Raw genomic sequence first — 54,960 nt, forward strand, 5'->3', positions numbered from 1 at the left:
CCCGGAATTCCCCGCGAGGCGGGCGGGTTGGCATAGTGCGTCAGCGGCTCGGCGGCGCCGTAGAACACCAAACCGATCCCCATCCCCGCGCTGAACAGCATCGCCAGCCACGAGAAGAACCCGAATTCCGGCTTCTCGTTGTCGCGGCCGAGCCGGATGTGGCCGATGCGCGACAACCCGCAGTACGCGGCGAACAGGATGAAGCCGGTGGTGATGAGGATGTACCACCAGCCGACGGTGTCGGTGATCGCAGCGTTGAGCTGGGTAAACGCTTCTTCTGCAACGCCGGCGTAGGCCGCCGAGAACACGATCAGCCCGATGATGATGATCGAGGCAGGTACGAAGACGGGGGTCTTCAGGCTCCGGAATGCTCCCCTGATGCCACTCACTTCGACGTCCGACATATCGATCGACCATAGTCCAAGGCGTTCAGGTTGGCGGCCGGCCTCTGAATACGTCTAGCCTCGTTCACCATGCGCGTGTATGTCCCGGGCACTCTCGCGATGCTGCAGCAGCTCGTTGCCGACCGGTCGCTGTTCGCGGTGAACGGGACGGCCTTCGCTGTCACCCCCACCTTGCGTGAGGGCTACGCCGAGGGTGACGACGACGAACTCGCCGAGGTGGCGTTGCGTGAGGCTGCCCTGGCTTCGCTGCGGTTGCTCGCGGGGCTGGGTTCGGACGCGGATCTGCCTCCGCGCCGGGCGGTGGTGGTGGCCGACGCCGAAGCGGTAACTGCCCGTCCCGACCTCGACGACGCCGTCGTTCGGCTGTCCGGGCCGTTGCCGATCGATGCCGTCGTCGCGGTGTACGTCGACAACGCCGACGCAGAGCCGGCGGTGCTGGCCGCCGTCGACGTCATCGACGACGCGGATCTGGGCGACGAGGATGCCGAACTCACGGTGGGTGACGCCCAGGATCACGACCTCGCGTGGTACGCCCCTCAGGAATTGCCGTTCCTGCTCGAACTGCTCTGACCAGACAAACCCGCGTGGTTGCCGAGGGGCAAACGTAGGAACACATCTTGGCGTCCCGACCTGCGAAGGCGGACGGACGACTGGCTACGGCCGGGTAACCTACGGTACCGTAGGTTTATGGCCAAGAACTCGATCAAGGTCTCGGCCAGTGTGGCCGACACCGTCAGGCCGACCATCGCCGGCGCCGAGCGCCGCCCCGCATGGAACATCGTGCGCCGGATCGTCGGTCAGGTGACAACTCCGCTGCTGCCCGACGACTACCTCAAGCTGGCCAACCCGTTGTGGTCGGCGCGCGAGTTGCGCGGCCGGGTGGTCGAGGTTCGGCAGGAAACCTCCGACTCGGCGACATTGGTGATCAAACCGGGCTGGGGATTCTCTTTCGACTATGAGCCCGGCCAGTACGTCGGTATCGGTGTGCTGATCGACGGGCGCTGGCGCTGGCGGTCGTATTCGCTCACCTCGACACCGGAGAAGGCCTCCGCGGCGGGTGCACGCACCATTGCGATCACCGTCAAGGCGATGCCCGAGGGGTTCCTGTCGACCCACCTGGTGGACGGCCTGCGTCCGGGAACCGTGGTGCGGTTGGCCGCGCCGCAGGGCAACTTCGTCATGCCCGATCCGGCGCCGGCGTCGGTGTTGTTCGTGACGGCGGGTTCGGGCATCACCCCGGTGATGTCGATGTTGCGCACCCTGGTGCGGCGCGACCAGATCACCGACATCGTGCATGTGCACAGTGCGCCAACGGAATCCGATGTGATGTTCGGCGCTGAGCTCGCGGCGCTGCACGATGCGCATCCCGGTTACCGGCTGCGGTTGCGCAGTACCCGGACCGAAGGCAGGCTTGACTTGGAGCGGCTCGGCGAGGTGGTTCCCGATTGGCATGAGCGCCAGGTGTGGGCATGTGGGCCCGAAGGCATGCTCAACGACGCCGAGCGGGTGTGGGCGGCGGCCGGTGTCGCCGAGCGCCTGCATCTGGAACGGTTCGCGGTGTCGCGGGCCGCTCCGCACGGCGCCGGGGGCACCGTGACATTTGAACGTAGTGGCAAGGAGGTGACCGTCGACGGCGCGACGCCGTTGATGGACGCGGGGGAGCAGGTCGGGATCCAGATGCCGTTCGGCTGCCGGATGGGGATCTGCCAGTCGTGTGTCGTGGGCCTGGTCGAGGGGCATGTGCGTGATCTGCGCACCGGCGTCGAGCATGATCCGGGCACCCGGATCCAGACATGCGTTTCCGCCGCATCCGGTGACTGTGTGCTGGACGTCTAAGGGTTTACTGGCTAGTAACCTACGGAATCGTAGGTTACGCTACCGTAGGTAATTGAGAGGAGGCTGACGATGGCAATTACCGACGTTCCCGCATTCGCGCATCTCACCGATGCCGATGTGGAGAACCTGGGCATCGAACTCGACGCGATCCGGCAAGACATCGAAGACTCCCGAGGCGAGCGCGATGCGCGCTACATCCGCCGCACCATCGCGGCGCAACGCGCCCTCGACGTCGCCGGCCGCGTCATGCTCGCGGCAAGCTCGAAGCGTTCCGCCTGGTGGGCAGGCACCATCACCCTGGGCGTGGCCAAGATCATCGAGAACATGGAGATCGGCCACAACACCATGCACGGCCAGTGGGACTGGATGAACGATCCCGAGATTCACTCCTCGTCGTGGGAGTGGGACATGAGCGGGGCGTCCAAGCACTGGCGGTTCACCCACAACTTCATGCATCACAAGTACACGAACATCCTCGGCATGGACGACGACGTGGGCTACGGCGTCATCCGCGTGACCCGGGATGCCAAGTGGAAGCCGTTCAACCTCTACGGCAACCTGCTCTTCAACACCCTTCTCGCGATCGGCTTCGAGTGGGGCGTCGGGTTGCAGCACCTGGAGCTCGGCAAGATCTTCAAGGGCCGCGACAACCGCAACGCGACGCTGGTCCGGGTACGTGAGTTCGGCGTCAAGGCCGGCCACCAGCTGGCCAAGGACTACGTGGTCTGGCCGGCGCTCACGTCGTTGTCGCCCGGCGCCACCTTCAAGTCCACCTTGAAGGCCAATGCGGTGGCCAACGTCATCCGCAACGTCTGGGCCAACGCGGTGATCTTCTGCGGCCATTTCCCCGATGGTGCAGAGAAATTCACCAAAACCGACATGGTCGGTGAAAGCCGTGGCCAGTGGTACCTGCGCCAGATGCTCGGCAGCGCCAACTTCAACTCGGGTCCGGCGCTGGCCTTCATGAGCGGCAACCTGAGCTACCAGATCGAGCACCACCTGTTCCCGGATCTGCCGAGCAATCGGTACGCCGAGATCGCGGTCCGGGTACGGGCGCTGTGCGACAAGTACGACCTGCCCTACACCACGGGTCCCTTCCTGGTGCAGTACGGCAAGACCTGGCGCACCATCGCCAAGCTGTCGCTGCCGGACCGGTTCCTGAAGGACACGGCCGACAACGCGCCCGAAACCCGCAGCGAGCGGATGTTCACCGAGCTCGAGGGCTACGGCGTCACCGATCCCAACACCGGACGTCGTCGCGGCTTGAAGACGGCCATCGCGACCGTGCGGGGCTGGCGGCGCAAGTAGCCCTGTGACGAACGTGAACCTGTTGTCGATGATTCGCTGAAAAATCGACAACAAGTTCACGTTGGACGCACAGCTCGCTGGCAGTCGCCGCTCATAACCTCTTGCCCGTGAAGAAGATGCTGGTGGCCGCCGTGGTGCTCGGGGCCTCGTCGGTGCCCTTGGGCGGGTTGGCCACCGGCGTCGCCGCGGCCGACGACTATGCGGGCCAGAAGTACTCCGATGTGCAATCGTCGCTGGCCGACGCCGGGATGAAGGGCGTCGTGGCCACCCGCGACGGCGACTCGGTGTCCGACGACGACTGCGTGGTGACGCACTCGGAGAATGCGCACTGGCACAAGGGCGACGATTTCGCCCCGGTCACCGACACCGTGCTGCTGAACCTGAACTGCAACGCCGGCGTGGCCACGGCCAAGACGCCGGGCAATTCGGCCGCCAGCCCCGAGGGGCGCGCCGCGATCGCCGCGGCCAAGCAGCAGGCCGAACAGGAGCAGCAGCAGGCGGAGGCCGATCAGGCCAGGGCCAAGCACTGACCTCACATGTCGAGTTCCCACACCTTCGGCCAGTCCCTGCCGCGGACCGCGGCGTCGATGCCGCCGTCGACGAAGACCACCGAACCGACGAAGTAACCCGCCTCGGGTCCGAGGAGGAACGCGACCAGTGCGGCCACCTCCTCAGGTCGCCCGCCGCGCCCGGCCGGGATCGTCTTGAGGAACTGCTCCATTCCCGCACCGGTCAGCGGGTCCTTGCGGCCTTCTTGCGTCATCGGAGTGTCGATGAGCCCCGGTGCGATCGCGTTGAGCCGGATGCCCTCGGCGATGTACTCCGCAGATTTGGTGCGCGCGTAGTACGCCAGCGCGGCCTTGGTGGCCGGGTACGCCTGCAGCGCCGCGAAATCGCCATAGGTGGAGGCAACGGTGTTGGCGCCCGCCTCGTCGCCGGCCAAGCAGGCTTCGGCCAGCTCGACCGGCCAATTAGGCTGAGTGGTGGTCGAATTCGAGCTGATCAGCACCACCGATGCGGTGTCGCGGTTGGCCAGCAGCGGCCGCAGGCCTTCCAAGAGCTCGATCGCACCGAAGTAGTTGACCGCGATGAGCAGGTGTGCCGGACGGCCCGTCGCGGCGGCCAGCCCGGCGAACGGGACGAATCCGTCGATGCCGCCGTCGGCCAGCTCGGCAACCTTCGCGATCGCCTCCGCTCGCCCGTCCGGGGTGCTCAGGTCCACGTTCACGTCCGCGTCGCGCAGGTCGACGCCGATCACCCGATGCCCGTCGGATTCCAGCCGTTTCTTGGTCGCAGCGCCGAGTCCGGAGGCGCTGCCGGTCAGAACATGAGTAGCCACAGCAGCGACCCTAGTGCGGCGCGGGCGCCGATCGAGGCGATGTGCCGACCAGCGGTACACGAATGCGGTCAGCTCTCCTTCAATACCGCCAACAGGTGGCGAGCCGCCGCCACGCGGGCAGCCGCCGGGCCGGTGAGCGCATCCAGCGCGCACTCGGGGTCCGCGGGCGGGCCCATGTGTCCGCACCCGCGCGGACACTCGTCGATGCTCTCCGCCAGATCCGAGAACGCCAGGATCACGTCGTCGGGCTGGATGTGGGCCAGGCCGAACGAGCGGATGCCCGGGGTGTCGATCACCCAGCCGGTGCCGTCGAGCGGCAGTGCCACCGACTGGGTGGAGGTGTGCTTGCCCTTGCCCACCCCGGACACTTCGCCTGTCGCTCGATCTGCCTCTGGCACAAGACGATTCACCAGGGTGGACTTCCCGACCCCGGAATGTCCGAGGAACACCGTGACCTGATCGGCCAGCAGCGGCGCGACAACGTCGAGCGGGTCCTCCCGGCCCGCGGTGACGATCATCAGATCCAGATCCGCGAACTGCGCGGCGAATGGTTCGGGGGCGGCCAGATCGGACTTCGTCAGGCACAGAACTGGTTTGAGCCCGCCGGCATAGGCCGCGATCAAGGCACGCTCGACGAAACCGGTGCGCGGCGGCGGATCGGCCAGCGCCACCACGATCAGCAGCTGATCGGCGTTGGCGACCACCACCCGTTCAGTTGGGTCGGTGTCATCGGCGGTGCGGCGCAACACAGTTCGGCGTTCGCCACGGCGCACGATGCGAGCCAGGGTGTCCGGCCGGCCGGACAGGTCACCGACGATGTCGACGTCGTCACCGACCACGATGGGGGTGCGGCCCAGCTCACGCGCCCGCATGGCGACCACGCGATGGTGCGGGTCGCGGTCCAGCGCGCAGCCCCAGCGGCCGCGGTCGACGGTCACCACCATCGCCGACCGGGCGTCGGCGTGGTCGGGGCGGATCTTGGTGCGCGGACGGGTGCCTTTACCCGGTCTGATCCGGACGTCGGACTCGTCGTACTCCCGCGCTCCCAAGGTGGTTTACTTCCCTCTCGCAGGGGGTTCGCCCGCCAGCATCTGCACCCACATCAACGGGAAGTCGGGCAAGGTTTTGGCCGTGGTCGCGATGTTCTCCACCGCGACACCGGGCACCCGCAGACCGATGATCGCGCCGGCGGTGGCCATCCGATGGTCGGCATACGAGCGCCAGGTTCCGCCGTGCAGCGGCCGTGCGGTGATCAACAGGCCGTCCTCGGTCTCGCGGCAGTCACCGCCGAGGCCGTTGATCTCGGCGGTCAGTGCCGCCAGCCGGTCGGTCTCGTGGCCCCGCAGATGTGCGATGCCCCGCAACCGCGAGGTCGCGCCGTCGCGGGCCAGCACGGCCAGCGCGGCGACGGTGGGGGCCAGTTCGCCGACGTCGTGCAGGTCGGCGTCAAACCCGTCGTAGCCTTCGGGGCCACTGACTTCCAGGTATGAATCACGCTGGTGGACCGTCGCATCCACCTTGGCGAGCAGGTCCAGGATCGTGTCGGCGGGCTGGATGCTTGTCGACGGCCAGCCGGCGATGCGCACCGTTCCGCCGGTGACGATCGCGGCGGCCAAAAACGGCGTGGAGTTGGACAGATCCGGTTCGATGTTCCAGCCCCGGGCGGCAACCGGTCCGGGGGAGACCCGCCAGCGATTGGGCACCGAGTCGTCGACGTGCACACCGGCGTCGCGCAGCATCGCCACCGTCATCGCCACGTGGGGGGCGGAGGGCACCGAGGTCCCGGTGTGCACGATGGTCAGCCCGTCGGTGAACGTCGCACCGGACAGCAACAATCCGGAGACGAACTGTGAGGAGCCCGACGCGTCGATCTCGACGGTGCCGCCGGCTACGGCGCCGCGGCCGCGCACCGCGAACGGCAGCGCGTCGCCGTCGACGTCCACGCCGAGGCCACGCAGCGCGTCGAGCAATGGGGCGATGGGCCGGGCCCGGGCTTGCTCATCCCCGTCGAACATCACCGAGGTGGCGCTCAGCGCGGCGACGGGCGGCAGAAATCGCAACACCGTTCCGGCCAGGCCGCAGTCGATCCGGGCATCGTCGGCTGGTGCGATACCGCCACTGACGGACAGCTCGGTGGCGCCGGTTTCGGCGGGCTCCACGGTGACGCCCAGGGTGCGGATGGCGTCGATCATCAGATCGGTGTCGCGGCTACGCAACGCGCCATGGACCTTCGAGGGGCCCTGCGCAGTGGCCAGCGCCGCCAAGACGAGCGCACGGTTGGTCAGAGACTTCGAACCGGGCACCGTCACCGTGGCGTCGACCGGGGTCGTCGTCGACGGAGCCGGCCAGTGTTCCAATTGCTCCTGACGTCCGCTCACGCTCTATATCCTGCCTTGTCCGCAGACTCTGCAACCATGGGCACTATGTGTGGACGTTTCGCGGTGACCACGGACCCGGCGCTGCTGGCGCAGAAGATCCAGGCCATCGATGAAAGCACGGCAAGCACGGCGAGCTCAGGGGACAAGGACGTCGCGGGGGCGAACTACAACGTGGCCCCCACCACGACCATCAGCAGCGTGGTCAAGCGGCACTCCGAGCCCGAGGACGAGTCGACGCGCCGGGTCCGCTCGATGCGCTGGGGCCTGATCCCGCCGTGGGTGAAGACCGCCGAAGGCGGAGGGCCGGACACCAAAGGTCCGCTGCTGATCAACGCGCGCGCCGACAAGGTGACCAGCTCACCGGCATTCCGTAACTCCGCCAAGAACAAGCGCTGCCTGATCCCGATGGACGGCTGGTACGAGTGGAAGCCGAACCCCGAAGCGAGCACGGCCGGGAAGAAGACCGCCAAGACGCCCTACTACATGTACGCCGACGACGGCGAGCTGCTGTTCATGGCGGGGCTGTGGACCACCTGGCGCCCGCAGGGCGCACCGAAAGATGCGCCGCCGCTGCTCAGTTGCACGATCATCACCACCGATGCGGCGGGCCCGCTGGCCGAGATCCACGATCGGATGCCGCTGACCATCAGCGCGCCGGACTGGGATCGGTGGATGGATCCCGACGCCCCCATCGACGAGGGGCTGCTGCGCGGTCACGGTGACCTGGACCGGATCGCCGTCCGCGAGGTGTCCCGGTTGGTCAACAGTGTCCGCAACAACGGCCCGGAGCTGATCGAGCCTGCCGAACCCGAAGAGATGGGGCTGTTTTGAGCGACGTTGGGGGTGCCGTCGCATCAGGCGTTGTCGACGCGATCGGTGCCGACCTGCGATCGGCCGGGTTCACCACGGACGGGGTGGCCGAGCTACTGGGTGCCGAGGCCAACGCCGCGCTCGGCCGTGGTGTGTGGTGGCCGGTCCTGCGGGTCACCCATGCCGCCCCGGCGGACCGGCAGCGGTTGGCCGTCTTGGTGCGCCTGCTGCTGCTCGGGACCGAGGAGGCACCCGATCTGGTGGAGGCGGCATTCCCGTCGGTGAGTCTGCAGACGTTGGCCGCCACTGGTGTCCTCGAGTTCCGCGGTGAGATGGTGCGGGCCGTCCTGGACATCCGGCCGCACAGCGACGGGGAGCGGGATTTCTACGTGGTGTCCGATCAGGATGCCGCGGTGCGCCGCGGGCCGCTGCGGCACGATCACGTGCTCGGGATCGGCGGGGCCTCGGTGTCACTGGCGCGGGCGGTCACCCGTAACCGCGTCGGGCGTGCGCTGGACCTCGGTACCGGATGCGGTATCCAGGCGCTGCACCTGAACGCGCACTGCGACGAGATCGTCGCGACCGACACCAACGAGCGGGCACTGGCACTGGCGGCGATGACCGCGCGGTTGGGCGGCATGTCGTGGGATCTGCGGCACGGCAGCCTTTTCGAACCGGTGGCCGGCGAGCGTTTCGATCTGATCGTGTCGAATCCGCCGTTCGTGGTGGGCTCGGGCGCCCGCGACTACATCTACCGCGACTCCGGCCTGGCCGGAGATGCGTTGTGCCAGAGCCTGATCGAGCAGGTCGGTGACCATCTGCGGCCGGGCGGCACGGCGCACATCATGGCCAACTGGATCGTGCGCGACGGTCCAGAAGGCACAGACTGGCACGACCGGGTCTCCGGCTGGCTGGCCGGCACCGGCCTGCATGCCTGGGTGGTGCAGCGCGAACTGGCCGATCCGGTCAGCTACGTGTCGCTGTGGCTGGCCGACGCCGGGGAGGACCTTGAGCGGCAGGCGCAGCGCGGCGGGCAATGGCTCGACTGGTTCGCCGAGCAGGGCATCGCCGGCATCGGCATGGGCATGATCTCGCTGCGGGCCCCGCGCGATGGGGAAGCGCCGGAGCAGATCTTCGAGGAGATCACCGGCGCCGACGAGGCACTCACCGGAACCGAAGTGGACGCGTTCTTCGCGCGGCGGGCCTACCTGCGCGACACCTCCGACGAGGCGCTGCTGGCGGCCCGGCTCTCGACCGCACCGGTCTTCCTCGAAGAGCAGTCCCTGCCCGGACCCGACGGCTGGCAGCAGGTCGGCGCCGCGGTGCGCCGCCCGGGTGGTCCGGGCGCGGTGATCGGAGTCGACGAGGTACTGCGCGCGCTGCTGGCCGGTTGCCGAGGGGAGGTGCCGCTGGGCAGCCTCATCCAGCTGCTCGCCGCCCACCACGGGGTGGACCCGGATGCGCTGGCGCAGGCCGCACTGCCGGAGGTACGGGAGGCGATCGGTCGCGGCATCCTCTACCAGGCCGAATGACGATCTTCTAGAGGAATCCTCGGTTCTGTTAGAGTATTTCTCGTGCCAGCTTCCAGGGCCAAGGGTGCGCGAGACCGGCTGATCTCGGTTGCGCGTCGGCGTTTCGCGGCGGAAGGCACGATCGCCCCGACCCTCGATGAGATGCGGCGCGAGGCCGAGGTGAGCGTCGGATCGCTCTACCATCACTTTCCCGACAAGCCCGCCCTGGCAGCCGCGGTCTACGCGCAGGTCATGGCCGAATACCAGGACGGCTTCCTGGCGATGCTGCGCGAGCAGGCCACCGCCGAGGACGGGATTCGGGGTGGGGTCCGCAACCATCTGGACTGGGTGGCGGCGCATCGCGGTGAGGCCGTGCTGTTGCTCGGCGACCGGTTGGACAGCGCCGCGCTGCGCGAGGCCAACGGGAACTTCTTCGCGGCCGTCCGGGACTGGTGGCGACCGCATCACACCTATGGCGCACTGGTAGCCATGCGACCGGGGATCACGGCCGCATTGTGGCTCGGCCCCGCACAGGAGTACGCCCGCTACTGGATAACCGGCGAGATCCCCGACATGGACAGCGAGGCCATCGAGATGTTCGCCGATGCGGCATGGAAAGCATTGCAGGCCAGACCAATTGAGGAGGACTCGTGACGGGCAAGCCTTTGTATCGCAGCATGGTGGCAGAAGGGGACGCCCCCGACGCGCCGCAACGCATTCGCGTCGACCGCAGCGGTGATCGTGCGGTGGTGACTCTTGACGAGCCCGACCGCCTGAACGTCCTGTCCGCACCGCTGGTCCGGCAGCTGCGCCACGCCCTGGAAGATCTCGCCGCCGACAACGACATTCGTGCCGTGGTGTTGACGGGCGCCGATCCGGGCTTCAGCGCGGGTGGCGACCTGCGCATGATGCGAGCGGCCGTCGAAAGCCGCTACCAGGCAGAGGGAACCGCGGACGTGTGGCGCTGGATACGCCGCGAATTCGGTGGTATCGCCCGACTCATCGCCGGTGCCGACACCATCTTCGTGGCTGCGCTCAACGGGCCCGCGGCCGGCGTCGGACTCGCCTGGGCGCTCACCTGCGATCTGACCATCGCCAGTGAGAAGGCGATCATCGTGCCCGCCTTCGCCCGCCTCGGCTTGATCCCGGAGGTCGGCACGAGCTGGGCGTTGACTCGCCGACTCGGCTATCAGGGCGCGCTCGCCTACTACCTGAAAGGTGAGCACATCGACGCCGAAACCGCGCAGCGGCTCGGATTGGTGCAGGAGGTCGTCGCCCACGAGCAATTGCTCGATACCGCAGACGCGTGGTGCTCGCGCGTCGCTGCGCTGCCGCCGCACGCGGTCTCGATGGCCAAACCTCTGTTGCGCGCCGCGGCAGACGCCAACTGGAACGATGCGCTGACTCTCGAAGAGTTCGCCGAACCGACCTGTTTCACCACCGCGGCCTTCGCCGACAGCGTCGAGACCATGCTGTCCGGTGGGACCCGTCCGCGTTAGACGGTCCCGGTCTTACGGGCGGTCACCACCGCGTAGGGCGCGGCGAAGGAGACCCGGCCCGTGTCGTCGGTCTGTGCACTCAGCGCGGTGGTGAACGCGTCGAGCAGACGCTCGCGGGTCGTCGCGTCCAGTCGGCCGAGCAGGTCGACGTGCATCGGTGATTCGTCGGCGATGAAGCGGACCGCGGACTCGACGGAGTCGAATTGCCAGGTATGTGAACCGGTTTCGAACCATACGTCGTCGAACCCGGCGGCCAGCCGGGACCGCACGATCTCGAGGTCGCCCCACTGATCCGGCGAATACACCGAGGCCGGCGGTTGGCCGAGGGTTTCGACGATCGGGGTGAAGAACGGGTTGCCCGCCTCATCGCGGACCCAGGTGGAGAAGGCGAACACCCCGCCCGGGGCGAGCAGCCGGGTGACCTCGGCGACCAGGCTGGTGGGTTCGACGAAGATGATGCCCATGTTGGACACGACGGTGCTGTACCCGCCGTCGGGCAGGCCGGTGTGGGCGGCGTCGGCGACCACCCATTGCACCGCATCCGCCCCGGGCCGCTCGGCGGCGATGGCGACCAGCGCGGGGGTGAGGTCCACCCCGGTGACGTGGGCACCGGCCCCGACGGCGGCCAGTGCGGCGCTGCCGGTGCCGCAGGCCAGGTCGACCACCGCGGAGTCGCGCACCGGCCGCAACCGGTCGGCTGCGGTGACGACCTCACCGGCGATGACGGCAATGCGTTCGGCGACGGCCTGGTAACGGCCGGCCGCCCAGTTCGTGGGCTGGGGATCGGGCATGCAGGCCAGCCTAAAGGGGGTATGCCGAGCGTCGAGTGGCCAGTTATTGCACGGCGCGCGCGTATCGGTGTGCCATAACTGGCCACTCGGCGACAACGGCGGGCATCAGGGCTGGACGTATCCCGGCGGATTGGGGGTATCCACCCACAGATCCACGCCGAGATCCGAACCCGGAACACAGTCATACACCGACAGGTCGCTGACGCCGTTCGCCAGCAGCACGTCCTCGCACAACAGGCTCTGACCGGTGAACTCGCGAGCGGGCTTGTTGAAGATCGTGTAGGCCGCGTCGGCGTACACGTCGGGCTTGCGCGCGCGGCCCATCGCCTCGTCCCCGCCGAGCAGGTTCTGCACCGCGGCGGTGGCCACGAGAGTGCGCGGCCACAGCGTGTTCGACGCGATGCCGGACTCCCGCATCTCTTCGGCAATGCCCAAGGCGCACAGCGTCATTCCATACTTGGCCATCATGTACGCGGTCGGCTTGAGCCACTCGGACTCCAGCCGGATCGGCGGGGACAGCGTCAGGATGTGCGGGTTGTCCCGGCCCTTCATGTGCGGGATGCAGGCCTGTGACACCGCGTAGGTGCCGCGGATCTGAATGCCGTTCATCAGGTCGAAACGCTTGAGCGGCACTTCCTCGATCGAACCGAGGTTGATCGCCGAGGCATTGTTGACGCACAGGTCGATACCGCCGAACTGCTCGACGGCCTTGGCTACCGCGGAGGCCACCGAGTCGCCGTCACGCACGTCGCCGACGATCGGCAGGGCCTGCCCGCCGGCCTCCTCGATCTCCTTGGCCGCGGTGTAGACGGTGCCCTCGAGCTTGGGATGCGGCTCGGCGGTCTTGGCGACCAGTGCGATGTTGGCGCCGTCAGCTGCGGCCTTCTTGGCGATCGCCAGGCCGATACCGCGGCTGGCGCCGGAGATGAACATGGTCTTCCCGGACAAAGTCATGAACACACGATAGGCCGATCAAGTTGTATTGATACCGCTGGTTCGGGGGAATGACTAGGGAGACGATGAGAACAGCGGCCGGCCCGCAAGAAGACGGCGGCCGCCGACACAGTGGAGGAGACATGAGTGTTGTTCCGGCAGGAACCGTCCTGACCTGTGCGCACGAGGGCTGTGGGTGCAGGGTCCGGGTCGAGTCCGAATGCCATTGCAAAGGCCCCGAAACCAACTACAAGTGCACGTGCGGCGCCGATATGGTGCCCGTCACCGAATAGGGACCGGTCAGCTCAGCCTGCGGCGTCGGGTTGCAGCGGGGGACAGTTGCCGGCCGCGTCGGCGACAAGTTCGAAATGCCACAACTCGTTGGCGTAGATCTGACACAGCCCGAAGCGCCCGCCGTTGGCAATCAGCCAGTGATCGGCCTGCGGACCGCCGACGTCGACCGCCTCGCCGGTCACGTGCCGGGATGCGGTCGGCGTCTGCACATACCGGCGGGCGGCGGCGAAGCTGCCGTATGTCTGCACCGCCTGATCGAGCAGTGACTGCTGGAATTCGGCCGACCGCCAGCCCGAGGTGATCGTCATGGTCACGCCGTCGGCCGCGGCGGCATCGGCGGCGTTCTGAATGGCGGCCAGCAGGCGCGGGTCCAACCGCCCGATGGCCGGATTCTGCACGTCGTACGGGGTCAGTACCTGCCCGTCGGCCAGCGAGCCGTCGCCCTGCGTCATCGGGACGGTGTCGTCGACCAGACGGACCTGCGGAACGGGCGCGGACGTGCCGAGCAGGGCCGCCACCGCGGCGACACTCGAGGCAACTGTTGTGCCCACCATCATCGGCATCACCGTGCCCACACTACTGCGCCCGCCCGTGGGCCAGGGCCTGCGCCAACTCGGCCACCAGTGCCTCGATCTCCGCCGGGTTCTTCAGCCGATCGGGTACCCAGGCCAGCGCGATCCGCGCCGGTGCCCAAGTGCTCTCGTCGATGGGTACCAACGTGAACTCCGGTGGCGAAAAGATCTTGCCGATCAGTGATTCGGGTGCGTAGGGGACCACCGCGACGAGGTGGCGGTTGAACACCTGGGCGGCCATCTCCAGCTCGCCGCCGAACTGGTTGGTGGTGCGCACGATGCGGGTCACCCCGCGCGCGTTGAGCGCACGGGTGAGGCCGGCCAGCATGACGGGGTTGGGTCGGGCGAAGTCGATGACCACGTCGCGATCGCGCAGCTCCTCGATCGACACGAGTTCCCGCGCGGCCAGCGGATCGTCGAACCGCACGGCCACCGCGCCCTGAAACGTGGCCACCACCCGGTACTGCAGCCGTTTGTCGGAGGTCGGCAGATGGATCAGCCCGAGGTCGAGGTGACCGGACACCAGTTTGGCCGTCACCTCCGCGGCCGACCCGGGCACGCTGAACTCGGTCGGAACTGTCAGGTCGGCCACGGCGCCTTGGACCTGCGCCACGAAATCCGAAGGCGCGTAAGCGGTTGCGCCGACCCGGATCGTCGCGACTCCTTCGGTGAGCCGGACCGCGGTCGCCTTCAACTCGTCGACCTGGCGCAGGATCTCGCGGGCCGGGCCGAGCAGCTTCACACCCAACGGCGTCAGGCGGACCTCGTGATAGTTGCGCTCGAACAGCTGCCCGCCGAGCTCTTTCTCCAACAGCTTGATCTGCTTGCTCAACGGTGGCGGCGTGATCATCAACCGGTCGGCGGCCCGTTTGAAATGCAATTCCTCGGCGACCGCGACAAAGTACCGGAGTCTGGTGAAGTCCATGCGGTCGTTTCCAGGCCATTCGACGGTGAGGTGACCCACGCATGGTACGAGACGGGCGTTCAGCGTCCCGCAAGTTGTGTGTGCTGCGGAACCTCGAGTACCGCCGTGGTGATCAGCTCGTCGATCTCGGGGTCGTCCAGACCGAGCAGTTCGGCGGCGATCTCGCGGGTCTGCTCGCCGAGCAACGGCGCCTGCAGCAACGGGGGATCCGCGATGCGATCCGAGTGGATCTGCACGTTCTCCATCGTGAACGGTTCGGTGGCGTGCGGGTGAAGTTCCTCGCGGAAGGCGCGGCGCTGTACGTAGTAGTCCCAGTCGGCGACCTCGGCGGCGCGCAGCACTGCGCCGGCCGGTACACCCGCGGCCTGCAGTAGATCCATCGCCTCGGTCGCCGTGCGTTGTGACGTCCAGGCTCGCACGGCCTCGCCGATGCGGTCGCGGTGCGCGTCGCGTCCGGCGCGGGTCGCCAATCGCGGGTCATCGCCCAGATCCGGGCGGTTGATCACCTGACACAGTGCGCGCCAATCCGCGTCGTCGCGCACGGTCACCGCCAGCCAGCGGTCCTCGCCGGCAGCGGGGAACAGTCCCCAGGGAGCATCGTGGACCGGTTCAACTGAAGGGTCATGCCTGCGACGTACCAGCGCGTCGGCGGCGATCTCGCCGGCCAGATGGCTCAGCATCACCTCCGATTGCGCGACGCTGACCGACCCGCCGGTGCCCGTGCGTTCGCGGCGCAGCAGCACGCTCAGCGCACCGAGCGCACCGATCCGGGCCGCCACATGGTCGGGGTAGACAGTGACGGTGTCGCAGAACGATTCCGGTTCGTCGGGGTACACCCACAGGTCGGTGAACCCCGCGGCCGCACGTACCAGCGGGCCGTAGCCCATCCGCTTGGCCCAGGGCCCGGTAGGCCCGAACGCCGAACTGTCCACCACCACGATCTGCTGGTTCAGTTCCCGCAGACTCCGGTAGTCCATTCCCAGGGTCTCGGCCACGCCCGGTTTGAAGTTCGTCAGCACCACGTCGGACTGCTTCACCAGCTGGTGCGCCAACTCCCGGCCTCGGGGTGTCCGCAGATCGATGCCGATCGAGCGTTTGTTGCGGTGGCCGGCGCCGTAGGTCTGCGACATGGCGGTGAGGTTGCCGCGCAAACCATCTGGGAACGCCGAGTTCTCGATCTTGATGACGTCGGCGCCGAGGTCCCCGAAGAGGCGTCCGGTGTCGGACCCGACGACGATCACGCCGAGGTCCAGCACACGCACACCTTCCAGCGGCAGGCCCTCGTTGCGGCGCTGCCGGCCAGCGAGCAGCGGGGCGACACCCATGCGGCGCGGCGTGGAGTCGGCCGGAGGTCTGGCATGTGCCCGGTGCCCGTCGATCTCGACGACTCCTGCAGGCGCCGGTGCCGATATTCCCGGGGCCAGGTCGATTTCGTGAAAACAGCCGCGACTGTCGACCTGCTCGGTGCCGAGGGTCTCGGCCAAGGACAACACCGCCGCCGTCGGGACGCCGTGCCGCTGGCCGGCCACCTCAAGTTCGGCCCGGGTCTGCCTGGCGCAGAACCGGCCGATCGCGGTCATCAACTCCGGTGAGCTGAGCCGCACCCGCAGCCGATCGAACGACGGATCGGCGAACTGTTCGGGGCGGCCCATCCACTCGAACATGCCGTGCCACTGGCGTTTTGCCAGCAGGCAGATCCGCACATGCCCGTCCTTGCAGGCGATGATCGGGTAGCGCAGCCGTTCGGCATTCCAGTCGCGTTGCTGCGCGCTCAAGGCCACGCCGGCCGAGGCGGTACCCGCTGTCCCGTACGGCGGATCGAGTGTCTGCATGGCACCGTCGAGAATCGAGAAATCGACAAGATCGCCTTCGCCGGTGCGCAATCGGTCCAGGTACACGCTGATGGTCATCACCGCCGCCTGTGCTGCCGCCACGTGATAGGGCAGTTGGGCCGACGGTGGCACCACGGGCTCGCGCCCCGGGATGCCCGAGCGGGACAGCTCGCTGGTCAGTGCGTGCAGCACCGGGGTACTGGCCTGCCAGCTGCGGTAGCTGGTGTCGCGGCCGAAATCGCTGATGGACAGGATCACCAGGCCGGGGTGTTCGATGTGAATGTTGCGCACCGACAATACTTTTTCGGCTGCCGATCCGGGGCGGGTGCCCTCGATCAGGATGTCGGCTCCGGCCAGCAGCTGCACCCAGCGACGGCGGTCCTCGGGTACTGCGGGATCGATGATCGCGGTGCTCAGGCCGTGGCGGTTGATCGCGAATCCCACCGAGTCAGGATCGATTCCGGCGACGGGGGCCGGGGGTTCCTCGGTGACACCGGGCAGGTGCAGCTGGGTCACCGTGGCACCGAGGTCGGCCAGCAGGCGGCCGACCGCCGTCATCGGGCCACGGGTCAGGTCGAGGACGCGAATGCCGGTCAGCGGCGGATCGTAGTCGTTCGGGTTGGCCATCTTTCAGCTCCGGCGGGCCTGCCGGAACGGGATGTCGCGATCGACCTCGGGTTCCTTGGCCAGCCCCAGGACGCGTTCGCCGATGATGTTGCGCTGGATCTGGTCGGTGCCACCGCCGATCGAGGTGAAGAACGCATTGAGGGTCAGGAAGTTGATGTCGTCGGCCTCGGGATTGTCGGGGCCGGCAAAAAGCGCTTCAGCGCCGATGATCTCGGTCTTCAGGCGGGCCTCGGCGTGCAGGATGCTCGACATCGCGAGCTTGCCCAGGGACATGACAGAGCTGGATGTGCCCTGCGCCGCAGCCGCTTTGGCCCTGGCGTTGTTCAGGGAGTTGAGTTCGCGCAATGCCAGCACATCGGCCAGCTCCTTGCGTACCGCCGGATCTTGCAGGCGGCCGTGCTCTTGAGCCAGTCCGATGAGATCGTCGGCCCGGGTCCGGTTGCGTGAGCCGCGCCCGGCGTCGCCCATGATCGAGCGCTCGTAGGCCAGTGCGGTCTGCAGTACGCGCCAGCCGTTGCCTTCGCCGCCCAGGAGGTAGGCGTCGGACACCCTCGCGTCGGTGATGAAGACCTCGTTGAAGTGCGATTCGCCGGTGATCTGGACCAGTGGGCGGACCTCGATGCCGGGCTGACGCATCGGAATCATGAAGAAACTCAAGCCCTTGTGCTTGGGCACGTCCCAGTCGGTGCGGGCGATCAGCAGCGCGTACTCGGCGGTGGTGGCGCCCGATGTCCACACCTTCTGGCCATTGACCACCCACTCGTCGCCGTTGCGGACCGCGGTGGTGCGCACCGCGGCCAGATCGGATCCGGCTCCGGGTTCGCTGTAGAGCAGGCAGGTGCGGATGCGTTCGGTGAGGAAGTCGCGCACCAGGTCGTTCTTGAGTTGCTCGGTGCCGAACTTGAGGGCGGTGTTGGCCGGGATGCTGTATTTGTCCTGCCGCGCACCCGGGGCCTTGACTGCACGGAACTCCTGTTCGATCACCGCGGCCAGCGGGTTCGGGTAGGCACGCCCGAACCATTCGCCGGGGAACGTCGGCACCGCGTAGCCGGCGTCGAGCACCTTCTCCAACCAGGCCACCCGCTCGGGCGAGCTGACCCACGGATTGGTGGCTTTCGGTAGCCCGGACCAGTTCTGGGCCAGCCAGTCGCGCACCTCGGTGCGTAGCTGGTCGACGCTGGGCAGCTCATTGGCCGTCATCTTCAGGCGCCTTTCGAGGTGAGGTAGCGCTCGCGGTGCAGTGTCGAGCCACCGAGCAGTTGCAGTCCGGTGCGGGCCCGGCGCAGGAACAGGTGTGCCGGGTGTTCCCAGGTGAAGGCGATACCGCCGTGCATCTGGATCGCCGACATCGCGGTCGTGTGATAGGCCTCCGCACACGCGAAACCGGCCAGAGCGATTGCACCGTCGGCCTTTTCGCTGTCGGACGCCAGCTCGACCGCGGCGTGCTGGGCAGCTGAGGTGGCCGACTCCACCTGCAGCAGCAGATCGGCAGCCATGTGCTTGAGGGCCTGGAAGCTGCCGATCGGGCGGCCGAACTGGATCCGGGTCTTGAGGTAGTCCACGGTGATGTCGAAAATTCGCCGTGCCCCGCCGACCTGTTCGCCGGCCAGTGCGATCACGGCGAGGTCGAGTGCCTGCTGCACCGCGTCCCAACCGGCGGTGCCGATCCGGCGTGCCGGTGTGGCATCGAACGTGTAGGTGGACAGCGGGACGGTCGGATCGAAAACCGTTGCGGCCGTGCGTTCGAAACCGTCGGCGCCGGGTTCGATCTGGAAAACCCCGAAGTCTCCGTTCATGCGGGCCACGACCAGGATCACGTCCGCCACCTGACCGTGGAGGACGTAGTGGGTGTTGCCGGTGAGCACGTAGTCGGCCTCGCCCGTGGCATTGGCTGCCGTGGCGCGCACCGTCACGCCCTCCCGCGCCCAGGTGCCACGGGCCCCGGTCACCGCAACGGTTCCGATAGACGTCCCGTCGACCAGGCCGGGCAGTAGCCGATGCTTGTCGTCGTCGGTGCCCGCGGACACGATCAGTGCCGACGCCAGCACGGCGCTGGCCAGGAACGGCGCGGGCAGCAGCGCGGCGCCGGTCGCTTCGGCGACGGCCTCGAGCTCAAGCGCACCGAGACCGACACCGCCGTATTCGCTGCCGACCAGCAACCCGGTCACGCCCTGGGCGGCGAGCTTGCGCCACAATCCGCGATCGAATCCGTCCGCGGTACCCATCACCCGGCGCACGTCCTGCTCGGTGCATTCGTCGTGCAACAAATCCGAGACTGCGGCGGCAAGTTCCGCTCGCTCGGCCACGCTGATCGCCATGTGCCCCGCCTTCCTCGTCGGGTCCATGCAATCCGGCCCGGGCCGTGGTGTAAATCACGCATTCGCACACCGCTACGTTTCCGATTGCGACATGCCGGTGGTGAATGTTCTCGCGGAACCGGTCAGCCCGTGACAGCAATGTCGGCCGTCACCGCCGAGGTCGCGCGAATCAGGTCCTCGGGCGAGAGGGCGACGTCCAGCCCGCGTTTTCCGGCGCTGCACAGCACGGTGTCGAACGCCAGCGCCGAGGTGTCGACGACGGTGGGCAGGCGCTTGCGCTGGCCCAGCGGGGAGATTCCGCCCACGACGTACCCGGTGGACCGCTGAGCGGCCGCCGGGTCCGCCATTTCGGCTTTGGGAACGCCCAACGCGGCCGCAGCGGCTTTGAGCGACAGTTTCCGCGGTACGGGTATGACGGCCACCGCCAATCCCTTGGGCAGTGCGATCACCAGCGTCTTGAACACCTGCTCGGCCACGACGCCGCCGGCCGCGAGCTGGGCCACGGCCTCGTCGCCGAACGAGTCGTTGCGCGGGTCATGCTGGTAGGCCACGATTTCGTGGTCGATGCCTGCGGCGACCAGAGCCGCGATCGCGGGTGTTGCTGCACGAGCCACGGCGCTCAAGGGTAGCCGGGCACGCCGGGAACACACACGCCGGGAACACAGCGGCCACCACATGCTGTTGATGCTGTCGACACCTGCACAGCGCTACTTGTCGGTAGCACGCTCTAGGATCTGAAGGAGGATTCTGGTGCCAACCGTATGCCTGGAACGGCCGACGAATACCCAGTGGTATTCCGGAGCTCTTGGTGGCGCCGTGACAGAAGGGAAGGTGTTTCCCACGATGACTGACGTCGAGCAGGCCGAGCCTGACACGCCGCAGCCGACGCCCGAAACAGATGCCGAGCTCACCGCCCGGTTCGAACGCGATGCCATCCCGCTGCTGGACCAGCTCTACGGCGGCGCCCTGCGGATGACCCGCAACCCCGCCGATGCCGAGGACCTGCTGCAGGAAACCATGGTCAAGGCCTATGCCGGTTTCCGGTCATTCCGCGAGGGCACCAACCTCAAGGCGTGGCTCTACCGCATCCTGACCAACACGTACATCAACAGCTATCGCAAGAAGCAGCGTCAGCCCGCCGAATATCCGACGGACGAGATCACCGATTGGCAGCTGGCGGCGAATGCCGAGCATTCGTCGACCGGGCTGCGGTCGGCCGAGGTCGAGGCCCTGGAGGCGCTGCCCGACACCGAGATCAAGGCAGCGTTGCAGGCATTGCCCGAGGAGTTCCGGATGGCGGTGTACTACGCCGACGTCGAGGGCTTCCCCTACAAGGAGATCGCCGAGATCATGGATACTCCCATCGGGACGGTGATGTCTCGACTGCACCGCGGGCGCAAGCAGCTGCGTGACCTGCTGTCGGACGTGGCCAGGGATCGTGGCTTCATCCGAGGTCAACAGCTTGGTGAGCCGGAGGAGGTCTCGTCATGAGTGACAAGCACGATGAGGACGAGCGCTGGACCCCGCCCATCGGGCCCATTGATCCCGAGCATCCTGACTGCGCCGCGGTGATCGCCGAGGTGTGGACACTGCTCGATGGGGAATGCACGCCGGAAAGCCGCGACAAGCTCAGGCACCACCTCGAAGAGTGCCCGGCCTGCCTGCGTCACTACGGGGTCGAGGAGCGGGTCAAGCGGCTCATCGCGGCCAAATGCAGCGGTGAGAAGGCTCCCGAAGGGCTACGGGAGCGGCTGCGCATCCAGATCAGCCAGACGACGATCATCAGGGGCTGACGACAAACCGCCCGATCTCCGTGGGGAGTCGGGCGGTCACAGTCAGCCGAAACGGCTAGCGCACTGACTTCGAACCGGCGTTGGGGCGCTTGCCGTGGTTCGCCTTCGAGTGCTTGCGGTCCCGCTTCTTGCGGCCACGCTTCGCCATGATGATCCTCCAGATGGTGTAAGAACTTGCTCCCTAGTGTCTCATGACCCGGGGGCGGCGCTGACCACCCGGTGTTGTGGTTCGATATAGGCCGCAGAAGTAGTCGGGTAGCAGCCGGAGTGAAGTGGGGTGAAGATGGCCGAGGACGTTCGCGCCGAAATCGTGGCCAGTGTGCTCGAGGTCGTGGTTCACGAGGGCGATCAGATCGGTGTGGGAGACACCCTGGTGCTGCTGGAGTCGATGAAGATGGAGATCCCGGTGCTCGCCGAGGTCGCGGGCACTGTGACCAAGGTCAGCGTCGCCGAGGGTGACGTGATCCAGGCCGGCGATCTCATCGCGGTGATCGACTGACCCCGGAGCGTTCTCGCCCCTCGCGTGCGCGGAAAGAGGCTGGCTGATGTCCACCCTCGGTGACCTGCTCGCCGAGCACACCGTGCTGCCCGGCAGCGCGGTGGATCACCTGCATGCGGTGGTCGGGGAGTGGCAGCTGCTGGCCGACCTGTCGTTCGCCGACTACTTGATGTGGGTGCGTCGCGACGACGGTGTCGTGGTGTGCGTCGCGCAGGTGCGTCCCAACACCGCCCCGACGGTATTACTGGCGGACTCGGTCGGAACACTGGCGGCAGCCGCGGACCAGCACGTCATCACCACGGCCTTCGAATCGGGTGTGATCGGGCGGGGAAGCGGTGGTACGCAACGACATTCGCCGGACCTGCCCGGCCTGAACGTGGAAGCGGTGCCGGTGCGGCACCGCGATCAGGTGGTCGCGGTGCTCACGCACCAGACCGCTCTGGCGGCTCGCCGGATGGCCAGTCCGCTCGAGGGCGCCTACCTGGACTGCGCGAGCGACCTGCTGCACATGCTGTCCGAGGGCACCTTCCCGAATGTCGGTGATCTGGCCATGTCGCGTTCCAGCCCGCGGGTGGGTGACGGGTTCATCCGCCTCGACGAGGTCGGCGACGTGGTGTTCGCCAGCCCCAACGCCATCTCGGCTTACCACCGCATGGGCCTGGCCTCCGAACTCGACGGGCACAACCTGGTTGCCATCACCCGGCCGTTGATCTCCGACCCGTTCGAGGCCCAGGAACTGGCCAACCACGTGCGTGACTCGCTTGCCGGCGGCTCCAGCATGCGGATGGAGGTCGACGCCGGCGGTGCGGCGGTGCTGTTGCGGACCCTGCCACTGGTCGTGCACGGCGCCGCGGTCGGCGCGGCGGTGCTGATCCGTGACGTCACCGAGGTCAAGCGACGGGACCGGGCGCTGCTGAGCAAGGACGCCACCATCCGCGAGATCCACCACCGGGTGAAGAACAACCTGCAGACCGTGGCGGCCCTGCTGCGGCTACAGGCGCGCCGGACCAACAACCTGGAGGCCCGGGAGGCACTGATCGAATCGGTGCGACGGGTGTCCTCGATCGCGCTGGTGCACGACGCGTTGTCCATGTCGGTCGATGAAGAGGTCAACCTCGACGAGGTGATCGACCGGATCCTGCCGATCATGAACGACGTTGCCTCGGTGGACACCCCGATTCGGATCAACCGCGACGGCGCGCTCGGCGTGCTGGACGCCGATCGGGCCACGGCGTTGATCATGGTGATCACCGAATTGGTACAGAACGCGATCGAGCACGCATTCGATGCGAATACGCCCCAGGGGTGCGTCACGATCAAGGCCGAGCGGTCGGCCCGCTGGCTCGACGTCGTGGTGCATGACGACGGCCGCGGAGTGCCCGACGGGTTCAGCCTGGAAAAGTCCGACCGATTGGGTCTTCAGATCGTCCGAACGCTGGTAACCGCGGAATTGGACGGGTCGCTGGGCATGCACGACGGCGCCTCGGGGGGAACCGATGTGGTGCTGCGGGTGCCGATCGGCCGCCGCAGCCGTGGCATTCAGTAGGCCCGGACAGACGGGTTCACAGGCCCCGCACAGTGGCACCCCAGCATCGACGAAGTAATTGCTCAGGCCCGTCAATACGAAATGTGATGACAATTACGCAATTTGCTGCGGAAATTGTCGGCAAAATAAGCTACGGCCCCGACATTCGTCGGGGCCGTAGCTTGCGTCGGGGGTCTGGACTGAAGTGTCAGACTCCGGTGCGAGCCTTGGTGCGGGCGTTGCGACGCTTGAGCGCGCGACGCTCGTCCTCGCTCATGCCGCCCCACACGCCGGCGTCCTGGCCGGAGTCCAAGGCCCAGGTGAGGCACTCAGTGGTGACGGGGCAACGGTTGCAGACCAGCTTCGCGTCGGCGATCTGGGCAAGCGCCGGGCCGCTGTTTCCCACGGGGAAGAACAGCTCCGGATCTTCGTCGCGACAGACGGCCTTGTGGCGCCAATCCATAAGATCAAACTCCTCGTTAGACATGTCATGCGTGCGCGGCGAAGCGCACTAGATTTTCTTCGGCTGTTAACGCGTGCACACGAATGTTTCTGCACTGTTGCATTGATGCTTTCACAGGCTGAACAGATGTCAATAGCATTGAGTTAACACGTGGGCAATGTCACTGGGTGGGGCGGTGAGCGGACCGCTGACTCCGGTGTACTACACTCAAAAATCAGCTGCGCCCTAATTCCACTCTAAACGGTGTGTTTGCGCAGGTCAATCACTTTTCTGCGGCGGTGCGACGACGCTCAGTGCCTGGGGAACCGACGAGAACGTCATGGTTTCGCGCTCACCGATGTAATCTCCGTCAATCTGGCAGGCGACCGGCGTGGTGCTCGTCACGGTCACCGATGACACGTTGTCGTCACGGATCAGATGCTTGGCGGCAAGGCGCGGTTTGCGGGCCACCATCTGACGGACCAGTCGCAGATTCGCCCAGATGTTCATGCTCGTGGTGGCGAAAACGCCCAAACCGGTGTCGAACGTGGTCTCGGGGTTGGTCCACACCGGCCGGCTGTTGGCGTAAGTCCACGGACTGGAGTTCGACACGAACGCGAAGTGCACGCCACCGACCGGGTCGGTGTCCGGCAGGTGCAGCGTCAGCGTCGGTTCCTTGCGGGCGCTGGCCAGCACCTCGCGCACCGCCACCCGGATGTAGCGCGATGCGGTGACCTTGCGGCCCTTGGCGCGCTGGGCCTCCACGGCCGCCACCACGTCCCCGTCCACACCCATGCCCGCGGTGAACACTCCCCAGCGCTCGCCGCAGTCCATCAGGCCGATGCGCCGCCACGGCCGTCCCAGCCGGTACCCGCCCAGCAGGTCGACGAGTTGGTTGGTGGCCTCGATGGGGTCGGGGCTGATGCCAAGTGCCCGGGCGAAGACGTTGGCCGATCCGCCAGGAACGACGGCCACCGCCGGCGCCTGGCCGGCATCCGGACGTGTCCCGCAGTCACCCAGGACGCCGTTGACGACCTCGTTGACCGTGCCGTCGCCGCCGTGCACGATCAGCACGTCCACGCCGTCACGGGCGGCGTCGCGGGCGATCTCGATGGCGTGACCACGGTGGTTGGTGTGTTCGACGGTCAGCGTCACCCGGCTTTCCAGCGCATGGGCGAGCAGGTCACGCCCGGCAGGGGTGGTCGAGGTGGCGTTCGGGTTGACGATCAGCACGGCACGCACGGGGCATCAGCCTAACCGGCAACGTGTACGGCCGTTATTCGTAGAGTTCCCCGTCGAGGTAAAGCCATTGGCCATTCACCCGCTCGAAACGACTGCGTTCATGAAGGATGTGCCGGCTCCCGTGGTGGACGTATTGGGCGCGGAACTCGACCACACCCTCGGCGTCCTCCTCGCCGCCGGACTCGGTGTCGACGATCTGCAGCCGCCGCCAGGCGATGGTCTCGTCGAGGGTCAGCTCGGCGGGGCGGGTGTCGGGATGCCATGAGGTCAGCAGGTAGCCGGGGTCTCCCACGGCGAAGGCGCTGAACCGCGAGCGCATCAGCGCGACGGCCGTCGGCGCACGCCGAGCGCCACTGTGCAGCGGACCGCAGCACTGGCCGTAGGCGCGGCCGGTACCGCAAGGGCAGTCGCGGTCGGTCATGCAGTCAAGTATCTCCGGCCCGCCGTTGCGCCGAAATCGACGTCGGGGTTGTGCGTTCTGGCCCCATCACGACCCTCGCGTCCATATCGACGTCGGTCATCCGGCGGGCGCCGGTACCGTACAGGACGTGACCGCACGCCCGAGCAAGCCCTGTTTACTGCTCGTCAACGGACCCAATCTCAACCTGCTCGGCACCCGCCAGCCCGAGATCTACGGGTCCACCACGTTGGCGCAGATCGAGCAGCGGGTGGTGGAGGTGGCCGCCGGGTTCGGCTTCGAAGTGCGCGCCGTGCAGAGCAATCACGAGGGCGTGCTGGTCGATGCCATCCAGGCCGCGCGGGCCGACTGCACGGGCATCATCATCAATCCCGCGGCCTACAGCCACACCTCGGTGGCGATCCGCGACGCGCTCAGTGCCGCCGACCTGCCGGTGGTGGAGGTGCACCTGAGCAACATCCACACCCGCGAGTCCTTCCGGCACCACTCGTATGTGTCGGCCGTCGCGCAGGTGGTGATCGCCGGCGCGGGACCGGCCGGATACGAGTACGCGGTGCGGTACTTCGCGGAGCGGCAGTCGTGATCCAGCCGCCCTCGATTCGGTACGCAGGTTTCATCACCGCCGCCGAAGGGATCGCCGCGCTGGTCATGGCGGTCGTGCTCCTGGTGCGGGCGCTCGCCGGAGCCGATCAGCACATTGTCAGCGGATACGGCACCGCGATCTGGTTCGTGCTGATCGGTGGCGGGGTGCTCGCCGGCGGTTGGGCGCTGATCACTGCCCGGCGCTGGGGCCGGGGGATCGCGGTACTGACCAACCTGCTGCTCCTGCCCGTGGCCTGGTACGTGATCACCTCGCACCATGTCGGGTACGGCGTATTGGTCGGACTGCTCGCGCTGGTGACCCTGGGTCTGCTGTTCAGCCCGTCCTCGGTGGACTGGATCACCCGGCGCGACTAGCCGCGGCTCTCGGCGGCCAGCGCGGAAAGCTTGGGCCCCGAAACCCGGTAGGTGGTCCACTCGGTCTGGGGCTCGCCGCCGACGGCGTCGTACAGCGCGATGGCGTTGACGTTCCAGTTCAGCACTGCCCATGTCATCCGGGTGTATCCGTGTTCGACGCATTCACCGGCCAAGGTGGACAACAGCTTCCGTGCCAGGCCGCGGCGCCGGAACGCCGGCCGTACATAGAGGTCTTCCAGGTAGAGCCCGGCGACGCCGTCCCAGGTGGAGAAGTTCAGGAACCACACCGCGGTCGCGGCGACGTCCCCGTCGACTTCTACCAGGTGCGCGTATGCCACCGGCCGGTCGCCGAAAAGTGCTGTGTGCATCTGCTTTTCGGTCACGGTGCACTCATCGATGGCTCGTTCGAACTCGGCCAGCTCGCGGATCATCGCGGTGATCTCGACCTCGTCGCCGGGCCGTGCCCGGCGGATCAGCTCGCTCATGTCGCCCCTAGTCCTGTCAGGATGGTCCTGAACTTGGTGGTGGTCTCGTCGACTTCGTCATCTGGATCGGATTCGGCGACGATACCGCCGCCGGCACTGGCCAGCGCCGTATATCGATCCGCGGACAACACCGCGCACCGGATCGAGACCACCCAGCGCCCGTCGCCGCGGTTGTCGCACCAGCCGACGGCACCCGCGTAAAACCCACGATCGCCTTCCAACTCGGAGATCAGTGCGGCGGCACGGTCCGTCGGGACGCCGCCGACCGCCGGGGTCGGATGCAGTGCGAGTGCCAGATCAATTGCTGTGGTGTGCGTTTCGCGCAACTGACCGATGACAGGGGTGCTCAGGTGCCATAGCGCGTCGGTGCCGTGCAGCTGCGGCTCGTCGGCGATCTGCAGCTCCACACACAGCGGATCCAGGGCCTGGCGCATCATGTCCACCACCAGTTGATGTTCGTGGCGGTTCTTCGCTGATGCGGCGAGTGCGGCCGCGTTGGCCGCATCGGTCTGCGGGTCTGCCGATCGAGGTGCGGAACCGGCGAACGGCTGACAGATCACCTTCTGACCCTTGCGTGCCACCAACAATTCGGGGCTCGCGCCCACCAGGGCGGTGCCGGTGTGGGTTCCTCCTGCCGCGGTCAGGTCCGCCAGGTAGACCGTGGCCGCGGGGTCGGCCCCGGCCAGGCGGCGCAGCACGCTGCGCACGTCCCACGGCGAATCTGCGGTCAGCCGCAGCGCTCGGGCCAGGACCACCTTGTCGATCGGGTCGTGCGGGTCGCGCAGCCGCCGGATCGCCTCGGCGACCCGGGTGCGGTGCACCGGACCCGGCGGCAGGGTCTCGCGGCCCACCACCGCCGGGGGCGGGCTGGTGGGCCAGGTCGGCAGTGCATCGGCGAACTGAACCGCCTCGGGCTCGTAGAGGGCGGCCGGAGCCTTCAGGTCGAAGGGCAAGGCGCCCAGCACGATTGGCGTGCCGGACTGCAGCGCCGCCTGGGCATCGGTGATGTCGGCGAACCCGGCGCGCCTGCCCTCGGCCAGCACGGCGCCGGCCGGGCCGGCCAGCACGAACGACGGGTTCACAGCGACAGGCAGGGGTTGGGGTGACCGGTCAGACCGAGCGCGGTGATCTGGCGTATGCCGTGCTCGAAACCGCACACCGCCAGCGACGCGGGCACCATCGACACCCGGATCCCTTCGGCCACCGGTAGTTCCGCCCAGCGCGTCAACACCGCGCGGGAGAAATGACCGTGCCCGACGAACACCACATCCCGGGCGGGCACGTGTTCCAGAGCCAGTGCGACGGCCCGGTCGGCCCGGGCACTGACCTGCGCCACCGATTCTCCGCCGGGCGCGCCATGCGTCCACACCAACCAGTCCGGGACCGTCTGCCGGATCTGCGGAGTGGTCAGCCCCTCGTAATCGCCGTAATCCCACTCGGACAGCACGGGGTCGACCTCGTCGACCTGCAGGCCGGCCAGCTCGGCGGTGTCCAGCGCGCGGCGCCGGGGGCTGCTGATCACCAGCGGATCGCTCAGCTGCAGTTCGGCAAGTGCCGGGCGGGCCAGCACGGCCTGCTCGCGCCCGGCCCCGGTGAGTTCGAGCTCGGTGCGGCCGGTGTGCCTGCCGCTGGCCGACCACTCGGTCTCGCCGTGGCGGAGCAGGATCAGGCGGTGCAGGCGGTCGCTCACACCGGCGATTCTGCCGCACGTTCCGGCAATGCCGCCGAGAGCGTGCTTGGATGAAGGTGTGACGCGAGTATTAGCGGTCGCCAATCAAAAGGGTGGGGTAGCCAAGACGACGACGGTGGCGTCGCTGGGAGCGGCGATGTCCGAGCAGGGACGACGGGTCCTGCTGGTCGACCTGGATCCGCAAGGCTGTCTGACGTTTTCATTGGGACATGACCCGGACAAGTTGCCGGTGTCCGTGCACGAGGTGTTGCTCGGCGATGTCGAGCCGGGGGCGGCCCTGGTCGAGACGGCCGAGGGGATGTCGCTGCTGCCGGCCAACATCGACCTGGCGGGCTCCGAGGCCATGCTGTTGATGCGGGCGGGGCGCGAGTACGCGCTCAAGCGGGCCCTGGCCAAGGTTTCCGACGACTTCGACGTGGTGATCATCGACTGTCCGCCGTCGTTGGGCGTGTTGACGCTCAACGGTCTGACCGCCGCGAACGAAGTGATCGTGCCGTTGCAGTGCGAAACCCTGGCGCACCGCGGCGTGGGCCAGTTCCTGCGCACGATCGCCGATGTTCAGCAGATCACCAATCCCGAGCTGGCGCTGCTGGGCGCGCTGCCCACGCTCTACGATTCGCGCACCACGCATAGCCGTGACGTGCTGCTGGATGTCGCCGACCGGTACGAGCTGCCCGTGTTGGCCCCGCCGATCCCGCGCACAGTCCGCTTCGCCGAGGCCAGTGCCTCGGGATCGTCGGTGTTGGCCGGCCGTAAGAGCAAAGGGGGCCTGGCCTACCGTGAGTTGGCCCAGGCGTTGCTCAAACATTGGAAGTCGGGCAAGAAGCTTCCGACGTTCACGCCAGAGGTGGTCTAGACGCCACTTGACCTGGCCGAGGCGTGAGGCCCTCGTTGATGGCCCGCGGCGCTCGCTCAATCTTCTCCGGTGGCAGGGGGTCGCCGGGGCGACGAGAGGACGATCTGGATGGCTTCGGTGTTACGGTCCGCGACGGCCACCGATCAGGGGCCGGTGCGGCAGACCAACCAGGATTCGTACCTCGCCGACGGCATCCTGTATGCGATTGCCGACGGTTTCGGGCCCGGCGGTGAACACGCCAGCCGGATCGCGGTGGAGGTGCTGGCCGCGGGATTCGCCGCGGAGCCTGACCGCGACGGGCTTGTCGGTGCGGTACAGCGAGCCAACGAGCAGGTCTTCGCACACGTCAGCGCTTCGGGGACGAGTTCGGGCGCCACGCTGACGGTGGTCGCGATGTTCGGCGACGAGCAGGGTGGCCCCATGGCCATCAACATCGGGGATTCGCCGCTGAACCGGATCCGCGACGGTGTCATGTGTCAACTCACCGATGATCACAGCGTCTCCGGGGAACTGGTGCGTGTCGGTGAGATCACCCGGGAGGAAGCCCGTTTCCACCCGCACCGCCACCTGCTGACGAGGGCGTTGGGTATCGGCCCGGTCATCCGGCCGGATTTGTTCGATCTGGATTGCCGTCCCGGCGACCGCTTGTTGATCAGCAGTGACGGCTTGTTCGCCGGCGCCGAGGATGCGGACATCGCCGTCGCGGCCGCCGATGCTGAACCCGAGGTCGCGGCGCAGCGGCTGGTTCAGGTGGCCAATGATGCCGGCGGTAGCGACAACACCACCGTGATCGTGATCGACATCGGCTGAGTCGGCGTCACGCCGCGCCCAGTGCCACCAATTCTGTGCCGCGCTGCTCTAGCAGGGTGTCTCCGGCGGCCACCGGTACCACCGGCGACACGCTGGGTGTGCGTGGCAGCGCGATGTGACGCTGTCCGGTACCGGTCTGCTGATCGAAGACGTCGTAACCGTCGTTGACCGGAACCAGGAGCTGCCCGGCCATCACCGTGGCGGGCCCGACGGGCAGATGAGGTCCGGACTCGTCCACTGTGGGCGTCACGGTGAACTTGTACTGGAGGCCGGCGGTCCCGGTGGTGCTGAAGACCAGAACCGAGTCCCCGGTCCACCAGCTGATCACGTCCCCGGTGCGGGTGGTGGTCGACTGCGGTGCGGCCGGTTCGGCCAGCGGCAGGCTGGCCAAGGTCTTGCCCGTCTCGTCGATGACGTTCACCATCGGCCGCGGGGTGGGCAGGTACACCGCGGTCGTGGTGCCTGACACCGCGATCACCTGGGCGCCGGCCTCGTCGGTGATGTCCTGCAGTTCGACGTAGCGCACGTCGGGGGTGTCTTCTTCGTCGGCCGGGCGAAGCAGCGTGAGCCGGATGAACTTGCTCCTCGGACACGATTCCAGCACCGACACGGCCGAGGAACTCGCCGCCGCCGACAGTTGGCGGCACACCGGTGAGGCCGGTACATCTGGCTTGATCCGGGCATCCAGGGCGCCGTAGGACAGCATCCGCACCATGTCCGAGCGCCACAGCTCCAGGCGGCTGTCCCCGGCCGAGAGCACCGTCGAGCCGTCGGTCGACAGCCGGACTTCGGGGTCGGCGTACGCGGTGCGGGCCGGTCCGCGGCGGCCGGTCTTGCCGTCGACGGTGCTGACCTGTCCGCAGCCGCGAACATCCGGATACACCGCGACGGCGTGCTGGTACACCGAAGTCACGCCGCACAGTTCGAGGTCGCGCGCGTAGCTCCACAGCACTGCCCCGGTGACCGGATCTCGGCCCTCGATGGTGGATCCGTGGCCCGTCACCACCGACCCGCCCGCGAGCACGGGTTCGGTGGTCTTCGGGCTCTCGGTGGTCCACAGCTGCTGTAGACCGGCCGGCACCTCACTGGCCGGGGTGAGGTACGGAACCGGTGCGGCGGCGGGCCTGCTGATGGTGGCCCGGGCATCACTGGTCCACCAGATCAGGCCGGCCGCCAGTGCGACGATGGCGACGATTGCCGCGGCGGCCGCCATGTCGCCGCGGGTGCGGCGTTCGGGTTTGACCATCGACAGGTCTTCGGCGTTCGCCGGTCAGCCGGCAGTAGCGGTCTCGGTCTTACGCGGACGGCGCCGGCGGCGGCGACGGCCGGAGCTCGACGCGTCGCCCGTGGTGTCCTCGGACTCGGTCGCCGGTGCGGCCTCGGCGCTGTCTTGCGCCGGAGCCGCGGTGCCCCCGGGATGCCCGGTGGCCGACTGGCCACCGCGGGTCCGCCGACGGGTGCGGGTCTTGGCCCTGGCGGGCCGATCCGCGGAGTCTGTCGAGGAGATGCGCTTCTCGTCGGGGCTGCGCTTGGCGGCGGCCTTGCGCGGTTCGCCGATGCGCCCGGTGGCGTCGCTCGGGATCCCCAGCTCCTCGTAGACGTGCGGGGAGCTGGAATAGGTCTCGGCGGGCTCGGGGCAGCCCAGGTTCAGCGCCTTGTCGATCGTCTCCCAGCGGGCCAGTTCGTCCCAGTCGACCAGGGTGATCGCGACACCGGTCTTGCCGGCGCGCCCGGTGCGGCCGATGCGGTGCACGTAGGCCTGCTCGTCTTCGGGGCACTGGTAGTTGATGACGTGAGTGACGTCGTCGATGTCGATACCGCGTGCGGCCACATCCGTGGCCACGAGCACGTCCACGGCACCGGTGCGGAACGACTTGAGGGCTTTCTCCCGGGCGCCCTGGCCCAGGTCACCGTGCACGGCGTCGACTTTGAACCCGCGTTCGGCGAGTTCGTCGGACACCTTCTGCGCGGTGCGCTTGGTGCGGGTGAAGATCATCGTGGCGCCGCGGCCGTCGGCCTGCAGGATCCGGCTCACCAGCTCCGACTTGTCCAGGGCGTGGGCCCGGTAGGCGAACTGCTCGGTGGTGTCGTGAGTGGCCGCCGAATGCGGGGCCTCGGCCCGGATGTGGGTCGGCTGGTTCATGAATGTGCGGGCCAGCGTGATGATCGGGTCCGGCATGGTGGCCGAGAACAGCATCGACTGACGGTCGTCGGGGGTGAGCCGGAGGATCCGCTCGATGTCGGGCAGGAAGCCCAGGTCGAGCATCTCGTCGGCTTCGTCGAGCACCAGCACGGACAGTCCGCCCAGCTGCAGGTGCCCTTGCTGGGCCAGGTCGAGCAGCCGGCCCGGGGTGCCGACGACGACGTCGACGCCCTTGCGCAGTGCTTCGATCTGGGGTTCATAGGGACGGCCGCCGTAGATCGAGGTCACGGCGAATTTGCGATCGCCGGTGGTCAGGTGCTTGGCGGCGCCGGCGAGGTCGTCGTAAACCTGCAGGCACAGCTCGCGGGTGGGTACCACGATCAGGGCCCGGGGGGTGCCGTTGAGCGGGCGGGTCTCGTCCGAGGAGATCCGGTGCAGCAGCGGGATACCGAACGCGTAGGTCTTGCCCATCCCGGTACGGGCCTGGCCGATCAGGTCGTCGCCGGCCAGCGCCAGCGGCAGGGTCAGTTCTTGGATGGCAAAGGGGTGCTGGATGCCGTTCTCGCTGAGTGCGCGGACAATTTCGTCGCGGACGCCGAGCTCGGCAAATGTTTTGTTTACATGCGTCATGGTTGGTAGAGGTGGCCTTTCACTGTCAAACCTCATGGGCATCCAGCGCACACGGAGTCTGACGGTGAAACGGTCGGGTTCGCCCGGACAAGGTTCGTATCCTCGGCGCTGCCGATCCGTTGGGCCCAGCTCCACAGGGCGGGCCAACTGCGTGCACGCACATTTCCTGGTAGCGGTTCGGGTGCTCAAAATGTCGGCTCGAAGCCGTTACCACATGCCATTGTAGCTGGTCGCGCTATCTGGGCCGATTTGCCAGCCCATCAGGGTTGCCTGGCGGCGTCTAGAGTTGGCGTCATGAATTCGCCTCAGCCTGCCGCGGAACAGATCGCCAAACCGGTCGATTCGGGCGTGCCGGCGGATCATCCCGGGGTCAACGAGTTGTTCGCGGTGCTGGCCTACGGCGAGGTCGCGGCGTTCTACCGGCTCACCGAGGAAGCGCGCATGGCGCCGAACCTACGTGGCCGGATCAACATGGCGAGCATGGCCGCTGCTGAGATGGGCCATTACGAGCTGCTGCGAGATGCCTTGGAGCGCAGGGGAGTTGACGTTGTCTCGGCGATGACGAAGTATGCGTCCGCCTTGGAGAACTACCACCGGATGACCACTCCGAGCACGTGGCTGGAGGCGTTGGTCAAGACCTATATCGGCGATGCGCTCGCCGCGGACTTCTACCTCGAGATCGCCGACGCCTTGCCGGAGTCGGTGGCGACGGTGGTGCGCGCGGTGCTGGCCGAGACGGGGCATTCGCAGTTCGTCGTCGCCGAGGTTCGGGCCGCGGTGACAGCCAGCGATCGTCAGCGTCATCGGCTGGCGCTGTGGGCGCGTCGACTGCTCGGAGAGGCCGTCACCCAAGCCCAGTTCGTGCTGGCCGATCACGACGAGCTCGTCGATCTCGTGATGTCCAGCGGCGAGGGGCTGACGCAGTTGGCCGAGTTCTTCGGCCGGCTGCAGAACACCCACCAGTCCCGGATGCAGGAACTGGGCCTGGCGTAAGGCCGCCAGACCCAGTCCGCGCTTGTTGATTCGGTCGCTACTGCGTGCAGGTGGTGATCATGGTGTTGTTGGCCTGTGCGACGAGGACGTTGCCCGACGCGTCGGTGATGGAGCAGTTGAGCTGACCGGCGACGCTGGTCGCGGTCACGGATTTGAGTGTCACGCCGGGGTTGAGCACCACGGTCTTGGCCCACGGCAGCGCGACGTTGATGTCGGTCTGCAGCGCGCCCTGCGCGTCGGTGTAGACGATCGTCACCAGGTCGATGAGCTGCCGGTTGCCGGTCACCCGGTAGGTGATGGCGTTCGGGGTGGCCACGGCTGCCGGCGGTGCGGCCGCAGGCGGCGGTACGGGCGCGGGTGTCGCGGTGGCGCTGGGTGTCGGCGTCACCGTGGTGACGGTCTCGGGTGACAACGGGGCGGTCGGCGCGGCGCGCGGCGGAACCGGCTTCGACGTGGCGTCCTGGGTCGGCGCGGCGGTTTGGGTCGGTTGCGCCGAGGTCACGGTGGCCGACACGGAGCCGCTGTCTCCGCCGCCGAGGATCACCACGGTGCAGATGACCGCGATCAGCAGGATCGCGCCGGCCACGGCGGCCACCCAGATCCAGCGCCGGTCGATGGGCTCTTCGTAGAAGGTGACCTCGTCGTCGTAGTCGGCGTCGTAGCCGTAGTCCGCCTCGGCGTCGGCGCCGTAGCGGCCCGTCGAGTAGTCGGTCTGGTAGTCGGGGGTGTGGCCGGAGTACCCGCTCGGCTCATACGAGTGGTCCCCGAAGCGCTCGGTCGCGGCGGTGTCGTACGGCGAATAGTGCCTGGTCATGCGGCTGCCCCAGTCGTCTCGTCCAATATCGGCCCTGATGCTATCGAGGCAGAAGTGACAGATGAGGTCGAGCTTCAGGCGTGTCGGTCACGGTCCGGACTCGGTTCGGTATCTGCGTTTCGCGCACGGCGTAGCTCGGCGAGCACCCGCTGGCGGCGGCGGGCTCCGGCCGTCCATTAGCCTGCTCAGGGAAGTCGACACACGACGCGAGAAAAGAAAGAAGGGTCCAGCGTGGAGGTCAAAATCGGTGTCACGGACAGCCCGCGCGAGCTGACCTTCAACAGCGCGCAGACACCCACCGAGGTGGAGCAGCAGGTCACCGACGCGCTCGGTACGGATTCGGGTGTGCTGGCGCTGACTGACGAGAAGGGGCGGCGTTTCCTGGTGCAGACCAGCCGGATCGCCTATGTGGAGATCGGCGCCGCCGATGTGCGCCGGGTCGGCTTCGGCGTGGGAGCCGAAACCGCCTGAAGATCTACGACCGCGTGAGTGGCACGTGTGACAGTCCGCCCCAGGCGAACTGCACCGTGCCGTCCACGGCGGTATTCCGGTCGATCGGCCGGTCGTTGGTCAGCCAGTAACGCGCCGAGTCGACGCTGATCGCCACCAATCCGACCGCGATCATCCTGGCTCGGTGGGCCTCGAGTCCCGAATCGCGGCTGATCAGATCGAACACCGCATCGGTACAGGCCTCGGTGGCCACCTTCACCTGCGCCGCCACCTGCGGTTCGCTGACATAGTCATTCTCGAAGATCAGCCGGTAGCCCTGGCTGTCGTGCTCGATGAAGTCGAAGAACGCCTCGACGGCCGCACGCAACCGCTGCCGGTTGTCGGTCGTGGTGCGCAGGGCCTGGCGCACCCCGGACACCAGATTGTCGACATGGCGTTGCAGCACCGCCAGGTAGAGCTCGAGCTTCGACGAAAAGTGTTGATACAGAACGGGCTTGCTGACACCTGCGCGTTCGGCGATCTCGTCCATGCCCGCCGCGTGGTAGCCGCGTTCGACGAATACCTCGCTGGCGGCCGCCAACAGCTGTCCGCGCCGCTCGTCACGAGGCAGGCGGTTGCCGCGTCGACCAGCGGTCGCGGGCTTGTCACCTCTCCTCTCGGCGGTGTTGGCGAGATCGCTCATCAGGTCCTCAATCTGTATTGCTCTGGCGCACTTGGACATGATCATCCGAGCCGCTGATCGCACCGACACTACTACCGTGGCGCTCCAGTTTCGTCGCGCGGTCACCGCAGAAACGGGCGTGGGTTTCGAAATGACACCAGCGCGGTCACGGCATAGCTGCGCTGAGAACCGATACACAGGAGTCTGTGCCATTCTGGTTCCCGTGACCTACGACCCGGGACGTCGCGGGGGTGGCCGTGTCCCGGCGCTGCGCAACGAGTGGCGGGAGCCGCTACGCGCTCAGCGTGATCCGATTGCCGCGGACTCAGGACGAGCGCGATCGAATCGGGACGACCATCAGCAGTGGCGTAAGCAGACGTGGATCGGCCGCTTCGTGTCCACCTACGGGTGGCGCGCGTATGCGCTGCCGGTGCTGATCGTGTTGACCGTGGTGGTGATCTACCAGACCATCACCGGCACCAGCGCGCCGCATTCCGCCGAGGAGGACGACGGCCCGGTGCAGGGCCCGCCCACCATCGACGTGGCCAGTACGTCGATCATCGGCGCGCCGCCCAAAGGGCTGACCCAGTTCGACGCGAACCTGCCGACCGGGATCCTGCCCGCCGGCGGCCAGTTCACCCAGGCCGGGGCGCGGACCTGGCGGATCGTGCCGGGCACCACCCCCAAGATCGGTGAAGGCACCACGAAGTCTTTCACCTACACCGTCGAGGTGGAGGACGGTGTGGACACCACTGCCTTCGGCGGCGACGAAGGTTTCGCCCAGATGGTCAGCTCGACCCTGGCCAATCCGAAGAGCTGGACCCACAACGGGCTGTTCGCGTTCACCCGGGTGGACGCGAACAGCGGCGTCGACCCCGACTTCCGGGTGTCGCTGACCTCACCCATGACGGTGCGCGAGGGCTGCGGGTACGACATCGAGCTGGAGTCGTCGTGCTACAACCCGTCGTACGGCGGGAGTCAAGCCAGAGTCTTCGTCAACGAGGCCCGCTGGGTCCGGGGCGCGGTGCCGTTCCAGGGTGACATCGGCTCGTACCGGCAGTACCTCATCAACCATGAGGTTGGTCACGCCATCGGCTATCAGCGGCACGAGGCCTGTGAGGCCAACGGCAAGCTGGCGCCGATCATGATGCAACAGACGTTCTCCACCTCGAACGACGACGCCGCCAAGTTCGACCCCGGCACCGTCAAGGCCGACGGCCTGACCTGCCGGTTCAATCCCTGGCCGTATCCGATCGCTTGACAGGTGCGGCCGCGGCCGGATGCCGCCGCGGTGCCGGCGGGGCCCTGACGCGCCGCCGTGGCCGGTCTCGGTGGCCCGGCGGCGGGAAGTATCGGGACCGGATTACCGTTGTGGGTACGAGCAGCTGGGACGCTGAACTGACCACAAAATCTGAGGAGACATACGGTGTCCGCGAATTTGGACGTGTCGTTACCGCCGTTGGTTGAGCCGGCCGCCGAGCTGACCCGCGAAGAGGTGACGCGCTACAGCCGGCACCTGATCATTCCGGACGTCGGCGTGATCGGGCAGAAGCGGCTGAAGAATGCCAAGGTCCTGGTGATCGGGGCCGGCGGGCTGGGTTCGCCGACGCTGCTGTACCTGGCCGCGGCGGGGGTGGGCACCATCGGCATCGTCGAGTTCGACGTGGTCGACGAGTCCAACCTGCAGCGCCAGATCATCCATGGCCAGTCCGACATCGGGAAGTCCAAGGCGCAGAGCGCCAAGGAGTCGGTGCTGGAGATCAACCCGCTGGTGACGGTGAACCTGCATGAGTTCCGGTTGGAGCCCGACAACGCGGTGGAGCTGTTCAGCCAGTACGACCTGATCCTGGACGGTACCGACAACTTCGCCACGCGCTACCTGGTCAACGACGCCGCGGTGTTGGCAGGCAAGCCCTATGTGTGGGGCTCGATCTACCGGTTCGAGGGCCAAGTGTCGGTGTTCTGGGAGGACGCGCCCGACGGTCTCGGTCTCAACTACCGCGACCTGTATCCCGAGCCGCCGCCACCGGGCATGGTGCCCTCCTGCGCCGAAGGTGGGGTGCTGGGCATCCTGTGCGCCTCGATCGCGTCGGTGATGGGAACCGAGGCCATCAAGCTCATCACCGGCATCGGCGAACCGCTGCTGGGCCGGCTCATGGTGTACGACGCGCTGGAGATGTCGTACCGGACCATCCGGATCCGCAAGGATCCGGCCACTCCGAAGATCACCGAGTTGATCGACTACGAGGCGTTCTGCGGTGTGGTTTCCGACGAAGCTGCGGCCGCCGCTGCCGACTCCACGATCACCCCGGGCGAGCTCAAGGAACTCATCGACTCCGGGAAACCGTTGGCGCTGATCGATGTCCGCGAACCCGTCGAGTGGGACATCAATCACATCGAGGGTGCCGAACTCATCCCCAAGCCATCTTTCGAGTCGGGTGACGCGTTGGCCAAGCTCGCGGTGGACCGGACACCGGTGCTGTACTGCAAGACCGGGATCCGTTCGGCCGAGGTGCTCGCCATCGTGAAGAAGGCCGGGTTTTCCGATGCGATGCATCTGCAGGGCGGAATTGTGGCTTGGGCCAAGCAACTCGAGCCCGACATGGTGATGTACTGACGGCTGGTTTGCCGGTCTACAGCTTAGGCTGAGGCTGTGAGTGTGGAACGGCCGCCGGAACATGTGCTGGCGGCGTTCGGCCTGTCCGGGGTGCGCCCGGTACCGCTCGGCTCAAGCTGGGAGGGTGGCTGGCGCTGCGGCGAAGTCGTGATGTCGATGGTGCCCGAGCACGCCCGTGCGGCGTGGTCGGCCAAGGTGCGCGAGTCACTGTTCATCGACGGGGTGCGGCTGGCCCGCCCGGTCCGTTCGACGGACGGTCGATACGTGGTCGCCGGGTGGCGGGCCGATACTTTCGTCGCGGGCACGCCCGAACCCCGCCATGACGAGGTGGTATCGGCGGCAGTGCGATTGCACGAGGCCACGGCGAAGCTGGATCGGCCCCGCTTCCTCACCCAGCCTCCGGTCGCACCATGGGCCGACGTCGACGTGTTCATCGCCGCCGACCGGGCCGCCTGGGAGGACCGGCCGTTGCACTCGTTGCCGCCCGGTGCCCGGGTATCGCCCGGCTCATCGGACGGTCAACGTTCGGTGGAGCTGATCAATCAGTTGGCCGGTCTGCGCAGACCGACCAGGAGCGCCAGTCAACTGGTACATGGCGATCTCTACGGCACAGTGCTGTTCGCCGGGACTGCGGCGCCGGGCATCACCGACATCACCCCGTACTGGCGTCCGGCGCCGTGGGCGGCGGGCGTGGTGGTGGTCGACGCGTTGTCCTGGGGTGACGCCGACGACGGCTTGATCGAGCGGTGGCAGTCGCTCCCGGAGTGGCCGCAGATGTTGTTGCGGGCGTTGATGTTCCGACTGGCCGTGCATGCTCTGCATCCGCGGTCCACCGCGGCGGCCTTCCCTGGCCTGGCGCGCACCGCCTCGCTGGTCCGCCTGATCCTGTAGTCCACGTTTCCTGCGGTCAGAACTGGTGCCGGTACTCGCCCAGGCGCACGCGCCCGTCGACGGCCAGCACACCCTCGGCGCGTAGTCGTTCCAACTGCCGGGTGGCCAGGTGCGGGGCCGGCCGCCCCGACGCCGGGATCACCCGGTGCCAGGGCAGGTCCGAGGAATCGGTCCGCATGATCCAACCGACGATCCGCGGGCTGGAAAGCCCTGCGGCATCAGCAATGTCACCGTAGGTGCTGACCCGGCCCGACGGAATCGCGGCGACCAGCGCTCGCACGGTCTCCACCTGTTCCTCGGTGACGGCAGGCATGTTTACCCCAGCTGCTCGAGGATCAACTTGGCTGTCTCGACGGGTTTGGCCTGGCCCACCATATGGTCGCAATCCCAATCCAGCAGCGTGAAATCCGCACCGAGGTGCGCGCCCAACGCACTGATGAGGCCGTCACGCGCATACGGCGGGCTGGTCCGGGTGGCGCGAACCAGAACCGTGGGAGTGCCCTTGCGCGGCAGAGCAACCGGGCGGGCCAGCTCGCTCCAATACGACAACATGGCCGGAATGCTGATCCGCCACGCGTAGCGACCGCCGGGCAGCTCGACCAGGTGCTCGTCGAGGTCCCGGTCCAACTCAGCCGGATCCACCTCGCCCCACGAACCATCGGCCTTCTCGGCGCGGGCCTCGGCACGGTCGGGATAGTCGGGTGAGGCCAACATGGCATCGGCGATCTCACGCATCCATTCGCCGTCGAGCTCCACCGCGGGATCCAGCAACACCAGTCCGCTGACCAGATCCGGATGTGCGGCAGCGAGATTGAGCGCCACCGCACCGCCGAACGAATGCCCGACCACCAGCGTCGGGCCGCCCAACAGCGACGCCACCGCCGCGACGTTCGCGTCGAGCGTCCACGGGGCGGCCCACGACGAACGGCCGTGCCCGAGCAGATCGGGGGCGAGCACACTCACCCCCGGAAGGTGCTGCTCGGCCAGCGTCTTCCACCGCCGGCCGTGCCCGGTCAACCCATGGACGAGCAGCAGTTGGGGCGCCCGATCGGGGCCGTAGCGGTGAACGTGCAACTTCTCGGCGGACATCTGATGCATGCTGCCAGACTCCGCTACTTGTCGGTCCCTTCTGGTGTCATGCATTCCATGACCGCACAACACCTCCAGCCCGCCCTGGCGGGCACTGAGCTGCTGGCACCCGGCCGCGACGGGATGGTGCGGGTGCTGGGCGGTCCGGGCACCGGAAAGAGCTCGCTGTTGATCAACACCGCGGTCGAGCACATCGCGGCCGGCACCGACCCCGAGTCGGTGTTGTTGTTGACCGGGTCGGCCCGATTGGGATCGGAGGCCAGGGCCGCCATCACCGCGCGACTGCTCGGGGCAGGAACGCACGGCGTGGTGCGGGAACCGCTGGTGCGCACCGTGCACTCTTATGCCTTTGCGGTATTGCGTCTGGCAGCCCAGCGCAACGGTGACCCGCCGCCCCGGCTGATCACCACTGCCGAGCAGGACGGCATCATCCGTGAGCTGCTGGCCGGCGATCTGGAGGACGGTGCCAACTCACCCGTGGGTTGGCCTGAGCAGTTGTGGCCGGCGCTGAGCACCGCGGGTTTCGCCACCGAACTGCGTGATCTGCTGGCCCGTTGCACCGAGCGTGGGGTGGATCCGCGTGCCCTGCAACGGCTGGGCCGCTCCGCCGGGCGTGCGGAATGGTTGGTGGCCGGCCGGTTTGCGCAGGTCTACGAGCAGATCATGCTGTTGCGGTCGGCAGTCGGCATGGCCGCACCGCAGGCCACCGTGCCGGCATTGGGGGCAGCCGAGCTCGTCGGTGCGGCGTTGGATGCGCTGGGTACCGATGCCGATCTGCTGGCGGGCGAGCGTGCGCGGATCAGCCTGCTGTTGGTCGACGATGCGCAGCACCTCGATCCGCAGGCCGCCCTGCTGGTTCGGGTGTTGGCCGCCCGCGCGGGTCTGACGGTCATCGCGGGCGATCCGGACCAGTCGGTGTTCGGTTACCGGGGCGCCGATCCGGCGTTGTTGCGCGACGACAACGGGGATGCTGTTCCGGCCATCACCCTGAACCGGTCGCACCGCTGTGCCCCTGCGGTGGCAGCGGCGATCTCGGGTGTCGCCCGCCGCCTGCCCGGTGTCGGTCCGGCGCGAGCCTTGGCGGGCAATCCCGAGCGCGGTCAGGGTGAAGTGACCCTGCGGATGGCCGCCACGCCGCACGCCGAGAACGCGTTCATCGCCGACGCCCTGCGGCGCGCCCACCTGATAGATGGGGTGCCGTGGTCGCAGATGGCGGTCGTGGTGCGCTCGATTCCCCGGGTGGGCGCCGCACTGGCGCGGGCGCTGAGCGGTGCCGGCGTGCCCGTGCAGTCCGCGGGCCCCGATCTGGGGCTCGCGCAGCAGCCGGCGGTGGCGGCCCTACTTACCGTGTTGGAGGCGACGGCGTCCGCTCGGCTGGACGGCGACGGTGCGGTCAGCCTGCTCACCGGTCCGATCGGGCGCGTCGACCCGGTGACTCTGCGGCAGTTGCGCCGGGCCTTGCGCCGCGTCGACGGCTCCACGCCGCCAAGGGATTTCACCGACCTGCTGATCGCTGCGATCGATACTGAGCCGGCTGGTTTGTCGGCTGAGCACGCCAAGCCGCTGCGCCGGTTGCGGTCGGTGTTGTCAGCTGCCCGCCGCAGCCAGCGTGAGGGCGCCGACCCGCGCTACACCCTGTGGCAGGCCTGGAATGCCTGCCGGTTGCAGCCGCGCTGGCTGGCCGCCAGCGAGCGGGGCGGCACCATCGGAGCACAGGCCGACCGCGATCTGGACGCGGTGACGGCATTGTTCGATGTGGCCGACCAGTATGTGAGCCGAACGGCGGGAGCGACGCTGCGCGGGCTGGTGGACCACGTCGCGAACTTGGGACCGTCGATGTCGGCTTCGGAGGCGGACCCGCAGACCGATGCGGTGGCGGTGCTCAGCGCGCACGCCGCACTCGGCCGGGAATGGGACTTCGTGGTGATCGCCGGTGTGCAGGAAGGTTTGTGGCCCAACACCGTTCCAAGGGGTGGCATCCTGGGCACGCAACACCTCGTCGATGTGCTCGACGGGGTGGCCGCGCCGGATGATCGTGCGGTGTCGACGCGCGCGCCGCTGCTCGCCGAGGAACGGCGGCTGATGATGGCTGCCATGGGCCGGGCCCGCACCCGGCTGCTGGTGACCGCGGTCGACAGCGACGGTGGCGATGAATCGCTGCTGCCCTCACCGTTCTGTGCCGAACTGGCCGAGGTGGCAACCGAATACGTGCCGCTGCCGCCGTTGGCCGCCCCGCGGGTACTGCTGCCCTCGGCTGTGGTGGGCCGGCTGCGGGCCGTGGTGTGTGCGCCCGAAGGCGCGGTCGACGACGACGCGCGGTCGTGCGCGGCAACGCAATTGGCTCGGCTGGCCGCAGCCGGAGTGCCAGGGGCCGACCCCTCGCAATGGCACACCATGACGGCGCTGTCCACCGAGGAGCCGCTGTGGTCGGACCCCGAACATGTGGTCACGCTGTCGCCGTCGACACTGCAGATGCTCACCGACTGCCCGCTGCGTTGGCTGCTGGAGCGGCACGGCGGCAGCGACGGGCGTGATGTGCGCTCCACCGTCGGCTCGTTGTTGCACGCGTTGGTCTCCGATTCCGGTAAGACCGAGAGCCAGCTGATCAACGATCTGGAAATGGTCTGGGAGGGCCTGCCTTTCGAGGCGAAGTGGTATTCGGACAATGAGTTGTCGCGGCACCGGGCGATGCTCGAGACCTTCACCCGGTGGCGCGAGGACTCCCGGGGGCAGTTGACCGAGGTCGCCACGGAGATCGATGTCGACGGCGTGATCGTCGAACCGGGGCCCGACGGCCCTGGCGTGCAGGTGCGGGGCCGGCTGGACCGACTCGAGCGTGACCAGGCGGGCCGGCTCGTCGTGGTCGATCTCAAGACCGGCAAGAGCCCGGTCACCAAGGACGACGCACAAAAGCACGCCCAGTTGGCCACCTATCAACTTGCGGTCGCCGCGGGGCTGTTGCCGCACGGCGAGGAGCCGGGTGGGGGCCGGTTGGTATACCTGGGCAAGGCGGGGGCGGCCGGCGCCACCGAACGTGAACAGGATCCGATGACACCCGACACTCGGACCGACTGGTTGGGCACCGTCGCCACCGCGGCCGCCGCCACGGCCGGGCCGCGGTTCGCAGCCCGGATCAACGACGGCTGCGCGAACTGCCCGGTGCGGTCATCGTGCCCGGCCCAGGCTGTGGGGGAGCGACCGTGACGTCCACTGCTGCGGCCGGCGTGCGGTACAGCCCGGCCGAGCTGTCCACCGCGCTCGGTCTGTTCCCGCCGACCGAAGAACAGGCCGCGGTGATCGCCGCACCGCCGGGGCCCGTTGTGGTGATTGCCGGCGCCGGCGCCGGGAAGACCGAGACGATGGCTGCGCGGGTGGTCTGGTTGGTCGCCAACGGCTATGCCACTCCCTCACAGGTTCTGGGGCTGACCTTCACCCGCAAGGCCGCCGGTCAGTTGTTGCGGCGCGTGCGGACCCGGCTGGCCCGGCTGGCGGGGGCCGGGCTCGCACCACCGACCGGGGGCGCTGACGAGACCGCGACGGTGAGCACCTATCACGCGTTCGCCGGCACGCTGCTGCGCGAGCACGGGTTGCTGCTGCCCGTCGAACCGGACACCCGGCTGCTCAGCGAGACGGAGTTGTGGCAGCTGGCCTTCGAGGTGGTGTGTGCGCACCCGGGGGAGCTGGCCATCGAGAAGACACCGGCCGCCGTCACCGACATGGTGCTGCGGCTGGCCGGTGCGCTCGCCGAGCATCTGGTCGACACCGACCAGCTGCGCGATACCCATCTGGAGCTCGAACGGCTGGTCCACACTCTGCCGGCCGGGCCCTATCAGCGGGATCGCGGACCCAGCCAGTGGCTGCTGAAAATGCTGGCCACCCAGACCGAACGCACCGAGCTGGTGCCGTTGATCGATGCACTGCACCAGCGGATGCGTGCCGACAAGGTGATGGATTTCGGGATGCAGATGTCGGCTGCCGCGCGGCTCGCGTCGAGGTTCCCCCAGGTCGGCGAGCAACTGCGGCAACGCTTCCGGGTAGTGCTGCTCGATGAATATCAGGACACCGGGCATGCCCAACGGGTGGCGCTGTCCGCGTTGTTCGGCGGCGGGGTCGATGACGGCCTTGCGCTGACCGCGGTGGGGGATCCGATCCAGTCCATCTACGGCTGGCGAGGTGCGTCCGCGACGAACCTGCCGAGGTTCACCACGGACTTTCCGCTCGCCGACGGCACTCCTGCCCCCACGCTGGAATTGCGGACCAGCTGGCGCAATCCGCCGAGCGCCCTGCATCTGGCCAATGCGGTGTCCGCCGAGGCGCGCCGCCGCTCGGTGACGGTGCACGAATTGCGGCCGCGGCCCGAAGCAGCGCCCGGCACGATTCGGTGCGCACTGCTGTCGGATGTCGAGACCGAACGTGACTGGGTGGCAGATCATCTGGCCCAGATCTATCACGGCGCGGTGGCCCAGGGTGCGGCCACACCGACCGCCGCGGTGCTGGTGCGGCGCAACGCCGACGCCGCGCCGATGGCCGAGGCGCTCAGTGCCCGCGGGGTGCCCGTCGAGGTGGTCGGGGTGGCCGGGTTGCTGGCAGTGCCCGAGGTGGCCGATCTGGTCGCGATGCTGCGGTTGGTCGCCGATCCAGCAGCGGGTTCGGCTGTGATGCGGGTCTTGACCGGACCGCGCTGGCGGTTCGGCGCCCGGGACATCGCCGCATTGTGGCGGCGCGCCAGGGAGCTGGATGACCGGACGGTGGGGGAGCCCAGCGCTGCCGAGATCGTGGCCCAGGCCGCGCCGGATGCCGATTCGGCCTGTCTGGCCGACGCGATCTGCGATCCCGGTGCCGCCGAGCACTATTCACCGGCCGGCCGGCAGCGGATCGAGGCGCTCGGCCGTGAGCTCACCATGCTGCGTGCGCATTTGAGTCACCCGCTGCCCGAGCTGGTGGCCGAGGTGCGGCGGGTCACCGGGTTGGATGCCGAGGCACGTGCGGCGCGTCCCGTGACCGCGGGCTGGACAGGAACCGAGAATCTCGACACCTTCTGTGATCTCGTGGCCGATTTCGCCGGTCGGCCGGGCGGGTCGGTGCTCGCACTACTGGCGTATCTGGATGTCGCGTCCGAGGTGGAAAACGGCTTGGCTCCAGCCGAACTGACGGTGTCGCAGGACCGGGTGCAGATCCTCACCGTGCACGCCGCGAAGGGGCTGGAGTGGCAGGTGGTGGCGGTGCCGCATCTGAGTGGCCGGGTGTTTCCGTCGACGGCATCGGCCCGGACGTGGCTGACGGACCCGTCGGACCTGCCCCCGCTGCTGCGCGGTGACCGCGCCACCGAATCAGAGCTCGGTGTGCCGGTGCTCGACACGTCGGACATCAACGACCGGAAGATCTTGTCGGACAAGATATCCGACCACAAGCGAAGCCTCGAACAGCGGCGCGTCGACGAGGAACGCCGGCTGCTCTACGTCGCGATCACCCGCTCCGAGGACACCTTGCTGATCTCCGGACACCATTGGGGTGCAACGGAGAGCAAGCCGCGTGGCCCATCGGAGTTCCTGCGTGAGATCCAAGCCATCGTGGAGGACGCCGCTGCGCAGGGCCATCCATGCGGGGAGGTCGAGCAGTGGGCGCCGGATCCGCCGGGCGGTGAGGTCAACCCGTTGCGGGACAAGACGGTCGAAGCCAGCTGGCCCGCTCCTGCGGCGCGGGCTTCTGATGTCGACCGGGGCGCACAGCTGGTGACGCAGGTACTGACCGGCGGGGAACAGCACGAGAGCAGCGCCGATCAGGAAGGCTGGGCCGCCGACGTCGATGCCTTGCTGGCCGAACGAGATCGGCCACCGCAGGCCGCTCCGGTGGAGCTCCCCGGTCAGCTGTCGGTCAGCACACTGGTTGAGCTCAGCCGCGATCGCCAGGGTGCGTTGCAGCGTCTGCGCCGCAGGTTGCCCCAGCGTCCGGATCCGCATGCCCTGTTGGGCACCGCTTTTCACGAGTGGGTGCAACGTTTTTTCCACTCTGAGCGGTTGTTCGACCTCGATGATCTGCCTGGTGCGGTAGACAGCGACAGTGGGCGGGCCAACGCAGCCGAGTTGTCCGAGTTGCAGGACGCGTTCGTCATGTCGCCGTGGGCAGCACGCACTCCGATCGAGGTGGAGGTGCCGTTCGACATGGCGATCGGGCAGGCCCGCACCATTGTGGTGCGTGGTCGCATCGACGCGGTGTTCGCGCAGGAGGACGGCACCACCACCGTGGTGGACTGGAAGACCGGCGACCCCCCGGCCACCCCGGAAGCCATGGCGCAGGCGGCGGTGCAGCTCGCGGTGTACCGCCTGGCCTGGGCGTCGCTGCGTGGGTGCCCGCCGGAAACGGTGCGGGCCGCGTTCCATTACGTGCGTTCGGGCCAGACGGTCAGCCCCGAGTCGCTTCCCGGAGAGGACGAACTCGTCGCTCTGCTGACCGATCCGGTAACCGGATCGCCGGAAATCGAGCAGGAGTCCTAGCGATCACCGGCCGAGGTCAGGTTGGCGATCTCGGATCCCCAGACCGACCGTGCTCCGAGATCACCGATGCGGTAGATCTGCACGATCGAGGACACCCCCACCAGCACGGCGATCACCCCGACCGCGGCGTGGTAGAGCACCCGTCGGCTGTCGTCGCGCCGTTCGGCGAAGTGCAATCCCACCAAGGCCAGTGCGACGACGAGCAGGGCGAGCGAGAAATAGATCATGGTGTCGCCGCGCTCGGCATGCTCTTGCAGCACCGCGTCCTGGGCAGGGCGGAGGTCGTAGAGCCATTCGCCGGCATATGTCGTCAGGGGCGTCAAAACCGTTGTGACAAAGGCCAGGATGAGCGTCAGCCACAACAATTGCCCTCGCCGTGCGGTGGGCCATAGTGCACAGACCATCTCCAGCACGGCGGTGAGCGGCACCAGTACAACCAGTGCGTGGACGAGCAGGACATGGGCCGGTAGGCCGTTGATGACTGTCACGGGACTCCTTGGCTGGTCGGGACGATGCGACGTCAGGTGATGGTGGTGCCCACCAGAAGGCCGATCAGATAAGTGATCACCAGGGCCAAACCGCCACCGATCACGTTGCGCAGCACCGCGCGTCCTTTCGGCGCCCCACCCAACCCGGCCGACACCGCACCGGTGAGCATCAGCGCCAGCAGTACCGACACCACGGTCACCGGGATCCGCCATGTCGTCGGCGGGATCAGGATCGCGATCAGCGGCAACAACGCACCGATGGTGAAAGCCAGGGCCGAGGATGCCGCAGCCTGCCACGGATTCGTCAGATCCTTGGGGTCGATGCCCAGTTCCACCTCGGCGTGCGCGGCGAAGGCGTCGTGGTCGGTCAGCTCCTCGGCGACCGTGCGCGCGGTTGCGGTCGACAACCCCTTCGCTTCGTAGAGCGCGGTCAACTCGTCCAATTCGGCCGCCGGATCGTCGCGCAACTCGCGGCGCTCCTTGCGCAGCAAGGCGCGTTCGGTGTCACGTTGCGTGCTCACCGAGACGTACTCGCCCAACGCCATCGAGACCGCGCCCGCGGCCAGGCCGGCGATACCGGCGGTCAGTATCGGTGCCTTCTCGACCGTCGCGGCCGCCACGCCCACGACGATGCCGGCCGTGGAGACGATGCCGTCGTTCGCGCCCAAAACCCCGGCACGCAGCCAGTTCAGCTTCGACGACAGTGAACCCAGGTGCGGTTCGGACGGGTGGCTCGGGTTCGTCACGGTCCGACGATATCGGTGAGAACCCCGCGCCACCAGCAACGATAGCCTTGCCAAACTTTGCCCTGCGCGTTGCCGCGCGTCGTGCCGGCAACGAATCAGCCTGCTGCCCAGGTGTTCTGGACAGCAGGCGCGCCCAGCCGACTACGAGTTGCGGTACACCCGTAGCGCCGAGGTGATCATCGGGATCTGCAGCGGCAGCCGCGCGATGGCCACGATCCGCATGGGCCACGGCTTGTCCCACCACAGCCGAACCATGTTCAGGTTGCCCGGGAACACCGCGAGGAACAGCGCGACGGCAGCCAATGCGCCGAGCCGGCGGGTGCGGGGCACTGCCAGCAAGGCTCCGGTCGCCAGCTCGCCCACCCCGGAGGCGTAGGTGTAGAACCGGGCGCTGCCGGGCAGCTCGGCCGGGATGATCGTGTCGAACGGTTTGGGCGCGACGAAGTGCAGTGCGCCCATACCCAGGAGCAGGGCGGCCATGCGTTGGGCGGCGGGTGCGGCGGAGATCCGCTGAGCCTTGGGTGCGGTCATGGTTACATTGTTGCGTGCGTCTGATCGGATTGATCCCGGCGCGTCCCGGGGCGCCTTGCTCGATGATGGGGTCGCGTGGTTAAAGGCAGGCTGCGGCGCCGCCTCGCCGCGATCGACTCGAACGTGACTTCGCGCCCGGACGCCGCGCTCGTCGACGTGTTGCGTATCCCCGAGCCGTTCATCAGCCCGGGGCAGCGCATCTTCCGGCGGGTCATCTACGCATTGCTGGCGCTGTTCGCGGCGGTGTTCATCGTCTATTTCGACCGGGACGGCTACAAGGACGCCCAGGGTAACGGGTTGTCTTTCCTCGACTGCCTCTATTACGCGACCGTGTCCCTGTCGACGACCGGCTACGGCGACATCACACCGTTCACGCCGGGTGCACGTCTGGTCAACGTCCTGGTGATCACGCCGTTGCGGGTGGCGTTCCTGATCGTCCTCATCGGTACCACCGTGGAAACCCTGACCACCCAATCCCGGCAGGCGCTGAAGATTCAGCGATGGAGGAACAAAGTGCGTAACCACACTGTCGTCGTCGGATACGGCACCAAGGGCCGGACGGCGGTCGCCGCGATGGTCGGTGATGAGGTTTCCCCGGCCGACATCGTCGTCGTCGACGAGAACGCGGCCGCGCTGGAACGGGCCAAGGGCGCTGGGCTGGTGACCGTGCACGGCGATGCCACCAATTCCGGTGTGCTGCGGCTGGCCGGTGCGCAACATGCCAAGTCGATCATCGTTGCCGCCGACGATGACGCCAGCGCGGTGCTGGTCACGCTGACGGCCCGGGAACTGGCGCCGAAGGCCAAGATCATCGCCGCGGTGCGGGAGTCGGACAACCTGCATCTGCTCAAGCAGTCCGGCGCGGATTCCACGGTGGTCTCGTCGGAGACCGCGGGCCGGCTGCTCGGTATCGCGACGCAGACCCCCAGCGTGGTGGAGATGATGGAGGATCTGTTGACCCCCGATGCCGGTTTCGCCATCGCCGAACGTGAGGTGACTCCCAAGGAGGAGGGCGGTTCGCCCCGCCATCTGCACGACATCGTTCTGGGCGTGGTGCGTGCGGGCCGGCTGGTGCGGGTCGATGCGCCGGAGGTGGATGCACTGGAGTTCGGGGACCGGCTGCTGTACATCCGCAGCGCGGACGCTGAGCGATGACCGAACGCCTTACCTTCGGACTGCGCAACGTCCCGCTGCTCTCGCGGGTCGGGGCCGATCGGGCCGATGCCCTGCGTACCGACATCGATGCCGCGACCGAGGGCTGGCCGGACGCACTGCTGCTGCGCGTCGACCGACGTAACCAGGTACTGATCTCGGGCGGCCAGGTGGTGCTCGGCAAAGCCTCCAGTCTGGGGACCGACAAACCGCCCGAGCACGCGGTGTTCCTGGGCCGGTTGGTCGATGGCCGGCATGTCTGGGGCATTCGCAGCGCGTTGGAGGGGCCCGACGATCCCGACGCACCGGCCGAGGTGCTCGATCTACGCCGGGCCGGCGAGGTGTTCGACGACGTCAGTGCGCAGCTGGTGGCTACCGCGACGGCGCTGCTGAACTGGCATGACCGGGCGCGGTTCAGTGCGGTCGACGGTGCGGTGACGCGGTCGGCGAAAGGCGGCTGGTCGCGGGTCGATCCGGTCAGCGGTCACGAGGAGTTCCCGCGGATCGATCCGGCGGTGATCTGTCTGGTCCATGACGGCCACGACCGTGCGGTGCTGGCCCGGCAGACGGCGTGGCCCGAGCGGCTGTTCTCGATCCTGGCCGGATTCGTCGAGGCGGGTGAGTCGTTCGAGACCTGTGTGGTGCGAGAGATCGCCGAGGAGGTCGGCCTCACGGTCACCGATGTGCAGTATCTGGGCAGCCAGCCGTGGCCGTTTCCCCGGTCGCTGATGGTGGGCTTCCACGCCATCGGCGACCCGCAGCAGCCGTTCTCGTTCAACGATGGCGAGATCGCCGAGGCCGACTGGTTCACCCGGGCCGAGATCCGCGAGGCCCTGGATCAGGGTGACTGGGGTGCAGCCGACGGTTCCGGATCGCGGCTGTTGCTGCCCGGATCGATCTCGATCGCCCGCGAGATCATCGAGTCCTGGGCCGCGCTGGACTGAGGTCGCCGGTAGCGCCTCAGCCCAGCTTGGCCTTGACCTGCTTGATGGTGGGGTTGGTCAGCGTCGACCCGTCGGCGAACTTCACGGTCGGCACGACGTGGTTGCCGCCGTTGACCGAGCCCACGAACTCGGCGGCGGCCGGATCCTGCTCGATGTCGACCTCGGTCCACGCGATGCCCTCTGACTTGAGCGCGGTCTTGAGTCGCGAGCAGTAGCCGCACCAGGTCGTGGTGTACATGGTCAAAGCCGGAGTAGCAGTCATAGTGCACATAACGTAGCTGAACCGCCGTCTCATGCCCGCGGTGACGCAGGTCTCCGGCGTGCGGCGGTAAGTTGCTAATCCGCAGTGGACGGAGCTGAACATGACCAGGATGGTGCCGCCGGTAACCGGCAACCCGCATGCGCTCGACGAGTTGCGGCTGCAAGTGCGGCAGTTCGTCGCCGAACAGCAGCGGGCCGGAACAATCGGCCGGTATGCCGACAGCTGGCTGACGGGTTGGGACGAGGACTTCAGCCGGGCGCTGTCCGCCCGGGGTTGGCTGGGCATGACGGTGCCGGTCGAATACGGCGGGCACGGGCGCAGTCATCAGGAGCGATTCGTGGTCACCGAAGAACTCCTGGCGGCCGGGGCGCCAGTGGGGGCGCATTGGATCGCCGACCGCCAGATCGTTCCGTCGTTGCTCAAGTACGGGACCGAGGAGCAGCGGCGAAAGTTCTTGCCCGCCATAGCCAAAGGCGAGTGCTACTTCGGTATCGGGATGAGTGAGCCGGACTCCGGGTCGGATCTGGCCAGCGTGCGCACCAAGGCCGTGCAGGTGGACGGTGGCTGGGCGATCACCGGGGCCAAGGTATGGACCTCAGGGGCGCATCTGGCCCACGCGTTCATCTGCCTGGCCCGCAGTGCGCCGGTGGATCCGGCCCACCGCCACGACGGGCTGAGTCAGTTCATCGTGGACCTGCGCGCACCGGGCGTCGACATCCGGCCCATCATCTCGATGAACGGCAAGCACCATTTCAACGAGGTGATCCTCGATGAGGTGTTCGTGCCCGACGCCATGGTGTTCGGGACGATCGGCAACGGCTGGCAGCAGGTCACCTCGGAGCTGAGCTTCGAACGCAGCGGGCCCGAACGTTTCCTGTCGACGTTCCCGTTGCTGGCCGACATGGCCACGCACATGCGCGACGGATCGCTGCCGCGCCATACCGACCTGGGGCGGTACCTGGCCCGTATCACCGGCCTGCACCAGATGTCGATGGCGGTGGCCGGTGCGCTGGAGCGCCACGAACCGGCCGACACCGCTGCGGCCGTGGTCAAGGTGCTGGGAACCGCCACCGAGGGTGACATCGCTGATTTCGCCGATGTTCTCGGTGCGACCGGCGACGACGGCTATGACGCGATGCTGGCCGATGCGGTGGTGCAGCGCCCGGGGTTCACCCTCCGCGGCGGTACCAATGAGGTGTTGCGCGGGGTTATCGCCCGCGGATTGGGGATGCGCTAGTGGACGTTGCGGACGCCGAACTGGTCGAGATGATGTCGGCGGTATTCGCCGCGCATCGCGAGCAACACGCGCCCGATGAGGCCATCGCCGAATTATGGGGCCGGCTGGGCGAACTCGGGCTGGTCCGGTTGACCGGGTCCGAGGAATCCGGCGGTAGCGGCGCCGGCTGGCCCGAGGCGGTCGAGCTGTTGCGCGCTGCAGCCTGGCACGGGGTGAAAATCCCGCTGGCCGAACATGATCTGCTGGCCTGCTGGTTGTTGGAGACGGCAGGGCTGGAGATCGACGACGCCCGACGTACCGCGGCTGTGCTCGACGCCGACGGTGTCGCCCGAGGTGTGCCGTGGGCAGCCGACTCCGAACGAGTGGTGCTGCTCTGGCGCGACGGCTCCGGTTGCCGGGTGGCCGATGTGGACACCGCGTCGCTGGCGGTCACCGCCGGACACAACAACGCCGGGGAGCAGCGCGACGACATCCGGGCCAGCCTTGCGACACTGTCCGGAAACCCGGTGCCTGCCAACGTAGTCGAACAGTTCGTGCAACGCGCTGCGCTGGTACGCGCCGTTCAGGTCTGCGCGGCGCTGGACCGGATCTTGGAGCTGTCGGTGGCGCACGCCCGGGAACGCATCCAGTTCGGCCGGCCGCTGGCCAAGTTTCAGGCGGTGCAGAATCTGGTGGCAGACATCGCTGCCGAATCGGCGCTGGCCCGAGCGGCCACCGACGGTGCCCTGGCTGAGGCGCTGCGATCGGGATGGTCGTCGTCGCACCTGGATTTCCTTGTCGCCGTGGCACGTTCGTGTGCCGGGCATGCCGCTTCGGTGGTGGTGCGCAACGCGCACCAGGTACACGGCGCGATCGGCACCACGCTTGAGCATCGGTTGCACGAGTTCACCATGCCCGCGTTGTCGTGGCGTTCGGAGTACGGCTCGGTTGCGCACTGGGACCAGATGCTGACCGAGTACGCCACCGCCGCCGGGACGGAAGGCTTGTGGGCGTTGGCCACTGCCACCGACAACTGACCGGCTCTCGATCGGCGATTCGGAATGTCGACGATATGACACCCGCTGTCCTATGGGACCATATGTTGAGCGGACGTTGCCGAACGAGCGGGAGGTGTGATGAGCGCCCTGTTGCGTGCCGTGCGTCAACAGCGCGGCATGACTCTTGAGGAGCTCGCCGAGGCCACCGGACTGACCAAGAGTTACCTGTCCAAGGTCGAACGGCAGCGCTCCACTCCGTCGATCGCGGTCGCGATGAAGGTGGCCCGGGCGCTCGATGTCGATGTCGCACAATTGTTTTCCGAGGATCCGTCGGTCACCACGCTGTCTGTCGACCGAGCCGGTGAGCGGGGTGCAAACAGGTATCAGGCCGTGGCCGCTGGAATGCTGGGAAAGTCGATGTCGCCGTTCATCGTGCGACCAACGTCCAAGTTCGCCGAGCATCCGCATCCAGAACACGCCGGGCAGGAGTTGGTCTTTGTCCACGCGGGTGTCGTCGAACTGCGTTATCAGGACGAGTTGGTGACCCTGGAAGCCGGCGATTGCGCGTACTTCGACGCCTCCCTGCCGCACCAGCTCCGGCAGCGGGGAGCCACGCCCAGTGAGGTCCTGGTGATCACCCACACCGAGTACGGCCGCAGCCGCTGACGGCTGTCGTTTCACCCTTTTCCGGCCTACCCCCGAACGCTGCGCTGGCACCCGCCTGATTGACGATAGGACACAAAGTGTCCTATCGTTCGTGGTGTGTCTCCTACGGGTTCCGAACGGGAAGGTGGACTGGGATGACGACGACTCTTGGTGATTCGAAACAGATTCTGATGCAGCGTGCACTCGACGCGCTGTCGACCCATATCGAGGAGTCCACGCTGACCCCGCGGCAGAAGCTGGCCCTCACTTGCCGCGCGCTGTTCGACGCGGGCCACGACTCGGGGCTGGCCGGGCAGATCACCGCGCGGGCCGAGAGGCCGGGCACCTACTACACCCAGCGGCTCGGTCTGGGCTTCGACGAGATCACCGATGGGAACCTGCTGCTCGTCGACGAGGACCTCAATGTTCTCGAAGGTGAGGGAATGGCAAACCCCGCCAACCGCTTCCATTCGTGGATCTACCGGGCGCGGCCCGATGTGCAGTGCATCGTGCACACCCACCCGTTCCACGTCGCCGCGCTCTCGATGCTGGAAGTTCCGTTGCAGGTGTCCCAGATGGATATCGCGCCGCTCTATGACGACTGTGCGTTCCTGGCCGACTGGCCCGGCGTCCCGGTCGGCAATGAAGAGGGCGAGATCATCAGCGCCGCACTGGGGGACAAGAAGGCGATCCTGTTGGCTCACCACGGTCACGTGATCGCCGGAGCCAGCATCGAGGAGTCGTGCTCGCTGGCGATGCTGATCGAGCGGGGCGCCAAACTGCAATTGGCCGCCATGGCAGCGGGAACGATTGCCGACCTGCCTCCGAGGCTTGCGCGGGAGGCCCACGACTGGACGTTGCGGCCCAAGCGCAGCCAGGCCAACTTCGCCTACTACGCCCGCCGCGCGCTCCGCAACCATCCCGACGTGTTGACCAGTTGACCCCTCATACCTGCCCCAACTACATGGAAATGGATACGAACATGCCGTCCAGTACCGAGATCCACGGAATTCTGGCCTACCCCGTGACCCCCTTTGCCGACGACCAGAGGATCGACACGGAAAAGCTCGCCGCCCTCGTCGACCGGTTGGTGACCGACGGA

The 54,960-nt window shown here is 67.6% G+C and carries 60 protein-coding genes (2 of these 60 running past the window's edge); 31 read left to right on the plus strand and 29 right to left on the minus strand.

Going from position 1 to position 54,960, the window contains the following annotated elements; all coding sequences use genetic code 11:
* Positions 1-404 carry the beginning of a BCCT family transporter gene (locus E0T84_RS11915; protein ID WP_070187210.1) on the minus strand. The gene continues 1,408 nt to the left of window position 1, outside the view, so 404 of the gene's 1,812 nt are visible here — the first part of the coding sequence; it begins with the start codon at positions 402-404; its stop codon lies beyond the left edge, outside the window.
* Between the two features lie 69 nt (positions 405-473).
* Here E0T84_RS11915 and E0T84_RS11920 point away from each other — a divergent pair, with 69 nt between their 5' ends.
* From E0T84_RS11920 to E0T84_RS11935, 4 genes are all read left to right on the plus strand, one after another.
* Complete coding sequence (locus tag E0T84_RS11920; protein ID WP_070187209.1) at positions 474-974, plus strand: hypothetical protein; 501 nt, start codon at positions 474-476, stop codon at positions 972-974.
* Between the two features lie 117 nt (positions 975-1,091).
* Complete coding sequence (locus E0T84_RS11925; protein WP_070187208.1) at positions 1,092-2,240, plus strand: ferredoxin reductase; 1,149 nt, start codon at positions 1,092-1,094, stop codon at positions 2,238-2,240.
* 69 nt (positions 2,241-2,309) lie between these two features.
* Positions 2,310-3,548, plus strand: coding sequence for a fatty acid desaturase (locus E0T84_RS11930; RefSeq protein ID WP_070187207.1), 1,239 nt, complete (start codon positions 2,310-2,312; stop codon positions 3,546-3,548).
* Positions 3,549-3,664: 116 nt separating this feature from the next.
* Positions 3,665-4,078, plus strand: coding sequence for a hypothetical protein (locus E0T84_RS11935; protein WP_171055002.1), 414 nt, complete (start codon positions 3,665-3,667; stop codon positions 4,076-4,078).
* Between the two features lie 2 nt (positions 4,079-4,080).
* Here the strand turns inward: E0T84_RS11935 and E0T84_RS11940 are convergent, their stop codons facing one another.
* From E0T84_RS11940 to aroA, 3 genes are all read right to left on the minus strand, one after another.
* A complete protein-coding gene (locus E0T84_RS11940) occupies positions 4,081-4,887 on the minus strand; it encodes an SDR family oxidoreductase (RefSeq protein WP_070187205.1) in 807 nt (268 codons plus the stop codon).
* A gap of 68 nt (positions 4,888-4,955) precedes the next feature.
* Complete coding sequence (rsgA, locus tag E0T84_RS11945; protein ID WP_070187204.1) at positions 4,956-5,936, minus strand: ribosome small subunit-dependent GTPase A; 981 nt, start codon at positions 5,934-5,936, stop codon at positions 4,956-4,958.
* Between the two features lie 6 nt (positions 5,937-5,942).
* Positions 5,943-7,244, minus strand: a complete 1,302-nt coding sequence (gene aroA, locus E0T84_RS11950) for a 3-phosphoshikimate 1-carboxyvinyltransferase (protein ID WP_171055003.1) — start codon at positions 7,242-7,244, stop codon at positions 5,943-5,945.
* A 66-nt stretch (positions 7,245-7,310) separates the two neighbouring features.
* On the opposite strand from aroA, the gene E0T84_RS11955 reads away from it, so the two are divergent.
* The 4 genes from E0T84_RS11955 to E0T84_RS11970 are packed head-to-tail and all read left to right on the plus strand — an operon-like array spanning position 7,311 to position 11,085.
* On the plus strand, positions 7,311-8,096 hold the full coding sequence (locus E0T84_RS11955) for an SOS response-associated peptidase (RefSeq protein ID WP_212757707.1): 786 nt from the start codon (positions 7,311-7,313) through the stop codon (positions 8,094-8,096).
* Positions 8,093-9,607 carry a class I SAM-dependent methyltransferase gene (locus E0T84_RS11960; protein ID WP_138744548.1) on the plus strand — a complete coding sequence of 505 codons (1,515 nt, stop codon included), beginning with the start codon at positions 8,093-8,095 and terminating at the stop codon, positions 9,605-9,607. The genes E0T84_RS11955 and E0T84_RS11960 overlap by 4 nt, the downstream gene beginning before the upstream one ends.
* A 42-nt stretch (positions 9,608-9,649) precedes the next feature.
* Positions 9,650-10,240, plus strand: coding sequence for a TetR/AcrR family transcriptional regulator (locus E0T84_RS11965; protein WP_138744549.1), 591 nt, complete (start codon positions 9,650-9,652; stop codon positions 10,238-10,240).
* A gap of 23 nt (positions 10,241-10,263) precedes the next feature.
* Positions 10,264-11,085, plus strand: a complete 822-nt coding sequence (locus tag E0T84_RS11970) for an enoyl-CoA hydratase/isomerase family protein (protein ID WP_138744600.1) — start codon at positions 10,264-10,266, stop codon at positions 11,083-11,085.
* On the opposite strand, the gene E0T84_RS11975 is transcribed toward E0T84_RS11970, so the two are convergent.
* Both E0T84_RS11975 and E0T84_RS11980 read right to left on the minus strand, forming a co-directional pair.
* Entirely contained in the window at positions 11,082-11,876 is a 795-nt protein-coding gene (locus E0T84_RS11975) for a class I SAM-dependent methyltransferase (RefSeq protein ID WP_138744550.1), read from the minus strand. The two genes, E0T84_RS11970 and E0T84_RS11975, sit on opposite strands and share 4 nt — an antisense overlap.
* Positions 11,877-11,981: 105 nt before the next feature.
* Positions 11,982-12,830, minus strand: a complete 849-nt coding sequence (locus E0T84_RS11980; RefSeq protein ID WP_138744551.1) for an NAD(P)-dependent oxidoreductase — start codon at positions 12,828-12,830, stop codon at positions 11,982-11,984.
* Between the two features lie 122 nt (positions 12,831-12,952).
* On the opposite strand from E0T84_RS11980, the gene E0T84_RS32275 reads away from it, so the two are divergent.
* On the plus strand, positions 12,953-13,102 hold the full coding sequence (locus E0T84_RS32275; RefSeq protein ID WP_076111769.1) for a metallothionein: 150 nt from the start codon (positions 12,953-12,955) through the stop codon (positions 13,100-13,102).
* A gap of 12 nt (positions 13,103-13,114) precedes the next feature.
* Here E0T84_RS32275 and E0T84_RS11990 read toward each other — a convergent pair whose 3' ends face one another.
* The 6 genes from E0T84_RS11990 to ybaK form a co-directional block, all read right to left on the minus strand.
* Positions 13,115-13,660 (minus strand): M15 family metallopeptidase, encoded by a 546-nt coding sequence (locus tag E0T84_RS11990; protein ID WP_371725852.1) that lies wholly within the window; start codon positions 13,658-13,660, stop codon positions 13,115-13,117.
* 19 nt (positions 13,661-13,679) lie between these two features.
* Positions 13,680-14,600 (minus strand): LysR family transcriptional regulator, encoded by a 921-nt coding sequence (locus tag E0T84_RS11995; RefSeq protein WP_138744552.1) that lies wholly within the window; start codon positions 14,598-14,600, stop codon positions 13,680-13,682.
* Positions 14,601-14,659: 59 nt separating this feature from the next.
* The gene (locus E0T84_RS12000) at positions 14,660-17,059 is read right to left on the minus strand and encodes a CoA transferase (RefSeq protein WP_138744553.1); all 2,400 of its coding nucleotides are present in this window, start codon (positions 17,057-17,059) and stop codon (positions 14,660-14,662) included.
* Between the two features lie 3 nt (positions 17,060-17,062).
* On the minus strand, positions 17,063-18,259 hold the full coding sequence (locus E0T84_RS12005) for an acyl-CoA dehydrogenase family protein (RefSeq protein WP_138744554.1): 1,197 nt from the start codon (positions 18,257-18,259) through the stop codon (positions 17,063-17,065).
* 2 nt (positions 18,260-18,261) lie between these two features.
* Positions 18,262-19,377 carry an acyl-CoA dehydrogenase family protein gene (locus tag E0T84_RS12010; RefSeq protein WP_138744555.1) on the minus strand — a complete coding sequence of 372 codons (1,116 nt, stop codon included), beginning with the start codon at positions 19,375-19,377 and terminating at the stop codon, positions 18,262-18,264.
* A gap of 122 nt (positions 19,378-19,499) precedes the next feature.
* A complete protein-coding gene (gene ybaK / locus E0T84_RS12015; RefSeq protein ID WP_138744556.1) occupies positions 19,500-19,991 on the minus strand; it encodes a Cys-tRNA(Pro) deacylase in 492 nt (163 codons plus the stop codon).
* Positions 19,992-20,220: 229 nt separating this feature from the next.
* Between ybaK and E0T84_RS12020 the strand changes: the two genes are divergently transcribed.
* Together E0T84_RS12020 and rsrA are read left to right on the plus strand one after the other, a co-directional pair.
* Positions 20,221-20,868, plus strand: a complete 648-nt coding sequence (locus E0T84_RS12020) for a sigma-70 family RNA polymerase sigma factor (RefSeq protein WP_070187196.1) — start codon at positions 20,221-20,223, stop codon at positions 20,866-20,868.
* A complete protein-coding gene (gene rsrA / locus E0T84_RS12025; protein ID WP_070187195.1) occupies positions 20,865-21,170 on the plus strand; it encodes a mycothiol system anti-sigma-R factor in 306 nt (101 codons plus the stop codon). Before E0T84_RS12020 ends, rsrA begins: the two co-directional genes overlap by 4 nt.
* 55 nt (positions 21,171-21,225) lie before the next feature.
* Here the strand turns inward: rsrA and E0T84_RS32710 are convergent, their stop codons facing one another.
* Positions 21,226-21,318, minus strand: coding sequence for a 50S ribosomal protein bL37 (locus E0T84_RS32710; protein ID WP_003882799.1), 93 nt, complete (start codon positions 21,316-21,318; stop codon positions 21,226-21,228).
* Between the two features lie 135 nt (positions 21,319-21,453).
* On the opposite strand from E0T84_RS32710, the gene E0T84_RS12035 reads away from it, so the two are divergent.
* Both E0T84_RS12035 and E0T84_RS12040 read left to right on the plus strand, forming a co-directional pair.
* The gene (locus E0T84_RS12035) at positions 21,454-21,669 is read left to right on the plus strand and encodes a biotin/lipoyl-binding carrier protein (protein WP_070187366.1); all 216 of its coding nucleotides are present in this window, start codon (positions 21,454-21,456) and stop codon (positions 21,667-21,669) included.
* Positions 21,670-21,715: 46 nt separating this feature from the next.
* Positions 21,716-23,215 (plus strand): sensor histidine kinase, encoded by a 1,500-nt coding sequence (locus tag E0T84_RS12040; RefSeq protein ID WP_070187194.1) that lies wholly within the window; start codon positions 21,716-21,718, stop codon positions 23,213-23,215.
* Positions 23,216-23,402: 187 nt separating this feature from the next.
* On the opposite strand, the gene whiB1 is transcribed toward E0T84_RS12040, so the two are convergent.
* The 3 genes from whiB1 to E0T84_RS12055 all read right to left on the minus strand — a co-directional run bounded on the left by whiB1 (position 23,403) and on the right by E0T84_RS12055 (position 25,299).
* Positions 23,403-23,657, minus strand: a complete 255-nt coding sequence (gene whiB1 / locus E0T84_RS12045) for a transcriptional regulator WhiB1 (protein ID WP_003882795.1) — start codon at positions 23,655-23,657, stop codon at positions 23,403-23,405.
* Positions 23,658-23,915: 258 nt separating this feature from the next.
* On the minus strand, positions 23,916-24,878 hold the full coding sequence (locus tag E0T84_RS12050) for a diacylglycerol kinase family protein (protein WP_070187193.1): 963 nt from the start codon (positions 24,876-24,878) through the stop codon (positions 23,916-23,918).
* Positions 24,879-24,912: 34 nt separating this feature from the next.
* Positions 24,913-25,299: a YchJ family protein gene (locus E0T84_RS12055; protein WP_138744557.1), complete on the minus strand. Its 387-nt coding sequence runs from the start codon at positions 25,297-25,299 to the stop codon at positions 24,913-24,915.
* A gap of 127 nt (positions 25,300-25,426) precedes the next feature.
* Between E0T84_RS12055 and aroQ the strand changes: the two genes are divergently transcribed.
* Positions 25,427-25,879, plus strand: a complete 453-nt coding sequence (gene aroQ, locus E0T84_RS12060) for a type II 3-dehydroquinate dehydratase (RefSeq protein ID WP_138744558.1) — start codon at positions 25,427-25,429, stop codon at positions 25,877-25,879.
* Entirely contained in the window at positions 25,876-26,253 is a 378-nt protein-coding gene (locus tag E0T84_RS12065; protein WP_171054994.1) for a hypothetical protein, read from the plus strand. The genes aroQ and E0T84_RS12065 overlap by 4 nt, the downstream gene beginning before the upstream one ends.
* Here the strand turns inward: E0T84_RS12065 and E0T84_RS12070 are convergent.
* Genes E0T84_RS12070 through E0T84_RS12080 form a run of 3 tightly spaced genes read right to left on the minus strand, consistent with a single transcriptional unit; the run spans position 26,250 to position 28,428 of the window.
* Positions 26,250-26,738, minus strand: coding sequence for a GNAT family N-acetyltransferase (locus E0T84_RS12070; RefSeq protein ID WP_070187190.1), 489 nt, complete (start codon positions 26,736-26,738; stop codon positions 26,250-26,252). The two genes, E0T84_RS12065 and E0T84_RS12070, sit on opposite strands and share 4 nt — an antisense overlap.
* Positions 26,735-27,820, minus strand: a complete 1,086-nt coding sequence (locus tag E0T84_RS12075; RefSeq protein ID WP_070187189.1) for an isochorismate synthase MenF — start codon at positions 27,818-27,820, stop codon at positions 26,735-26,737. The genes E0T84_RS12070 and E0T84_RS12075 overlap by 4 nt, the downstream gene beginning before the upstream one ends.
* On the minus strand, positions 27,817-28,428 hold the full coding sequence (locus E0T84_RS12080; protein WP_070187188.1) for an acid phosphatase: 612 nt from the start codon (positions 28,426-28,428) through the stop codon (positions 27,817-27,819). Before E0T84_RS12080 ends, E0T84_RS12075 begins: the two co-directional genes overlap by 4 nt.
* 28 nt (positions 28,429-28,456) lie before the next feature.
* Here E0T84_RS12080 and E0T84_RS12085 point away from each other — a divergent pair, with 28 nt between their 5' ends.
* Together E0T84_RS12085 and E0T84_RS12090 are read left to right on the plus strand one after the other, a co-directional pair.
* Positions 28,457-29,284, plus strand: a complete 828-nt coding sequence (locus E0T84_RS12085) for a ParA family protein (RefSeq protein ID WP_070187187.1) — start codon at positions 28,457-28,459, stop codon at positions 29,282-29,284.
* 108 nt (positions 29,285-29,392) lie between these two features.
* Entirely contained in the window at positions 29,393-30,094 is a 702-nt protein-coding gene (locus E0T84_RS12090) for a PP2C family serine/threonine-protein phosphatase (protein ID WP_075910329.1), read from the plus strand.
* A 7-nt stretch (positions 30,095-30,101) separates the two neighbouring features.
* Here the strand turns inward: E0T84_RS12090 and E0T84_RS12095 are convergent, their stop codons facing one another.
* Together E0T84_RS12095 and E0T84_RS12100 are read right to left on the minus strand one after the other, a co-directional pair.
* The gene (locus E0T84_RS12095; protein WP_138744559.1) at positions 30,102-31,340 is read right to left on the minus strand and encodes a PQQ-binding-like beta-propeller repeat protein; all 1,239 of its coding nucleotides are present in this window, start codon (positions 31,338-31,340) and stop codon (positions 30,102-30,104) included.
* Between the two features lie 24 nt (positions 31,341-31,364).
* A complete protein-coding gene (locus tag E0T84_RS12100; RefSeq protein WP_070187184.1) occupies positions 31,365-32,867 on the minus strand; it encodes a DEAD/DEAH box helicase in 1,503 nt (500 codons plus the stop codon).
* 294 nt (positions 32,868-33,161) lie between these two features.
* Here E0T84_RS12100 and E0T84_RS12105 point away from each other — a divergent pair, with 294 nt between their 5' ends.
* Positions 33,162-33,860, plus strand: a complete 699-nt coding sequence (locus E0T84_RS12105; RefSeq protein WP_070187183.1) for a ferritin-like fold-containing protein — start codon at positions 33,162-33,164, stop codon at positions 33,858-33,860.
* Positions 33,861-33,897: 37 nt separating this feature from the next.
* On the opposite strand, the gene E0T84_RS12110 is transcribed toward E0T84_RS12105, so the two are convergent.
* Positions 33,898-34,674, minus strand: coding sequence for a hypothetical protein (locus tag E0T84_RS12110; protein WP_070187182.1), 777 nt, complete (start codon positions 34,672-34,674; stop codon positions 33,898-33,900).
* A 231-nt stretch (positions 34,675-34,905) separates the two neighbouring features.
* Between E0T84_RS12110 and E0T84_RS12115 the strand changes: the two genes are divergently transcribed.
* Positions 34,906-35,145 carry a DUF3107 domain-containing protein gene (locus E0T84_RS12115; protein ID WP_070187181.1) on the plus strand — a complete coding sequence of 80 codons (240 nt, stop codon included), beginning with the start codon at positions 34,906-34,908 and terminating at the stop codon, positions 35,143-35,145.
* A gap of 4 nt (positions 35,146-35,149) precedes the next feature.
* On the opposite strand, the gene E0T84_RS12120 is transcribed toward E0T84_RS12115, so the two are convergent.
* Complete coding sequence (locus tag E0T84_RS12120; protein WP_036440029.1) at positions 35,150-35,806, minus strand: TetR/AcrR family transcriptional regulator; 657 nt, start codon at positions 35,804-35,806, stop codon at positions 35,150-35,152.
* A 202-nt stretch (positions 35,807-36,008) separates the two neighbouring features.
* Here E0T84_RS12120 and E0T84_RS12125 point away from each other — a divergent pair, with 202 nt between their 5' ends.
* From E0T84_RS12125 to E0T84_RS12135, 3 genes are all read left to right on the plus strand, one after another.
* Complete coding sequence (locus E0T84_RS12125; protein ID WP_070187180.1) at positions 36,009-37,046, plus strand: DUF3152 domain-containing protein; 1,038 nt, start codon at positions 36,009-36,011, stop codon at positions 37,044-37,046.
* A 177-nt stretch (positions 37,047-37,223) separates the two neighbouring features.
* On the plus strand, positions 37,224-38,402 hold the full coding sequence (gene moeZ, locus E0T84_RS12130) for an adenylyltransferase/sulfurtransferase MoeZ (RefSeq protein ID WP_110765063.1): 1,179 nt from the start codon (positions 37,224-37,226) through the stop codon (positions 38,400-38,402).
* A 36-nt stretch (positions 38,403-38,438) separates the two neighbouring features.
* Positions 38,439-39,293: a TIGR02569 family protein gene (locus E0T84_RS12135; RefSeq protein ID WP_070187179.1), complete on the plus strand. Its 855-nt coding sequence runs from the start codon at positions 38,439-38,441 to the stop codon at positions 39,291-39,293.
* A gap of 16 nt (positions 39,294-39,309) precedes the next feature.
* On the opposite strand, the gene E0T84_RS12140 is transcribed toward E0T84_RS12135, so the two are convergent.
* Positions 39,310-39,606: an MGMT family protein gene (locus E0T84_RS12140; protein WP_138744560.1), complete on the minus strand. Its 297-nt coding sequence runs from the start codon at positions 39,604-39,606 to the stop codon at positions 39,310-39,312.
* A gap of 2 nt (positions 39,607-39,608) precedes the next feature.
* Positions 39,609-40,382 (minus strand): alpha/beta hydrolase, encoded by a 774-nt coding sequence (locus E0T84_RS12145; RefSeq protein WP_138744602.1) that lies wholly within the window; start codon positions 40,380-40,382, stop codon positions 39,609-39,611.
* Between the two features lie 57 nt (positions 40,383-40,439).
* On the opposite strand from E0T84_RS12145, the gene E0T84_RS12150 reads away from it, so the two are divergent.
* Positions 40,440-43,586, plus strand: coding sequence for an ATP-dependent DNA helicase (locus tag E0T84_RS12150; protein ID WP_138744561.1), 3,147 nt, complete (start codon positions 40,440-40,442; stop codon positions 43,584-43,586).
* Positions 43,526-46,876: an ATP-dependent helicase gene (locus E0T84_RS12155; RefSeq protein WP_371725872.1), complete on the plus strand. Its 3,351-nt coding sequence runs from the start codon at positions 43,526-43,528 to the stop codon at positions 46,874-46,876. The genes E0T84_RS12150 and E0T84_RS12155 overlap by 61 nt, the downstream gene beginning before the upstream one ends.
* Here E0T84_RS12155 and E0T84_RS12160 read toward each other — a convergent pair.
* The 3 genes from E0T84_RS12160 to E0T84_RS12170 all read right to left on the minus strand — a co-directional run bounded on the left by E0T84_RS12160 (position 46,873) and on the right by E0T84_RS12170 (position 48,641).
* The gene (locus E0T84_RS12160) at positions 46,873-47,364 is read right to left on the minus strand and encodes a DUF2231 domain-containing protein (protein WP_138744562.1); all 492 of its coding nucleotides are present in this window, start codon (positions 47,362-47,364) and stop codon (positions 46,873-46,875) included. The genes E0T84_RS12155 and E0T84_RS12160 overlap by 4 nt on opposite strands.
* Positions 47,365-47,396: 32 nt before the next feature.
* Positions 47,397-48,110, minus strand: a complete 714-nt coding sequence (locus tag E0T84_RS12165) for a VIT family protein (protein WP_138744563.1) — start codon at positions 48,108-48,110, stop codon at positions 47,397-47,399.
* A 141-nt stretch (positions 48,111-48,251) separates the two neighbouring features.
* A complete protein-coding gene (locus E0T84_RS12170) occupies positions 48,252-48,641 on the minus strand; it encodes a hypothetical protein (protein ID WP_070184540.1) in 390 nt (129 codons plus the stop codon).
* Between the two features lie 75 nt (positions 48,642-48,716).
* Between E0T84_RS12170 and E0T84_RS12175 the strand changes: the two genes are divergently transcribed.
* On the plus strand, positions 48,717-49,796 hold the full coding sequence (locus tag E0T84_RS12175) for a TrkA family potassium uptake protein (RefSeq protein WP_070184541.1): 1,080 nt from the start codon (positions 48,717-48,719) through the stop codon (positions 49,794-49,796).
* On the plus strand, positions 49,793-50,737 hold the full coding sequence (nudC, locus tag E0T84_RS12180) for an NAD(+) diphosphatase (RefSeq protein WP_138744564.1): 945 nt from the start codon (positions 49,793-49,795) through the stop codon (positions 50,735-50,737). The genes E0T84_RS12175 and nudC overlap by 4 nt, the downstream gene beginning before the upstream one ends.
* A gap of 16 nt (positions 50,738-50,753) precedes the next feature.
* Here the strand turns inward: nudC and mrx1 are convergent, their stop codons facing one another.
* Positions 50,754-50,999, minus strand: coding sequence for a mycoredoxin Mrx1 (mrx1, locus tag E0T84_RS12185; protein ID WP_070184543.1), 246 nt, complete (start codon positions 50,997-50,999; stop codon positions 50,754-50,756).
* 100 nt (positions 51,000-51,099) lie between these two features.
* On the opposite strand from mrx1, the gene E0T84_RS12190 reads away from it, so the two are divergent.
* The 5 genes from E0T84_RS12190 to E0T84_RS12210 all read left to right on the plus strand — a co-directional run.
* The gene (locus tag E0T84_RS12190; RefSeq protein ID WP_371725858.1) at positions 51,100-52,236 is read left to right on the plus strand and encodes an acyl-CoA dehydrogenase family protein; all 1,137 of its coding nucleotides are present in this window, start codon (positions 51,100-51,102) and stop codon (positions 52,234-52,236) included.
* 29 nt (positions 52,237-52,265) lie between these two features.
* Complete coding sequence (locus tag E0T84_RS12195) at positions 52,266-53,252, plus strand: acyl-CoA dehydrogenase family protein (RefSeq protein ID WP_138744604.1); 987 nt, start codon at positions 52,266-52,268, stop codon at positions 53,250-53,252.
* Between the two features lie 99 nt (positions 53,253-53,351).
* A complete protein-coding gene (locus tag E0T84_RS12200; protein WP_138744566.1) occupies positions 53,352-53,879 on the plus strand; it encodes a helix-turn-helix domain-containing protein in 528 nt (175 codons plus the stop codon).
* A gap of 134 nt (positions 53,880-54,013) precedes the next feature.
* Positions 54,014-54,799, plus strand: coding sequence for an aldolase (locus E0T84_RS12205; protein WP_138744567.1), 786 nt, complete (start codon positions 54,014-54,016; stop codon positions 54,797-54,799).
* Positions 54,800-54,840: 41 nt separating this feature from the next.
* A protein-coding gene (locus tag E0T84_RS12210) for a dihydrodipicolinate synthase family protein (protein ID WP_138744568.1) crosses the window boundary here: on the plus strand, positions 54,841-54,960 show its start. It continues 759 nt past the right edge of the window; only the first 120 of its 879 coding nucleotides appear in the window; its start codon is at positions 54,841-54,843; its stop codon lies beyond the right edge, outside the window.

This window comes from Mycobacterium sp. DBP42 (genome assembly GCF_005924235.1).
GTDB classification, from domain to species: domain Bacteria; phylum Actinomycetota; class Actinomycetes; order Mycobacteriales; family Mycobacteriaceae; genus Mycobacterium; species Mycobacterium syngnathidarum.

Excerpts from the sequence above, each read along its gene's own strand:
- E0T84_RS12120 (WP_036440029.1), bottom strand. The coding sequence starts at position 35,806 with ATGAGCGATCTCGCCAACACCGCCGAGAGGAGAGGTGACAAGCCCGCG.
- E0T84_RS32710 (WP_003882799.1), bottom strand. The coding sequence starts at position 21,318 with ATGGCGAAGCGTGGCCGCAAGAAGCGGGACCGCAAGCACTCGAAGGCG.
- E0T84_RS12035 (WP_070187366.1), top strand. The coding sequence starts at position 21,454 with ATGGCCGAGGACGTTCGCGCCGAAATCGTGGCCAGTGTGCTCGAGGTC.
- E0T84_RS11990 (WP_371725852.1), bottom strand. The coding sequence starts at position 13,660 with ATGATGGTGGGCACAACAGTTGCCTCGAGTGTCGCCGCGGTGGCGGCC.
- E0T84_RS11975 (WP_138744550.1), bottom strand. The coding sequence starts at position 11,876 with ATGCCCGATCCCCAGCCCACGAACTGGGCGGCCGGCCGTTACCAGGCC.
- E0T84_RS12005 (WP_138744554.1), bottom strand. The coding sequence starts at position 18,259 with ATGACGGCCAATGAGCTGCCCAGCGTCGACCAGCTACGCACCGAGGTG.
- whiB1 (WP_003882795.1), bottom strand. The coding sequence starts at position 23,657 with ATGGATTGGCGCCACAAGGCCGTCTGTCGCGACGAAGATCCGGAGCTG.
- E0T84_RS12100 (WP_070187184.1), bottom strand. The coding sequence starts at position 32,867 with ATGACGCATGTAAACAAAACATTTGCCGAGCTCGGCGTCCGCGACGAA.
- E0T84_RS12170 (WP_070184540.1), bottom strand. The coding sequence starts at position 48,641 with ATGACCGCACCCAAGGCTCAGCGGATCTCCGCCGCACCCGCCGCCCAA.
- E0T84_RS11920 (WP_070187209.1), top strand. The coding sequence starts at position 474 with ATGCGCGTGTATGTCCCGGGCACTCTCGCGATGCTGCAGCAGCTCGTT.
- E0T84_RS11970 (WP_138744600.1), top strand. The coding sequence starts at position 10,264 with ATGGTGGCAGAAGGGGACGCCCCCGACGCGCCGCAACGCATTCGCGTC.
- E0T84_RS12190 (WP_371725858.1), top strand. The coding sequence starts at position 51,100 with ATGACCAGGATGGTGCCGCCGGTAACCGGCAACCCGCATGCGCTCGAC.
- E0T84_RS12105 (WP_070187183.1), top strand. The coding sequence starts at position 33,162 with ATGAATTCGCCTCAGCCTGCCGCGGAACAGATCGCCAAACCGGTCGAT.
- E0T84_RS12055 (WP_138744557.1), bottom strand. The coding sequence starts at position 25,299 with ATGACCGACCGCGACTGCCCTTGCGGTACCGGCCGCGCCTACGGCCAG.
- rsrA (WP_070187195.1), top strand. The coding sequence starts at position 20,865 with ATGAGTGACAAGCACGATGAGGACGAGCGCTGGACCCCGCCCATCGGG.
- E0T84_RS11935 (WP_171055002.1), top strand. The coding sequence starts at position 3,665 with ATGCTGGTGGCCGCCGTGGTGCTCGGGGCCTCGTCGGTGCCCTTGGGC.
- E0T84_RS12020 (WP_070187196.1), top strand. The coding sequence starts at position 20,221 with ATGACTGACGTCGAGCAGGCCGAGCCTGACACGCCGCAGCCGACGCCC.
- E0T84_RS11930 (WP_070187207.1), top strand. The coding sequence starts at position 2,310 with ATGGCAATTACCGACGTTCCCGCATTCGCGCATCTCACCGATGCCGAT.
- E0T84_RS12090 (WP_075910329.1), top strand. The coding sequence starts at position 29,393 with ATGGCTTCGGTGTTACGGTCCGCGACGGCCACCGATCAGGGGCCGGTG.
- E0T84_RS11925 (WP_070187208.1), top strand. The coding sequence starts at position 1,092 with ATGGCCAAGAACTCGATCAAGGTCTCGGCCAGTGTGGCCGACACCGTC.
- E0T84_RS12200 (WP_138744566.1), top strand. The coding sequence starts at position 53,352 with ATGAGCGCCCTGTTGCGTGCCGTGCGTCAACAGCGCGGCATGACTCTT.
- E0T84_RS11980 (WP_138744551.1), bottom strand. The coding sequence starts at position 12,830 with ATGACTTTGTCCGGGAAGACCATGTTCATCTCCGGCGCCAGCCGCGGT.
- E0T84_RS12205 (WP_138744567.1), top strand. The coding sequence starts at position 54,014 with ATGACGACGACTCTTGGTGATTCGAAACAGATTCTGATGCAGCGTGCA.
- E0T84_RS11995 (WP_138744552.1), bottom strand. The coding sequence starts at position 14,600 with ATGGACTTCACCAGACTCCGGTACTTTGTCGCGGTCGCCGAGGAATTG.
- E0T84_RS12145 (WP_138744602.1), bottom strand. The coding sequence starts at position 40,382 with ATGTCCGCCGAGAAGTTGCACGTTCACCGCTACGGCCCCGATCGGGCG.
- nudC (WP_138744564.1), top strand. The coding sequence starts at position 49,793 with ATGACCGAACGCCTTACCTTCGGACTGCGCAACGTCCCGCTGCTCTCG.
- mrx1 (WP_070184543.1), bottom strand. The coding sequence starts at position 50,999 with ATGACTGCTACTCCGGCTTTGACCATGTACACCACGACCTGGTGCGGC.
- E0T84_RS12010 (WP_138744555.1), bottom strand. The coding sequence starts at position 19,377 with ATGGCGATCAGCGTGGCCGAGCGAGCGGAACTTGCCGCCGCAGTCTCG.
- E0T84_RS12110 (WP_070187182.1), bottom strand. The coding sequence starts at position 34,674 with ATGACCAGGCACTATTCGCCGTACGACACCGCCGCGACCGAGCGCTTC.
- E0T84_RS12000 (WP_138744553.1), bottom strand. The coding sequence starts at position 17,059 with ATGGCCAACCCGAACGACTACGATCCGCCGCTGACCGGCATTCGCGTC.
- E0T84_RS12095 (WP_138744559.1), bottom strand. The coding sequence starts at position 31,340 with ATGGTCAAACCCGAACGCCGCACCCGCGGCGACATGGCGGCCGCCGCG.
- E0T84_RS12140 (WP_138744560.1), bottom strand. The coding sequence starts at position 39,606 with ATGCCTGCCGTCACCGAGGAACAGGTGGAGACCGTGCGAGCGCTGGTC.
- E0T84_RS12085 (WP_070187187.1), top strand. The coding sequence starts at position 28,457 with ATGCCGCCGAGAGCGTGCTTGGATGAAGGTGTGACGCGAGTATTAGCG.
- E0T84_RS12040 (WP_070187194.1), top strand. The coding sequence starts at position 21,716 with ATGTCCACCCTCGGTGACCTGCTCGCCGAGCACACCGTGCTGCCCGGC.
- E0T84_RS12150 (WP_138744561.1), top strand. The coding sequence starts at position 40,440 with ATGACCGCACAACACCTCCAGCCCGCCCTGGCGGGCACTGAGCTGCTG.
- E0T84_RS12070 (WP_070187190.1), bottom strand. The coding sequence starts at position 26,738 with ATGAGCGAGCTGATCCGCCGGGCACGGCCCGGCGACGAGGTCGAGATC.
- E0T84_RS32275 (WP_076111769.1), top strand. The coding sequence starts at position 12,953 with ATGAGTGTTGTTCCGGCAGGAACCGTCCTGACCTGTGCGCACGAGGGC.
- E0T84_RS11955 (WP_212757707.1), top strand. The coding sequence starts at position 7,311 with ATGTGTGGACGTTTCGCGGTGACCACGGACCCGGCGCTGCTGGCGCAG.
- E0T84_RS12195 (WP_138744604.1), top strand. The coding sequence starts at position 52,266 with ATGATGTCGGCGGTATTCGCCGCGCATCGCGAGCAACACGCGCCCGAT.